This window comes from Ruegeria sp. BC7, assembly GCF_056539165.1.
In genome coordinates this window covers 113,684-170,352 of the sequence record NZ_JBQFUL010000004.1, presented here as the reverse complement: position 1 = coordinate 170,352, position 56,669 = coordinate 113,684, and the positions used below count along the sequence as shown (strand labels likewise).

General features: G+C 56.7%; 59 protein-coding genes and 1 pseudogene (2 of these 60 running past the window's edge). 18 read left to right on the top strand and 42 right to left on the bottom strand.

Annotated features, from left to right (window positions below):
- The 13 genes from ACR0KS_RS13265 to urtA form a co-directional block, all read right to left on the bottom strand.
- Positions 1-102, bottom strand: the beginning of a protein-coding gene (locus ACR0KS_RS13265; RefSeq protein ID WP_170566335.1) for a type II secretion system F family protein. It extends 927 nt beyond the left edge of the window; the window shows 102 of its 1,029 coding nt (coding positions 1-102); the start codon lies at positions 100-102; the stop codon falls past the left edge of the window.
- Positions 103-113: 11 nt separating this feature from the next.
- A complete protein-coding gene (locus ACR0KS_RS13260; protein ID WP_170566333.1) occupies positions 114-1,511 on the bottom strand; it encodes a TadA family conjugal transfer-associated ATPase in 1,398 nt (465 codons plus the stop codon).
- Positions 1,512-1,559: 48 nt separating this feature from the next.
- A complete protein-coding gene (locus ACR0KS_RS13255; RefSeq protein ID WP_170485610.1) occupies positions 1,560-2,762 on the bottom strand; it encodes an AAA family ATPase in 1,203 nt (400 codons plus the stop codon).
- 11 nt (positions 2,763-2,773) lie between these two features.
- On the bottom strand, positions 2,774-3,439 hold the full coding sequence (locus tag ACR0KS_RS13250) for a TadE family protein (protein ID WP_170566331.1): 666 nt from the start codon (positions 3,437-3,439) through the stop codon (positions 2,774-2,776).
- On the bottom strand, positions 3,436-3,927 hold the full coding sequence (locus ACR0KS_RS13245; RefSeq protein ID WP_170566328.1) for a TadE family protein: 492 nt from the start codon (positions 3,925-3,927) through the stop codon (positions 3,436-3,438). The genes ACR0KS_RS13250 and ACR0KS_RS13245 overlap by 4 nt, the downstream gene beginning before the upstream one ends.
- Positions 3,924-5,462, bottom strand: a complete 1,539-nt coding sequence (locus tag ACR0KS_RS13240) for a Tad domain-containing protein (protein WP_170566325.1) — start codon at positions 5,460-5,462, stop codon at positions 3,924-3,926. The genes ACR0KS_RS13245 and ACR0KS_RS13240 overlap by 4 nt, the downstream gene beginning before the upstream one ends.
- 27 nt (positions 5,463-5,489) lie before the next feature.
- Positions 5,490-6,341 (bottom strand): Flp pilus assembly protein CpaB, encoded by an 852-nt coding sequence (gene cpaB, locus ACR0KS_RS13235; RefSeq protein ID WP_170566322.1) that lies wholly within the window; start codon positions 6,339-6,341, stop codon positions 5,490-5,492.
- A gap of 256 nt (positions 6,342-6,597) precedes the next feature.
- The gene (locus tag ACR0KS_RS13230) at positions 6,598-6,798 is read right to left on the bottom strand and encodes a Flp family type IVb pilin (RefSeq protein WP_170566319.1); all 201 of its coding nucleotides are present in this window, start codon (positions 6,796-6,798) and stop codon (positions 6,598-6,600) included.
- Positions 6,799-7,082: 284 nt separating this feature from the next.
- A complete protein-coding gene (gene urtE / locus ACR0KS_RS13225; RefSeq protein WP_170566316.1) occupies positions 7,083-7,778 on the bottom strand; it encodes an urea ABC transporter ATP-binding subunit UrtE in 696 nt (231 codons plus the stop codon).
- A gap of 3 nt (positions 7,779-7,781) precedes the next feature.
- Entirely contained in the window at positions 7,782-8,522 is a 741-nt protein-coding gene (gene urtD, locus ACR0KS_RS13220; RefSeq protein WP_170485604.1) for an urea ABC transporter ATP-binding protein UrtD, read from the bottom strand.
- On the bottom strand, positions 8,519-9,748 hold the full coding sequence (gene urtC, locus ACR0KS_RS13215) for an urea ABC transporter permease subunit UrtC (protein ID WP_170566313.1): 1,230 nt from the start codon (positions 9,746-9,748) through the stop codon (positions 8,519-8,521). Before urtC ends, urtD begins: the two co-directional genes overlap by 4 nt.
- Positions 9,749-9,751: 3 nt before the next feature.
- A complete protein-coding gene (urtB, locus tag ACR0KS_RS13210; RefSeq protein ID WP_170566310.1) occupies positions 9,752-11,704 on the bottom strand; it encodes an urea ABC transporter permease subunit UrtB in 1,953 nt (650 codons plus the stop codon).
- Positions 11,705-11,764: 60 nt separating this feature from the next.
- The gene (gene urtA, locus ACR0KS_RS13205; protein WP_170416731.1) at positions 11,765-13,045 is read right to left on the bottom strand and encodes an urea ABC transporter substrate-binding protein; all 1,281 of its coding nucleotides are present in this window, start codon (positions 13,043-13,045) and stop codon (positions 11,765-11,767) included.
- 416 nt (positions 13,046-13,461) lie between these two features.
- Here urtA and ACR0KS_RS13200 point away from each other — a divergent pair, with 416 nt between their 5' ends.
- From ACR0KS_RS13200 to ureG, 9 genes are all read left to right on the top strand, one after another.
- Entirely contained in the window at positions 13,462-14,259 is a 798-nt protein-coding gene (locus ACR0KS_RS13200; protein WP_170566307.1) for an urease accessory protein UreD, read from the top strand.
- Position 14,260: 1 nt separating this feature from the next.
- The gene (locus ACR0KS_RS13195) at positions 14,261-14,563 is read left to right on the top strand and encodes an urease subunit gamma (protein WP_170566305.1); all 303 of its coding nucleotides are present in this window, start codon (positions 14,261-14,263) and stop codon (positions 14,561-14,563) included.
- A gap of 16 nt (positions 14,564-14,579) precedes the next feature.
- Complete coding sequence (locus ACR0KS_RS13190) at positions 14,580-14,741, top strand: peptidase M23 (protein WP_170385200.1); 162 nt, start codon at positions 14,580-14,582, stop codon at positions 14,739-14,741.
- Positions 14,738-15,043 (top strand): urease subunit beta, encoded by a 306-nt coding sequence (locus ACR0KS_RS13185; RefSeq protein WP_170566302.1) that lies wholly within the window; start codon positions 14,738-14,740, stop codon positions 15,041-15,043. Before ACR0KS_RS13190 ends, ACR0KS_RS13185 begins: the two co-directional genes overlap by 4 nt.
- On the top strand, positions 15,043-16,803 hold the full coding sequence (gene ureC, locus ACR0KS_RS13180) for an urease subunit alpha (RefSeq protein WP_170566283.1): 1,761 nt from the start codon (positions 15,043-15,045) through the stop codon (positions 16,801-16,803). The genes ACR0KS_RS13185 and ureC overlap by 1 nt, the downstream gene beginning before the upstream one ends.
- Before the next feature lie 130 nt (positions 16,804-16,933).
- Entirely contained in the window at positions 16,934-17,158 is a 225-nt protein-coding gene (locus ACR0KS_RS13175) for a hypothetical protein (protein ID WP_170566280.1), read from the top strand.
- Between the two features lie 28 nt (positions 17,159-17,186).
- A complete protein-coding gene (locus ACR0KS_RS13170; RefSeq protein ID WP_170566277.1) occupies positions 17,187-17,639 on the top strand; it encodes an urease accessory protein UreE in 453 nt (150 codons plus the stop codon).
- The gene (locus tag ACR0KS_RS13165) at positions 17,623-18,276 is read left to right on the top strand and encodes an urease accessory protein UreF (protein WP_170566273.1); all 654 of its coding nucleotides are present in this window, start codon (positions 17,623-17,625) and stop codon (positions 18,274-18,276) included. The genes ACR0KS_RS13170 and ACR0KS_RS13165 overlap by 17 nt, the downstream gene beginning before the upstream one ends.
- Positions 18,273-18,917 carry an urease accessory protein UreG gene (gene ureG / locus ACR0KS_RS13160; RefSeq protein ID WP_170566269.1) on the top strand — a complete coding sequence of 215 codons (645 nt, stop codon included), beginning with the start codon at positions 18,273-18,275 and terminating at the stop codon, positions 18,915-18,917. Before ACR0KS_RS13165 ends, ureG begins: the two co-directional genes overlap by 4 nt.
- Positions 18,918-18,996: 79 nt before the next feature.
- Here ureG and ACR0KS_RS13155 read toward each other — a convergent pair whose 3' ends face one another.
- The 14 genes from ACR0KS_RS13155 to ACR0KS_RS13090 form a co-directional block, all read right to left on the bottom strand.
- Positions 18,997-19,692 (bottom strand): RraA family protein, encoded by a 696-nt coding sequence (locus ACR0KS_RS13155; protein ID WP_170566266.1) that lies wholly within the window; start codon positions 19,690-19,692, stop codon positions 18,997-18,999.
- Positions 19,689-20,384, bottom strand: a complete 696-nt coding sequence (locus tag ACR0KS_RS13150; protein WP_170566262.1) for an alpha/beta fold hydrolase — start codon at positions 20,382-20,384, stop codon at positions 19,689-19,691. Before ACR0KS_RS13150 ends, ACR0KS_RS13155 begins: the two co-directional genes overlap by 4 nt.
- Positions 20,381-21,508, bottom strand: a complete 1,128-nt coding sequence (locus tag ACR0KS_RS13145) for a cobalamin-independent methionine synthase II family protein (protein ID WP_170566259.1) — start codon at positions 21,506-21,508, stop codon at positions 20,381-20,383. The genes ACR0KS_RS13150 and ACR0KS_RS13145 overlap by 4 nt, the downstream gene beginning before the upstream one ends.
- A gap of 17 nt (positions 21,509-21,525) precedes the next feature.
- The gene (locus ACR0KS_RS13140; protein ID WP_170566255.1) at positions 21,526-22,488 is read right to left on the bottom strand and encodes a cupin domain-containing protein; all 963 of its coding nucleotides are present in this window, start codon (positions 22,486-22,488) and stop codon (positions 21,526-21,528) included.
- Between the two features lie 154 nt (positions 22,489-22,642).
- Complete coding sequence (locus ACR0KS_RS13135; protein WP_170566252.1) at positions 22,643-23,632, bottom strand: ester cyclase; 990 nt, start codon at positions 23,630-23,632, stop codon at positions 22,643-22,645.
- On the bottom strand, positions 23,629-24,672 hold the full coding sequence (locus ACR0KS_RS13130) for a LacI family DNA-binding transcriptional regulator (RefSeq protein WP_480693236.1): 1,044 nt from the start codon (positions 24,670-24,672) through the stop codon (positions 23,629-23,631). The genes ACR0KS_RS13135 and ACR0KS_RS13130 overlap by 4 nt, the downstream gene beginning before the upstream one ends.
- The gene (locus ACR0KS_RS13125; protein WP_170566249.1) at positions 24,672-25,436 is read right to left on the bottom strand and encodes an SDR family oxidoreductase; all 765 of its coding nucleotides are present in this window, start codon (positions 25,434-25,436) and stop codon (positions 24,672-24,674) included. Before ACR0KS_RS13125 ends, ACR0KS_RS13130 begins: the two co-directional genes overlap by 1 nt.
- Positions 25,433-26,488, bottom strand: a complete 1,056-nt coding sequence (locus ACR0KS_RS13120) for an ester cyclase (protein WP_170566246.1) — start codon at positions 26,486-26,488, stop codon at positions 25,433-25,435. The genes ACR0KS_RS13125 and ACR0KS_RS13120 overlap by 4 nt, the downstream gene beginning before the upstream one ends.
- Entirely contained in the window at positions 26,485-27,816 is a 1,332-nt protein-coding gene (hisD, locus tag ACR0KS_RS13115) for a histidinol dehydrogenase (RefSeq protein ID WP_170566243.1), read from the bottom strand. Before hisD ends, ACR0KS_RS13120 begins: the two co-directional genes overlap by 4 nt.
- A gap of 10 nt (positions 27,817-27,826) precedes the next feature.
- A complete protein-coding gene (locus ACR0KS_RS13110; RefSeq protein WP_170566240.1) occupies positions 27,827-28,357 on the bottom strand; it encodes an ester cyclase in 531 nt (176 codons plus the stop codon).
- A 127-nt stretch (positions 28,358-28,484) separates the two neighbouring features.
- Entirely contained in the window at positions 28,485-29,639 is a 1,155-nt protein-coding gene (locus ACR0KS_RS13105) for a carbohydrate ABC transporter permease (RefSeq protein ID WP_170566237.1), read from the bottom strand.
- A 1-nt stretch (position 29,640) separates the two neighbouring features.
- On the bottom strand, positions 29,641-30,663 hold the full coding sequence (locus tag ACR0KS_RS13100; RefSeq protein WP_170566235.1) for a carbohydrate ABC transporter permease: 1,023 nt from the start codon (positions 30,661-30,663) through the stop codon (positions 29,641-29,643).
- 67 nt (positions 30,664-30,730) lie between these two features.
- Positions 30,731-31,942 carry an extracellular solute-binding protein gene (locus tag ACR0KS_RS13095; RefSeq protein WP_170566232.1) on the bottom strand — a complete coding sequence of 404 codons (1,212 nt, stop codon included), beginning with the start codon at positions 31,940-31,942 and terminating at the stop codon, positions 30,731-30,733.
- Positions 31,943-32,016: 74 nt separating this feature from the next.
- The gene (locus tag ACR0KS_RS13090; protein ID WP_170566229.1) at positions 32,017-33,063 is read right to left on the bottom strand and encodes a sn-glycerol-3-phosphate ABC transporter ATP-binding protein UgpC; all 1,047 of its coding nucleotides are present in this window, start codon (positions 33,061-33,063) and stop codon (positions 32,017-32,019) included.
- A gap of 235 nt (positions 33,064-33,298) precedes the next feature.
- Here ACR0KS_RS13090 and ACR0KS_RS13085 point away from each other — a divergent pair, with 235 nt between their 5' ends.
- Both ACR0KS_RS13085 and ACR0KS_RS13080 read left to right on the top strand, forming a co-directional pair.
- Complete coding sequence (locus ACR0KS_RS13085; protein WP_480693242.1) at positions 33,299-34,216, top strand: nuclear transport factor 2 family protein; 918 nt, start codon at positions 33,299-33,301, stop codon at positions 34,214-34,216.
- Positions 34,213-35,088: an amidohydrolase family protein gene (locus ACR0KS_RS13080; RefSeq protein ID WP_170566224.1), complete on the top strand. Its 876-nt coding sequence runs from the start codon at positions 34,213-34,215 to the stop codon at positions 35,086-35,088. Before ACR0KS_RS13085 ends, ACR0KS_RS13080 begins: the two co-directional genes overlap by 4 nt.
- Before the next feature lie 49 nt (positions 35,089-35,137).
- On the opposite strand, the gene ACR0KS_RS13075 is transcribed toward ACR0KS_RS13080, so the two are convergent.
- Positions 35,138-36,088 carry an SDR family oxidoreductase gene (locus tag ACR0KS_RS13075; protein ID WP_170566221.1) on the bottom strand — a complete coding sequence of 317 codons (951 nt, stop codon included), beginning with the start codon at positions 36,086-36,088 and terminating at the stop codon, positions 35,138-35,140.
- Between the two features lie 167 nt (positions 36,089-36,255).
- Between ACR0KS_RS13075 and ACR0KS_RS13070 the strand changes: the two genes are divergently transcribed.
- Complete coding sequence (locus tag ACR0KS_RS13070; RefSeq protein ID WP_170566218.1) at positions 36,256-37,149, top strand: AraC family transcriptional regulator; 894 nt, start codon at positions 36,256-36,258, stop codon at positions 37,147-37,149.
- A 93-nt stretch (positions 37,150-37,242) separates the two neighbouring features.
- On the opposite strand, the gene ACR0KS_RS13065 is transcribed toward ACR0KS_RS13070, so the two are convergent.
- From ACR0KS_RS13065 to ACR0KS_RS13020, 10 genes are all read right to left on the bottom strand, one after another.
- A complete protein-coding gene (locus ACR0KS_RS13065; protein WP_170566215.1) occupies positions 37,243-38,367 on the bottom strand; it encodes a cytochrome c peroxidase in 1,125 nt (374 codons plus the stop codon).
- Complete coding sequence (locus ACR0KS_RS13060; RefSeq protein ID WP_170485580.1) at positions 38,364-38,669, bottom strand: hypothetical protein; 306 nt, start codon at positions 38,667-38,669, stop codon at positions 38,364-38,366. The genes ACR0KS_RS13065 and ACR0KS_RS13060 overlap by 4 nt, the downstream gene beginning before the upstream one ends.
- A 68-nt stretch (positions 38,670-38,737) precedes the next feature.
- Positions 38,738-39,553, bottom strand: coding sequence for an amidohydrolase family protein (locus ACR0KS_RS13055; RefSeq protein WP_480693235.1), 816 nt, complete (start codon positions 39,551-39,553; stop codon positions 38,738-38,740).
- A gap of 12 nt (positions 39,554-39,565) precedes the next feature.
- Positions 39,566-40,432 carry a dioxygenase family protein gene (locus ACR0KS_RS13050; RefSeq protein ID WP_170566209.1) on the bottom strand — a complete coding sequence of 289 codons (867 nt, stop codon included), beginning with the start codon at positions 40,430-40,432 and terminating at the stop codon, positions 39,566-39,568.
- A gap of 10 nt (positions 40,433-40,442) precedes the next feature.
- Positions 40,443-41,747, bottom strand: coding sequence for a TRAP transporter large permease subunit (locus ACR0KS_RS13045; protein ID WP_170485577.1), 1,305 nt, complete (start codon positions 41,745-41,747; stop codon positions 40,443-40,445).
- Positions 41,744-42,295, bottom strand: coding sequence for a TRAP transporter small permease subunit (locus ACR0KS_RS13040; protein WP_170566206.1), 552 nt, complete (start codon positions 42,293-42,295; stop codon positions 41,744-41,746). The genes ACR0KS_RS13045 and ACR0KS_RS13040 overlap by 4 nt, the downstream gene beginning before the upstream one ends.
- Before the next feature lie 30 nt (positions 42,296-42,325).
- Entirely contained in the window at positions 42,326-43,399 is a 1,074-nt protein-coding gene (locus ACR0KS_RS13035) for a C4-dicarboxylate TRAP transporter substrate-binding protein (RefSeq protein ID WP_170485576.1), read from the bottom strand.
- 28 nt (positions 43,400-43,427) lie between these two features.
- Positions 43,428-43,883, bottom strand: a complete 456-nt coding sequence (locus ACR0KS_RS13030; protein WP_170566203.1) for an OsmC family protein — start codon at positions 43,881-43,883, stop codon at positions 43,428-43,430.
- A gap of 18 nt (positions 43,884-43,901) precedes the next feature.
- A complete protein-coding gene (locus ACR0KS_RS13025) occupies positions 43,902-44,567 on the bottom strand; it encodes a malonic semialdehyde reductase (RefSeq protein ID WP_170566200.1) in 666 nt (221 codons plus the stop codon).
- On the bottom strand, positions 44,564-45,448 hold the full coding sequence (locus ACR0KS_RS13020) for a fumarylacetoacetate hydrolase family protein (RefSeq protein WP_170485574.1): 885 nt from the start codon (positions 45,446-45,448) through the stop codon (positions 44,564-44,566). Before ACR0KS_RS13020 ends, ACR0KS_RS13025 begins: the two co-directional genes overlap by 4 nt.
- An 85-nt stretch (positions 45,449-45,533) precedes the next feature.
- Between ACR0KS_RS13020 and ACR0KS_RS13015 the strand changes: the two genes are divergently transcribed.
- From ACR0KS_RS13015 to ACR0KS_RS12995, 5 genes are all read left to right on the top strand, one after another.
- Complete coding sequence (locus ACR0KS_RS13015) at positions 45,534-45,920, top strand: YciI family protein (protein ID WP_170485573.1); 387 nt, start codon at positions 45,534-45,536, stop codon at positions 45,918-45,920.
- Positions 45,921-45,961: 41 nt separating this feature from the next.
- Positions 45,962-46,627, top strand: a complete 666-nt coding sequence (locus ACR0KS_RS13010; protein WP_170566197.1) for a GntR family transcriptional regulator — start codon at positions 45,962-45,964, stop codon at positions 46,625-46,627.
- Between the two features lies 1 nt (position 46,628).
- Entirely contained in the window at positions 46,629-47,927 is a 1,299-nt protein-coding gene (locus ACR0KS_RS13005; RefSeq protein WP_170566194.1) for a malonyl-CoA decarboxylase, read from the top strand.
- A complete protein-coding gene (locus ACR0KS_RS13000) occupies positions 47,924-49,447 on the top strand; it encodes a malonate--CoA ligase (protein ID WP_170566191.1) in 1,524 nt (507 codons plus the stop codon). Before ACR0KS_RS13005 ends, ACR0KS_RS13000 begins: the two co-directional genes overlap by 4 nt.
- A 222-nt stretch (positions 49,448-49,669) precedes the next feature.
- Entirely contained in the window at positions 49,670-51,106 is a 1,437-nt protein-coding gene (locus ACR0KS_RS12995) for a hypothetical protein (protein WP_170566188.1), read from the top strand.
- Here ACR0KS_RS12995 and ACR0KS_RS12990 read toward each other — a convergent pair.
- The 3 genes from ACR0KS_RS12990 to ACR0KS_RS12980 all read right to left on the bottom strand — a co-directional run bounded on the left by ACR0KS_RS12990 (position 51,103) and on the right by ACR0KS_RS12980 (position 55,527).
- Positions 51,103-53,016: an amidohydrolase family protein gene (locus ACR0KS_RS12990; protein ID WP_170566185.1), complete on the bottom strand. Its 1,914-nt coding sequence runs from the start codon at positions 53,014-53,016 to the stop codon at positions 51,103-51,105. The two genes, ACR0KS_RS12995 and ACR0KS_RS12990, sit on opposite strands and share 4 nt — an antisense overlap.
- A gap of 335 nt (positions 53,017-53,351) precedes the next feature.
- Positions 53,352-53,867, bottom strand: coding sequence for a LysR substrate-binding domain-containing protein (locus ACR0KS_RS12985; RefSeq protein WP_480693234.1), 516 nt, complete (start codon positions 53,865-53,867; stop codon positions 53,352-53,354).
- Between the two features lie 319 nt (positions 53,868-54,186).
- A complete protein-coding gene (locus ACR0KS_RS12980; protein WP_170566181.1) occupies positions 54,187-55,527 on the bottom strand; it encodes an adenylate/guanylate cyclase domain-containing protein in 1,341 nt (446 codons plus the stop codon).
- Positions 55,528-55,706: 179 nt separating this feature from the next.
- Here ACR0KS_RS12980 and ACR0KS_RS12975 point away from each other — a divergent pair.
- A pseudogene (locus tag ACR0KS_RS12975) lies at positions 55,707-55,877 on the top strand (IS6 family transposase); the annotation flags it as partial.
- 133 nt (positions 55,878-56,010) lie between these two features.
- On the opposite strand, the gene ACR0KS_RS12970 reads toward ACR0KS_RS12975, so the two are convergent.
- Positions 56,011-56,669 carry the 3' portion of a tetratricopeptide repeat protein gene (locus ACR0KS_RS12970; protein ID WP_170566179.1) on the bottom strand. 1,087 nt of this gene lie beyond the right edge of the window, so 659 of the gene's 1,746 nt are visible here — the last part of the coding sequence; its start codon lies beyond the right edge, outside the window; its stop codon occupies positions 56,011-56,013.

Here is a 56,669-nt window from a genome sequence, read left to right as displayed (position 1 = left end):
AGCCAGAACAAATCGAACGTCAAACCCGGCCACTTCCATCTCTGGGCCCATGACGGCGTTAAGATTTAGGTTCTCAAAGAAAGACCGAATTTGCTCGAACATGTCTGATCTCCTCAGTTGAACTTGACAGAGGACAGGTCGATCCCGGCGGCAGCCAAGGCATCACTGGATTTCGGACGAATACCAGTAGCCATAAAGCGCCCCAGAACCTTGCCATTTTCATCTTTGCCTTCGCGTTTAAAGACAAAAATGTCCTGCATGGTGACAATATCGCCTTCCATACCGGTTACTTCGGCAATGGAAGTCACACGACGTGTCCCGTCGGACAAACGATTCAGCTGCAGCACGAAATTGATGGCCGAAGCGATGGTCGCCCGGATCGCCGAGTGTGGAAGCTCCATTCCGCCCATCTGAACCATCTGCTCAACACGCGACAATGCATCCCGTGGGCTGTTGGCGTGTACCGTGGTCATCGAACCGTCGTGACCCGTGTTCATCGCCTGCAACATATCAAAGGCTTCTGAACCGCGAACCTCGCCAACGATGATGCGGTCGGGTCGCATCCGCAGCGCATTTCGGACAAGGTCACGCTGTGCAACTGCGCCGGTTCCGTCCAGACCCGCGGGGCGTGTTTCCATGCGCAGCACATGTTCCTGCTGCAACTGCAATTCAGCGGCATCTTCGATGGTTACAATCCGCTCTCTGCCCCCAATATACGACGACAGGGCGTTCAGCATGGTGGTTTTACCGGAACCCGTACCGCCAGAAATCAAGACATTCATCTTTGCTTCGACCAGTCCCCGCAACAGGGTCGCCGCGCTATCGTTCAGAGCTTCGTTCTGAACCAAGCGCTGCATTGTCAGGGGAACGCGCGCAAATTTACGAATGGACAAGGCTGGGCCGTCCAGCGCACAGGGGCGAATAATCGCGTTCACGCGGCTACCATCTTCGAGACGCGCGTCCACCCAAGGCTGGCGTTCATCGATACGGCGACCTATGCGGCTGACAATCTTGTCGATAATTCTCAGCAAGTGGCGCTCGTCGCGGAAACGGGCAGAGGTTTTTTCAAGAATACCTCCACGTTCAACAAAAATCTGCTGGTGTCCATTGACCAGAATGTCGTTGATCGTCGGATCGGCCAGCAGGGGCTCCAGAGGCCCAAGCCCCAGCACCTCGTGCATCAACTCCTCAACCAACAGCTTGACTTCTTCGCTGCGCATGGCGCGGCCTTCGGCGCGCAAAAGCTCGGTCGCGTGCCTGCCGATTTCACCGCGGAGTGTATCCTCCTCGACCTTGTCGATTACTGCCAGGTTCAGCTTATCCAGCAAAGAGTTGTGCATCCGCGCCTTCAGATCAATTCGATCCAGTTCCAACGCCTGTTGACTTGCCTTTTTCTCGGCATCAAATGCAGCAATATCCGACACGTTGTCGGAAACCTGCTTCGTGTCCAAAGGCACAACCTTGGCTGCGCCAGCGGACGTGCGACCTGTTCTGTCAAATTCACGAAACATATTCCAACCCTTACTACTTGTTAATTCACGTCTTTTTCTGATGAACGATCACTTGCCCACACGAGGAGGCATAGAGATACGGGTTTCATCGGCCAGCTTCTTGATCGCCCGCGTCGCAGGTGCCCTGTTTGAAACGTCCTGCAGAGGAATGCCGCGATCAACGGATTCACGCACGGTACGGTCATCCTTTGGCACCCAATAGGCGAAGTCCTGTTCCAGCAGTTTCGCAGCAGCGCGATGATGCGCAGCGGGGAACAGCGGCTTTTTCTCAAGGCTGGCGACCAGTTGGATATCAATGGCCGGGTTTTCAGCCTGATAGAAATCCATCAGTTTGCGTGCTGAACGCACCGAGGGAACTGCTACATCCGTCACAAGGTACAGTCTGTCGGCCTGGGCCAACACCGGAGTAATCCATTCCACAAGCGCACGCGGCAGGTCGACAACGACATAGTCATGGGTACGTTTCAGGCTATCAAGGATCGCGGAAATCTGCTCCTCCTTGATGGCAGACAGCGGGCCATAGCGCGAAGGCGCGGCCAATACGTCCACGCCGCAGGGCGCTTTTGTCATGGCTTGCTCAAGAAATGCGGAATCGGGGATGCTTTCTTCCATCGCCATCCGCCACATCGCGTCGCTTTCTTCCACATCCATCAAGGCCGCAATGGAGCCGAACTGGAAATCGAGGTCCACAACCGCAACTTCGTTCGCGGCCTTTTTCTTGAAGAAACCTTCCTTGCACTGCAACTCGTTGGCCATGTTTGCGGCAACGAGCGAAGACCCGACCCCACCCCGGGACTTCGCTACGGCAATAACTTTGCCGAGAGTCGCCTGACCGCCCCAAACGGCAGGCAACTGCGCCTGGCGGCGAGCCCGGATTGCGTCTACCTGCGGGACGATCTCTTCGTTGATCGCCTTTCGGGGCAGCACGTCATCCACGCCCAGCTTCTTGAGCTGCCGGGCCTTTTCAAGCGGCAGATCCTCGGGAGCCAGTGCGATAATGATTGCGTTCGGCATACGCGCGTCGCAAATCGATTGCGCCGTGTCGAGCATATTGTCGGACGTTTCGTCGACATCAAAAAGGACCACGTCATGCAGCGCAGTAAGTGAGATTGCCGACCCGTTTACGCCTTCCACCGTATCCTTTCGGCCAGTGAACTCGCAGTTGTCCTGATCAGCCAGCGATCCTTCGATAGCCGAATAGATCTGTTCATCAGGCGAAATCAGCAATACGGAAATCTGCTTAGAACTCATTATCTTTCTCCTCACTCTACCACCCCGTCACCTACAGCAAGGTCCTCGGCAGGGACCGAAGTGCTCATGGCGGGAAGGGAAATGCTGTTTGGGGTATTGGACGTGACCGCAGGATTGCGTGCTGCAAATGCAGCCAGTCCCGCCAGTGGCATTACAAAATCAAAATCAACGTCGATAAGGTCCGCCGTGACAACTGGCGTGTAGGGGCCGCCCAGGAAACCAAGCCGCCAATCATGCGAATAGGTAAACTGAACATTGGCAGGGGACGATCCCGGCGGCAGCAAAGGCCCAATCTCATCCCAGATGCGGGCGCCATACGGCGTTGACGTATCCAAGGTGCACGGCTCTGGCAGATTCCCTGTTTTGCTTTCGTCAACACAAATACCACCTGAACCACCCGTTCTGCACAAAGTCCCAAATCTAGGGTTGGTGGTCACACCACCTGCCAGTTCATGTTCCGGGGGAAGAATTCCGCACAAAGGTGGGCCAACGGTCGCAAGTCTGGCGGCCGTGTGCATAGCCTTCTGCGCGGCGGTCGTTGACCAGAACAGGCGACCATAGTCCACCACACCGAAAATCAGAAGTAAAAACAGCGGGATAACGATGGCCAACTCGACCAGAGCCGATCCACGTTCCTGACGCCAAAATCTGCGGGAGATTTGTGCAAACCGTTTCATACGCCATACACCCTGCTTTGATCCGAGATTTCTGCGGTCAACGACGTTAGTGAGTCACCAAACCAGCCAAATATTCCGCCAAAAAGATAGTCGATTTCGATCTCTGCTGTGACCTCAACAATAGATGCCGGGCTTACGCGGTACGTTCCCGTCCGGGGGATGCAAGTCGGAGTGACATCAACAATTGTCGCGCCTGCGGGCATGATTGACGAACCGCCCAATTGGTTGGTCACGATAGTTGTCGCCAAAGTGTCGTAATTGGCGACGGTCCCCGCACTGCACAAATCCACGGGCGCAATACGTGCAATCATTCGTGACGCATCCCGAACACCCGCCGCCGTCGCCTGATGAATCCAGGTGATGCGCCCCCCTTCGATGATCACTGCGAGAAACAGGAGTATCAGAGGAAGGACCATGGCGAATTCAACCATCGGTGCACCAGCGTCACAACGCTTGAGCCGCGTGATATGTGCAATCAGACGTCTCACCGGTACAACCTCACGACATCGCGGAAGATACCTTCTTCGGTACTTGTGCCAGATCCACCAACTTGCTCGATAACCTCAACGTAGATGTCAAAATCACTGCCAGAGGATTCCTCAAGCGGCTGGATCAGGAACACTTTCACAAATTCCTGGACCGGGACGTTCTCTGCACGACCTGCCACTGGATTGTCGTCGCAATTGATCGCGGCTGCGACAAAGGTTCTGCGGTCGGGATCGGAACTTGGTTGCGTGGCACATTGCGCTCGACCAGTCTCACTCCGATTTTCAAGGATGTTTGTCACATTCTTAAATTTGTCGATCTCATCAAGGTACATTTGATAGCGAGTCGTTCCTGCCGGCATCGTAACAAGGCCACTTTCAATCGCCGGATGCTGTTCCAGGGGATTGTTTTCGGGATCAAGACCCGTGCCATAGTTCAAGGCAAGGTAGTCGCTTTTGCCGTCACCCCAGTAACCATCCCCAAACCGACCAGCGCCATTTGGAACCAACGTGGCACAGGTATTTTCTGCAAAACAATCATCGGGCGGGAAGGGCATCGTATCGGGTGACAGCGTCGGGTTATTGCCAAGGCAGCTACCGCCTGTATTTTCCCAGCCGGAAATCACTTGGGGTCCAGGTGCATAAGCAGCATCATTTTTGAAGCTCTTCATCGTCGCATTGAACATGTCAAAGCGCGAATTGTAGATGGCGCTGCCGATCCCGTTTCTTTGACCTGGCTCGGTGTCGACACCTCGTTGAGCAACGCATTTGGTCAAGTTGCCGTTTGCCGCAATCAAGCAGATATAGAGTTTGGAGCCGGTCAACTCTTTACCGGAACTGTCCACACAAGGACCGTTCGGGTTGATTCCAATATCTTCTGGGTCAAGGAACCCGAAATTCCCCGGCCCCCACGCAGAACTATTCCCTCCGGTGCGAAGCTTGATTGTGGACCCTTTATTCGCATTGGATGTCCATCCACGCGGAATACAGAACATCAGCGGCGTCACATCGCAGGCATAAGACGTGTAACCCGCGATGGCCTGTGCGCTGATCTGTTCGTTTGGAGCGGCAGCCCCAACCAGGGTCGCCAAAGCTCGGGCGAATGGCAGGAAAACTGTTCTGGGCGTGGCTGTCACCTCGACCATTACGGCCAGAGTGGGATCCGTTGTAACAAAACTATCGACAGAGTCATCATCTTCGGGATCATCGTCCGGTTTCGGCAGACCAGTCAGAAAACGCAGTGAGAAGTCCGCAGCCGAGTCCAGGGTCTGATCACCCTCGGCAAAGAACTGTTTGTCTACGATCATCGCCCCGGCAGCATTTGTGGCACGAGTGATTGCGTCCGCGTTTCCGTCCAACTCTCCAGCGGCGGCCAATGCGACGTGATCGGCATAAGCCTGTAGGTCGGTTTGGGTCGAGGCCATGCGGCCCAAGTCAAAGGTTAGCGCGGCAAACCCGACGATCATGGCTAAGCACAAGGCGACAAAGATCAGGATCGTACCGTCTTCTTCTTTCTTGAACTTGCTTAGCGAGAACATCGTTAACCCTCCTTAACTCGGTGCGCTTTAGTTCACGGCGCTGGACGTATCTGTAACCGGCACTTCTTCTTCACGTGTATTGTCGGCCACCGGCACTTCCTGAACATCGGAAATTCCACGGCGCACTTTGACGATCGGCTGAGGCGTTCCATCATCAACCGGCGATTTTTCCAGCAGGATGTCGCTTAGGCGGACGGCTTCCAGCGGTTCATCGTCAAGTTCATCGAGCGACCGCAGAGACAGGCTCAGCTGACCGGCTTTTTGAGCAAGGGCCAGTCGCTGGCTCTCGTCGGGTGTCACTTCGACAGTCACAGTACGAGCGACCCCTGGCTGATCCAATTCTTCATCGTTTTTCTGGTCGACCCCGATGACACGGATATTCTGCAGGATGGTCAGAGCACGCAGCTCAGCGTCTCTGCCCCGCGTCAAAACGATGTCGACAAAGTCACCCGGCGTCACAAACCCGCCAACGCCTGTCTGGGCGTTAACGCTGATCGCCATTGCACGATTACCTTCACCAAGCGTCTGAACAATCGTTACTTTTTCACCGAATTCCGAAACCTTTGAGATCAAAAGGATTTCCCCTTGAGCCAAGGCGCGTTTGGCACGGCGCGGCTCTCCGCCGACCGGTGGAACTACGTCCTCAAAGTTGGTGAATACCCCTGACGGCACGGAGTCAGCAGGCCAATCAATCGTGGTCAGCTTGTGTCCCTCAATCGGGTTGCCGAACGGAATATCCTCTGCAACAGCAACGACGCGCACGATAGCGCTTTCCGCTTCCTGAGCTTGGTTTCTCTCAAGCTGGTCCTTTGCCCAGAACACCGCGCCACCTGCTAAGGCGACACCGAAGACTGTCATCATAAAAGACTTAACGCGCATTTTGCCCTCCAATTTCCGAAGTTAGCTTTGGCTGTCAGGTTTGGGCGATCTTCAATCAAACTGAGCAAATCAGCATTCACACTGACGCAATTTTGGGTCGAATGTTCCAACTCACCCAACAGATGCTCCGGGAGAGTTGAATTTTTTGGTCTTTCCACTTGGAAGACGGGATCAACTGAATGACCTTCCGACGAACGAACTCGAGCGCGCTGCCAACTGACAAGAATAAGCCGCGCCCGAGTGGTAAACCTATGGTTTACGGCGTTGGGGTCGCTGAACGTGCAGTGATAGCACCATCTGCTTCTACGAAGTTAGAGCTGGTGCTTTGTGCAACGGTGATCAGAACGCCGCCACCGGCAACGATCGCGACCAGCAGGGCGATACCATATTCCACCAGGGTCGCACCGCGCTCGTCTTTGCGCAGCTTCAGAAAGAACTTGCGAATAGTATTCGACATAATTTTTACTCCAGACTGTTTTACCAAGTGCGAAATTCGCACACACACGAGGCAGACATCCCCGTTAATAAAATCGTTACCAATTGTTTGACGCCCAAACCTCCCCTCAAACAAAAAGGAATTCCCGCATAACGGGAATTTTTGTTCGTTTTGGGCAGATTTGTGTCCAAAACCCGGTCGTCAGAGGGCGAGTCGGGATGTGATTCTTAAGAAATCTTTAACGTCAGACGGGAAAACCGCCCCGTTTCCACGAGGCGGTTCTAAAATTTGCCTGAAAGCGCGTTCTATACAGTGACGCCCTGCAGAACCTGATCGCGTGAAAGTTCCTGCCTGCTTCCCTTCATCAGTATTTCGCCACGCCTTAGCACGACGAAACGGTCTGCAAGATCGTAGGCAAAGTCGAAATACTGCTCGACAAGCACAATCGCCATTTCACTCTTGGAGCGAAGGTGGCGTATGACCTCTCCGATTTGCTGGATGATGTTGGGCTGGATGCCCTCTGTCGGCTCGTCCAGTAACAAGAGCTTGGGCTTGGTGATCAGGGCACGCGCGATCGCCAGTTGTTGCTGCTGGCCGCCAGACAAGTCACCGCCACGCCGGTTCTGCATCTGTTTGAGCACTGGAAACAGCTCAAATATCTCGTCAGGGACGTAGTGCTCGCTGGTCGGAAGGCAGGCAAATCCCGTTTCGAGATTCTCACGCACGGTCAGCAGGGGGAAGATCTCGCGACCTTGAGGAACATAGGCCACGCCTTTCCAAGCCATCCGATGTGCCGGAAGGATACCAAGGTTTTCCCCATTCAACTCCATCTGACCGCCCGAACGTGGATGCGTGCCCGAGATCGCCTTGATCAGACTTGTTTTGCCGACACCGTTGGTGCCCATCACGCAGGTCACTTCGCCCTGTGCCGCCTCCATCGAAATGCCGTAGAGAATTTGCGAATGACCATAGTGAAGGGTCAGATCGTTCAGTTTCAGCATCGTTCAGCGTCCCAGATAGACGTCGATGACGTCCTGATTAGATGTCACGTGGTCCAGAGACCCCTCGGCCAGAACCGAGCCCTCATGCAGAACCGTCACCTTACAGTTCAGGCGGCGGACGAACTCCATGTCGTGCTCAACGACTACCACGGCGCGGGTTTTCGCGGCCTGCACCAGCAGGTCGGTCGTGTGCTCTCGTTCCTGCGGGGTCATTCCTGCCGCGGGTTCATCCACAAGCAGCAGTCGCGGCTCTTGCGCCAGCAGCATACCGATCTCGAGCCATTGCTTCTGACCGTGGCTGAGCTCACCCGACTTGCGGCTCAACTCATCCTTCAGCCCAATCTCGGCGGCCAGTTCCTCGACCTTCCCAAGATCCTGTGCCGAGGGTCGGTAAAACAGAACACCTAGCCAGCCGCGCTTGTTCTTCAGCGCCATCAGCAGGTTTTCCTGCACGGTCTGATCCTCGAACACGGTGGGTTTCTGGAATTTTCGCCCAATTCCGGCCTGCGCGATTTTGGCCTCGCTCATGCGCAGCAGAGATATGGATTTTTCGCCCCAGATCACACGGCCTTCATCGGGCCGGGTCTTGCCGGTGACAATATCCATGAAGGTCGTCTTGCCAGCGCCATTTGGCCCGATCACGGCACGCAGCTCTGCGTTGCCGATCTGGAAAGACAGATTGTTGATTGCGCGAAACCCGTCGAACGTGACCGAGACTCCGCTGACCTCTAACAGGGTGCTCATTCGATGGCCTCCTTCTCGCGCAGGGCTCCGTCATCAGGGCCAAGGCTGGCTCCGTGTCGGTCCGGGTGCTTTCGATTGGACCACAGGTCAAACAGTCCGCCGATACCCTGCGGGGCAAACAACGTGACCAGCACGAAAGAGACACCCAGCAGCACCTGCCACCAATCGACCCACTTGATCGTATAGAACCCCAGCGGAATATCCGGTGCCTGACCACCGGTGAACCACGTGCTGAGCAGACTGACGAACGCCGCGCCGATGACGGCACCGTAAAGGCGCCCGCGCCCGCCGATGGCGACCCAGACAGCCAGATAGATCGAGGCGATGGGCGCCATCTCCTCGGGGTTGATGATGCCTGCCTGCGGATAGTACAGCGCGCCCGCAATGGCCGCCACACAGCCGGTCAGCGTGAATACTGCCAGCTTGTAAACCTCGACCGAATACCCAAGGAACCGAACGCGCGCCTCGTTGTCGCGGATGCCGCGAATGACCGACCCGAACTTGCCTGACACGACCCAGGCGGCCAGCATGTATCCCAGCCCCAGCGCAAGCGCCGAAGCCCAAAGGAACCAGACCGACACCACGTCCTGCGAGGCGGTGACGCCCGGCAGGTTCTGCAACCCGGACAGGCCGTTATTGCCCCGCAATCCGCTGTCGTTCTGGAACAGGTAAAGCGCCAGCGCCAGTGTCATCGCTTGTGTCAGAATGGACAGGTAAACGCCTGTCACCCGGCTGCGGAAAGCAAGCCAACCGAAGATTAGCGCCAGAAAGCCCGGCACCAGCACGACCAGCGCCAGTTGCAGCACCAAGCTGTCTGAAAAGGCCCAGATCAGAGGGAAGTCCGACGACCCAACGACGCCGAAGATTTGCGTACCGATCGCATCCACGACCTCGGCCGAAGTTGGCGGGATGTCGGCTTGGGACAGCGACTCGACCACGATCAGGCGGGTGCGCTCATACATCAGCCACATGCCGATCATGTAACCGCCCAGCCCGAAAAACGCGAAATGGCCAAGCGACAGGATGCCGGTAAAGCCCCAGACCAGATCCATAGCCACAGCGATCAGGCAAAGGCACAAGGTCTTGCCCAAAGTCTTGACGAAGCTGGTCGAGATCACGCCAATCCCAAACCCTTCGGACAAGATGGTCACGCCAAGGGTGAACAGGGACAGGATGGCCAGAAAGACAAGCACGGACGGATTCTTGGCGACAAAACTTCGTTCCATGACTCAGTCCCCCGCTGCGCGGCCTTTGAGAGCGATGATGCCTCTGGGCCGGAATTGAATGAAGATGATGATGAACACGATCATGTAGGTCTGCGCTGCAAGGGTGTTCGAGGGGTTCATCCACTCGATCCCTTTTTGCAGGAAGCCGATCATGCCTGCGCCCGCCAGCGCGCCCCAGATGTTGCCGACGCCGCCGACTACCACGGTCATGAAGCTCTGAACGATGTAGTCGCTACCCAGGTCGGACGTGACTTTGGCAAAGAGACCAATGGCCACGCCTGCGATCCCGGCAATGCCCGAACCAAGACCAAACGTCAGCATGTTTACCCGACCGGGGTTGATCCCCATCGACCCCGCCATGCGCGGGTTTTGTGTCACAGCGCGCATCTCAAGCCCCAGGCGCGTGCGCTTCATGATGTAGAGGAACAGCCCAAGAAAGATCATCGCCAGCACGAAAATCGCGATGCGGATATAGCTGATCGAAACGACATCGTTCAGCACCCACGCCCCGTCCAGCCAACCCGGAGCAGTCAGCGGGCGCGCCTGTGTGCCAAAGATGTTCTTGGCCAATTGCTGCAGCGCGATCGAGATACCGAAAGTCGCCAGCAGTGTTTCCAACGGGCGCGAATAAAGCCAACGGATCACCAGCCGCTCCATCGCGACGCCCATGGCGAAGGTAACAGCAAAGGCCATGGGAATGGCCACAATGATTGACAGGGTATGATCCGGGATGAATTGCTGCACGACATAGCCTGTGTAGGCGCCCATCATGATGAACTCGCCGTGTGCCATGTTGATCACGCCCATCACACCAAAGGTGATGGCCAGCCCGATAGCCGCCAGAAAGTAAATCGAAGCCAGAGAGATCGCGTCAAGCGTCAGGTCGAGTGTCTGGTTCAGGCCGACCTTCACTTCGATCTGTTCCAAGGCGGCTTCGGCGGCGGCGGTCACCTCTGGCACCGGCTCGGCATAGGTTTCATAGAACACATGCGATCCAAGCGCTGCGTCGATGTCGGCTTGGGTGGCAAGCGCCGGCACGGTTCCGGCCTCGGCCAGCGCTGCATATGCCTGCGCGCGTGCCGCTTCCGTGTTTAGCTGGGCAACCGGGATACCGCCAACGCGCCCGCCATCTATGTTGGCCGTCAGCGCGGCCCGAATGTCATCGGGCGAAACGCGCGCCGAGGCAAGGCCGGCGGCAATCAGAAGGTCATATGCCTCATCCTGCGAAAGCTCATCCGAGCCCGACTCAAGAATTGCAGCAATATTGACGTCCGATGGCAGGTCCACAGCCGCCTGTCGTCTGGTCACGACAAGAGGGTTCAGCGCAGCGCGTACATCCACACCCAGATCGTCGGACATTTCCTCGATCGCGGCCAAACGAGCCGCAGTGTCCGTGTCGTACCCAATCGTCAGCAGTCGCTCGAGTCGTTGTTTCCGCGCCTTCAGGTCCGCGTCGGGTTCATCATCGATCGAAGCCCGCAAAGGTTCCAGCAACGCACCCTCGGGGTCGCGCTGAATGGATTCCAAGGCGGCCAGACGCCTGGTACGGCTTGGGTCGGTCAGTTGAAATTGCACCAGCGCCGTGCCGATCATCGCCCGCACGCCGCTGTTGGGTTTCAGTTGCTTCAGGTCCGATTTTTCAAATGTACCGACGACCTCGCCGGTATCCAGATCGGTCAGCGTGTACGACCGGCCCTCGGCCTTCTCGCCTGCAAAAAACAGCCCATCGGATTTGCGCATCCACATGTTTTTGGCAGCCCAAGTCTCAAGCATGGTTTGCGCTTGTGGTAATCCACTAGACGCAATGGCGTCAATCGCAGGCCCGATGGTCTTGCGCGAACTCTTTGCGATAGTTTCCTGATGCTCTTGCAGGATCGGCTGCAGACCGACCTCTTGCGCGTTGGCCGTCATGCAGGCGCACAGGAATGCAAGGCCCGCAAGGAAAAGTCGTAACATGTAGTGAAACCCGAATGTCTTGGGGCAAGGCGGGTGATCATACCCGCCTTGCAGGATCGTTTAGTAGTTCGACAGAGTCTGAACGCAGGTCTTGGTTTCGGTGTTGTACATACCGCAGTCCAGTTCCTTCCAATCCGATTTCAGCACTGCCGATTCCGGCAGGAAGTCGGTCCAGGCGTCGCCCGGCACAACGTCGGTTTCGCTGATGATGTCGAACTGACCGTCTTCCTGAATCTCACCGATCAGTACCGGCTTGGCCAGGTGGTGGTTCGGCAGCATAACCGCGGTACCGCCGGTCAGGTTCGGGAATTCCTGCCCGTACATGGCCGAACGCACAGCGTCAACTTCGGTCGAGCCAGCAGCGGTCGCGGCGTTAACCCACATGTTGAAACCGATATAGTGAGCTTCCATCGGGTCATTGGTCACGCGCTCATCACCCATGGTGGCTTTCCATGTCTCAACGAATTCCGCGTTGGCTTCGGTGTCCGCTGACTGGAAATAGTTCCAAGCTGCCAGGTGACCGACCAGGTTTGCGGTATCCAGACCGGACAGTTCTTCCTCACCAACCGAGAACGCCACAACCGGAATGTCATCGGCCGAAACGCCAGCCGCTGCCAGTTCCTTGTAGAAGCCAATGTTCGCGTCGCCGTTGATGGTCGAGATCACACCGACTTTCTTACCATCCGCGCCCAGCGCGACGACGTCAGCCACGATCTTGGACCAGTCAGAGTGACCGAACGGTGTGTAGTTAACGAAGATGTCCTCGTCCGCGATGCCCTTCTGCTTCAGATAGCTTTCCAGAATGTTGTTCGTGGTGCGGGGATACACATAGTCGGTGCCCAGCAGCGCGAACTTCTCGACGCCCAGCTCGTCCAGGAAGTAGTCGGTCGCAGGGATCGCCTGCTGGTTCGGCGCGGCGCCGGTGTAGAAGACGTTCTTCGAGGATTCCTCACCTTCATACTGAACCGGGTAGAACAGCAGGCCGTTCAGTTCTTCGATCACCGGCAGAACCGACTTGCGGCTTACAGATGTCCAGTTGCCAAAGATCACGTCCACCTCATGCACGGTCAGCAGCTCGCGCGCTTTTTCCGCGAACAGCGGCCAGTCGGATGCGGGGTCGACCACAACGGCCTCAAGCTGCTTGCCCAGCAGACCGCCCTTGGCGTTTTGCTGGTCGATCAGCATCAGCATGGTGTCTTTCAGGGTGGTTTCCGAAATTGCCATTGTGCCCGACAGCGAGTGCAGCACGCCCACCTTGATGGTGTCTTCAGCCGACAGCGCAGCGGTTGCCATGGCTGCGAATACCGCCGAACCGGCGAGTGTGGATTTGAGAGATTTCATGTAATCCTCCTGGCGGGTTCCGGGCGAGAGGGCTTGCGCATAGGCGCGGTCTTCTTCTACCTGATCCCCGCAACTATTGTTGCGTTCCGTGTGGCGGTTGTGTCCGAGGTCCAATTCGCGCAGCCGTCACACACCCCCGGGTCATCTCCACGGCGGGCACCCATACGGATTCTGTATTGCCGACGTTTTAGCAAATAGTTGTCAGACCAATTTCCCACATCGGCGGTTTCTGCTTAATTTTTGATCGCAACTTTCAGAGCGTGCCTAAAATTTAATCTCACACTAGGGAAAACCGTCGAAAAACGGCGTCGCGGAATAGAGTTCCGACGCGAGAACGGTGAAACAAGCGGCATAACTTCTTGTTTCGCAGGTGCGCCATTACTCATCATGCCTCCATATTGCCCAAGCAGGACGCAATGCCTCCGCGTGCAAAGGGTGCGATTCGCCTGAGTGCCAAGCAAATGGGCGAAAAGTCGGTTTTGGACGGGTTTCGGCAGTCCGGGTCGTTCAAGTGTCTGTTTCCCCGCACCGACGGAAACGCATTGGACGCGGTGCTTTTGAACACGGCTGGCGGGATCACTGGCGGGGACTCGTTCCGCTTTCACGGACACGCGGGACACGGCACCACTCTGACCATAACGACCCAAGCGTGTGAGAGGGCGTACAAGGCAAAACCAGGGCCAGCGGGCAAAATCTACAATCACGTGATGGTTGATGCCGGGGCGCGGCTGAACTGGCTGCCGCAGGAAACCATCCTTTTTGACGGCAGCGCGCTGGATCGAAAACTGTCGATCGAAATGGCACCGGATGCGACTGCACTGCTGGTTGAACCACTGGTCTTTGGACGCGCGGCGATGGGTGAGACCCTAACCAATATCCGCCTGCAGGACAGAATTGAAATCCGGCGGGACGGAGAGGCTGTGTTTCTGGACGCCACTCGGTTCACTGGAAATCTGCACGCTCATTTATCCAAGCCTCACATCGCGAACAAAGCTGGGGCAATGGCGCTGATCGCATTTGCCTCGCATACGGCTGAGGGCCAGTTGGACGCGATCCGCGAGATGCTGCCTGAAACCGCCGGAGCCAGCCTGATCCAAAGCGACCTGCTTGTAGTGCGGTTGCTGGCTGAAAACAGTTTCACACTCCGTCGTTCGCTGATGCCGGTGCTGCGACGATTGAACAACAACACTCTACCCCGATGCTGGATGATCTGACATGAACCTGACCCCTCGCGAAAAAGATAAACTGATGGTCGCTATGGCCGCCGAGGTCGCCCGCAGGCGATTGGCGCGCGGCGTCAAGCTGAACCACCCCGAGGCAATCGCCCTGATCACCGACGCCGTCGTCGAAGGCGCGCGCGACGGTCGCTCGGTCGCGGACATGATGCAGGCCGGGGCCGAGGTGATCACACGGGAACAATGCATGGAAGGTGTACCCGAGATGATCCACGAGGTTCAGGTCGAAGCTACCTTTCCCGACGGCACCAAGCTGGTGACCGTGCACAACCCCATTCGCTGAAAAAAGGAACACCGATATGACCCGTATGCTCTTTCCCGCACTGATCCTTGCTGGCCCTGCCGCAGCCCATAACGGAACGCATGTCCATGCGCACGGTTCGGACTATGCAACTCTGGGCGTTGGTCTGGCGGTCGTTGCGCTGGCGGCCTTGGCCCTGATGGTAAAGCTGAACAAATGATCCCCGGAGAGCTGCTCCCGGCCGAGGGCGAGATCACCCTGAACTCTGGCGCCAAGGCCATTACTCTGATGGTTGCCAATACCGGCGACCGCCCTGTTCAGGTCGGCTCGCACTACCACTTTGCGGAAACCAACCCCGCTCTGGACTTCGACCGGGACGCAGCTCATGGCCTGCGTCTGGACATCGCCCCCGGCACCGCCGTGCGGTTCGAGCCGGGTCAGGCGCGCGAGGTCACGCTGATCCCGATCGGCGGCGCGCGTAAGGTTTATGGGTTCAATCAAAAAGTTATGGGGTCGCTCTGATGCCAGCAACAATCAAACGTTCTGACTATGCCGCCATGTTCGGCCCCACCACCGGCGACAAGCTGCGGCTGGCCGATACCGATCTGGTGATCGAGGTGGAACGCGACCTGACCGCCGAACGCGCGGGGGCCGCCCAGACCGGCGGGGCAGGTAGCAACGCGCTGCTTTATGGCGAAGAGGTCAAGTTCGGAGGAGGCAAGGTGATCCGCGACGGGATGGGGCAGTCTCAGGCCACCCGCGCCGAAGGAGCCGTGGATACGGTCATCACCAATGCGCTGATCGTGGACCACTCGGGCATCTACAAGGCGGATGTGGGTCTGAAAGACGGGCGCATCGCCAAGATCGGCAAGGCCGGAAACCCCGACACGCAGCCCGGCGTCGACATCATCATCGGTCCGGGGACTGAGGCTATCGCGGGCGAAGGGCGTATCCTGACCGCCGGTGGGTTCGACAGCCATATTCACTTTATCTGCCCGCAACAGATCGAAGACGCGCTGCATTCCGGCCTGACGACCATGTTAGGCGGCGGCACCGGCCCCGCGCACGGCACTCTGGCCACCACCTGCACGCCGGGGCCATGGCATATCGGGCGGATGCTGCAGGCCGCAGATGCCTTCCCGATGAACCTGGCCTTTGCGGGCAAGGGCAATGCGTCACTGCCCGCCGCGCTGGAAGAACAGATCAACGCGGGCGCTTGCGCGCTGAAACTGCACGAGGATTGGGGCACCACCCCCGCCGCCATCGACTGCTGCCTCTCGGTCGCGGATGCGATGGACGTGCAGGTGATGATCCACACCGACACGCTGAACGAATCCGGGTTCGTGGAAAACACCGTGGCCGCGATGAAAGGCCGGACTATTCATGCCTTCCACACTGAAGGCGCAGGCGGCGGCCACGCCCCAGACATTATCAAAATCTGTGGCGAGAACCACGTCCTGCCCTCTTCCACAAACCCGACCCGCCCCTTCACCGTCAACACGGTCGAGGAACATCTGGACATGCTAATGGTGTGCCACCACCTCGACAAATCCATCCCCGAGGACGTGGCCTTTGCCGAAAGCCGCATCCGGCGTGAGACGATTGCGGCCGAGGATATCCTGCACGACATGGGCGCGTTCTCGATCATCGCGTCGGACAGTCAGGCGATGGGCCGGGTCGGAGAGGTTCTGATCCGCACCTGGCAAACCGCTGACAAGATGAAGAAACAGCGCGGTCGTTTGCCCGAAGAAACCGGCGAGAACGACAATATGCGCGTGCGCCGCTATATCGCCAAATACACCATCAACCCGGCGATTGCCCACGGCCTCAGCCATCAGATCGGCAGCATCGAGGAGGGCAAACGCGCCGACCTGGTGTTGTGGAACCCGGCCTTCTTTGGGGTCAAGCCCGAGATGGTTCTGCTGGGCGGTACGATTGCCTGCGCTCAAATGGGCGACCCGAATGCCTCGATCCCTACGCCGCAGCCGGTTTATAGCCGCCCGATGTTCGGAGCCTATGGCCGCTCGGTCGAAAATTCGGCGATCACTTTTGTCTCCGAAGCCGCGCAGTCCGAGGGGATCGGTGATACACTGGGGCTGGCCAAGCAAACGATTGCCGTCCAGAACACGCGCAACATCGGTAAACGCGACTTGAAGCTGAACGACGCAACCCCCAAGGTCGAAGTCGACCCTGAAACATACGAAGTGCGCGCCGACGGTGAACTACTGACCTGCCAACCGGCCGAAGTTCTACCGATGGCTCAGAGGTACTTTATGTTCTGACCAAAAATTATGCTGCATTGCAGCATACGCAATGCAGCCATGATCAAACACCCACTACTCAGTGAGGCTGAAATGACAAACTATATGACCCAAGGGAGGACCAACGTTTTGAATACTTACGAGGGTCCAAATGGCAGACACGACACATCAGACACAAACCGGCTTTTCGCTGTCCGGCACAATCGCCGCAGTTGGATCGTCGATTTACTCGGCCCTGATCAGAATGGGCGAAGCCCAGTCTCGGATTCAGCACGTCAAGCACCTGCAGTCGCTCAGCGACGAGGAACTGGAAAAGCTTGGCTTGAAACGCGATCGGATCGTGCACCGCGTCTTCGCGGATTCCATCTGGCTCTGACAGCCGGTACCGCAGTGGGGGCGTACGCATGACCGCCCTGCTCTGCACTGCACGCCAGTATTCAGGTCACTCGCATGGCGATCCTGCGGATCACCTGTCACTGACCTATGAAAACCGTTTTTTGCGTCGGAAGGTTCTGACCTGCGAAAGCGGCGAGCAAATCCTTATCGATCTGGCTCAGACCACGTCGCTGGACCACGGCGGAGCGCTCATCCTTGATGACGGGCGCGAGGTCGGGATTCAGGCAGCGCCCGAGGCATTGCTGGAAGTCACGGCACCAGATCTGATCCGTATCGCCTGGCACATCGGTAACCGCCACACGCCCTGTCAGGTCGAGGCAGATCGGCTGCTGATCCAGGTGGATCACGTCATTCGGGACATGCTTCTGAAAATCGGCGCAACTGTGCGCGAGGTGCAAGAGCCGTTCACCCCCGAGGGCGGCGCTTATGGCCACGGCAGGACACATGGCCACTCCCAGTGACATAGATATCCTGACGTTGTCACAATGGCTGTCACCCGCCTATCCCGTGGGCGGTTTCGCCTATTCGCACGGGCTGGAATGGGCCATCGAATGTGGAAGCGTCACTGATGCAAGCGACACGCAGGAATGGATTGCAGACGTGATCCAGCATGGCTCGGGTCGAAATGACTGCGTGTTTCTTGCCTCTGCATATTCCGCGAAAACTCGGGAAGACCTGGCGGCTGCCGATCAGACAGCCCGCGCTTTTTGCGCCTCGTCCGAGCGGCTACTGGAAACCCGACTTCTGGGCGAAGCGTTTTGCGGCGTAACTGCAGACGTTTGGGCAATGGAAATAGAGAGCCTGACCTATCCGGTGGCGGTAGGCTACGCAGCGCAACGCCAAGGTTTGCCCCTGCCCCTTACGGCGCAGATGTTTCTTCAGGCCTTCATGTCAAATCTGGTCGCATGCGCCACGCGGCTTGTGCCCTTGGGTCAGACCGAGGGGCAACGAATGATCCGCGATCTCACGCCGATTTGCCAGAAGGTGGCGAAAACCGCATTGGACGCAGGGCTGGACGATCTGGGATCAACCACATTCCTGTCCGACATCGCGTCGATGAAACACGAAACTCAATACTCAAGGATGTTCCGAACATGAGCAGCATGAACGGCCCTCTGCGTGTAGGCATCGGTGGACCGGTGGGTGCAGGCAAAACCACTCTGACCGCGGCCCTGTCCGAGGCTTTGCGCGACAAGCTCTCGGTGGGTGTGATCACCAATGACATCTACACACGCGAAGATGCCGAGGCCTTGATGCGGATGCAGATTCTGCCTCAAGACCGTATCATCGGGGTCGAGACTGGCGGCTGTCCGCATACGGCTATCCGCGAGGATGCTTCTATTAACCTAGCCGCAGTTGCCGAAATGCAAGAACGCCACCCCGATGTCGAGGTTGTGCTGATCGAAAGCGGCGGCGACAACCTGTCGGCCACGTTCAGCCCCGAACTGGCAGACGTGACGCTTTACGTGATCGACGTGGCCGCGGGTGAGGAAATCCCGCGCAAGGGCGGCCCGGCAATCACGAAGTCTGACATACTGATCATCAACAAAACCGATCTGGCCCCGCATGTGGGGGCTTCGCTTGATGTGATGGACCGTGACGCAACAAGGATGCGCAATGGGCGGCCCTTCGTGTTCACCTCACTTCGGCACCGCAAAGGTGTTGATCAAATCGTCGCTTTGCTGGCCCAGATAGGCGGATTGAATGTTCCTGATGAGGTGACGGAAGGCGCCGCGTAAGGTTCTGCCTGCCAAGACAGACATCGCCGATACAAGAGCGGGCGACCGGTCAGTAGCTTAGGTTTGACGGCGCTTGCCCTCAAACCCTGGCTTTTTCAAAAGCTGTCCACGCGGCTTGGAATGCGTCAAAGTCAAAGTCAGGCTGTGTGGCTGCATCCAGAATAATGCGCTCGGTCGACAATAGCTTTTGGATAGCACCTTCCAACTGATCGACAACATCTTCAGGCACTACAAGCGCACCGTGCCGATCGGCGTGTATCAGGTCATGCGGATTGACGGTCAGGCCAAAAACCGAAACGGCGGTATCGATCTCTCGAACATGGACGAAACCGTGGCTTGGCCCGACAGAGCCAGCAACCACGGGGAAACCTGCTGGCACACCCCCGAGGTCACGCATCACACCGTTGGTCAAAGCGCCGGATATTCCGAACCCCTTGTGAATTGAGGTGTTGATTTCACCCCAATAGGCACCGATGCAATTCGGAAAGTCCACATCTTCCAGCACTGCAACCGATGGGGCGGGCGCATCAGCCATATATTTGTAATACGCCATGCGGCGGGTTCGGATGACGTCCGCAGGCTCGGTGGGCGGGTTTACCGCCGCGATCTTGGCAGTACGGGCGTAGCCAACGATTGGGGGTTCGTCCGGTGCAGAACACAACATGGTTCCGCGTGTGAAGCCGTCAAAGCCTCGTTTGCCCTGCGCAACTTCGATCGCGTTGCAGACGGTTGGCGTATCAACCTTGCGAAGTAGTGACAAAAGGGACGGTGTCATGTGTCCTCCAACCAGCGGATCAGGGCCGCCGTGGTTTCATTTGGTTTTTCCAACGTCGGCAGGTGGCCCGCGCCTTCGATGATTTCAAGCACACTGTGTGATAGCAGATCGTGCATTAACTGGTGCCGCTCGACGGGGCATAGACCATCTTCCCTGCCGCATAGCACCAGCGACTTTCCCGGATAGGCGGACAGGGTCGCCCGCTGGTCGGGGCGATCCATCAGCGCCTTGGATTGGCGCAAGAACACGTCCGCACCCAGATTCGTCGCCATTTCCATGCACAAGTCCAGAATAGCGCCCTGACGCGGCCCGTCGGCCAGATAGTTGGGCTTCATTTCATCGCGCATCACATGCCACAAACGGCCCTCGCGCACGGCGGCCATCTGGGGTCCGCGTCGCGCTTTGACCTCGGGCATCTCGGCCAGCGGATTGGTGTCCAACAGCGCAATGCGCGAAACACGCCCGGCCCCTTGTCGCAGCACCTCCATCGCCACGATGCCACCCATCGACAAACCGGCCAGAGCAAAGACCGGCGGCGCAGAGCTCAGGATGTCGGCCGCCATGTCCTGAACGTTGTCATGCATACCTAGCGGAAAGGTCATCAAAGGCATCCTGCCGGACAACACTTCGATCTGGGGTCTGAAAAGACGGGCATCACACATCATGCCCGGCAAGAGGATCAACGGTGTCATGCCGAGGCCAGCTTTGCGCCCTCGGACAACGCGCCCAGCTTGGCATATGCGATCTGAGGGTCAACGGCGCCAAAACCCGCAAAAGTGCCGAAACCGCAATCGCTGCCGGCGATCACCCGATCCGCGCCGACAATATCGGTAAAGCGTCCGATCCTCTGCGCCACAAGTTCCGGGTGCTCGACGAAATTGGTCGTCGTATCGACAACGCCGGGCACAAGCATCTTGTCGTCGGGAATCTCAGCCTTGCGGTCACGGAACACGGTCCATTCATGCGCATGGCGCGGATTGGAGGTTTCAAACAGCACATAGCGCGACTTGGTGGCCATCAGGGTGCTGAACACCTTGTCCATTGCGATGTCGCAACAATGCGGCCCTTCATAGTTGCCCCAGCAGATATGCACCCGAACGCGGTCCTGCGGCACGTTCTGAAGCGCGTGGTTCAGGGCTTCGACATGCATGTTAGCGATCTGAACGAAGGCTTCGTCGGTCAGGTCCGTGAACAGCATATGGCGCGACAGGGCCAGATCGGGGCAATCGAGTTGCAGGTCCAGACCCGCGGCCACAATCGTCTCGTATTCCCCTTTCATCGCGTCTGCCAATGCCGAAAGGTACGCTTCACGCGTGGGATAGAAATCGTTCTGCAGGAACAGCGAGATGACACCCGGAGATGCCGCGTTCATGAACCCGCGTTCGACCCCGTGCTGTTTCATTGCCGCCTTCAGGTTCGCAATATCCTTTTCAAGCTCCCCCTGCCCTTTCGAGCGGACCTCGCCCGTGCACATTGGCCGCGCATACTGGGGTGTGCCACCATCATCCGCCAGACGTTGCAGAAAGCCGGGAAACATCTTCAAATCGGCAGGCGCATTGCGCGGGCTGTCACCGGAAAAACCTGTGTAGCGGTCTTTGACATAGGTTGCGTAGGAAATCTTTGAGGTCTCGCCATCGCTGACTATGTCAATTCCGGCCTCGACCTGCTTGCGTACCGTCTCTGCGACCGTGTAGGCCATGCACGCATCGAAAGCGCCTTGATCGAACGCTTTTCCGTTTTCGCGGGCAAAGATAAAGTCCACGACCTCCTGAGTTCGGGGCAGAGACCCCACATGTGTGGTATGGATTTTGGTCATGCAGAGCCTCCGGTTTCCTATTGCCCGATCCAGGTCGCGCCCGCCGGGTCGTCGGTCGCGGTGATCCGATACAAGCCCGCCTGCCCGGTCATCGACGGTGACACGCTATAAGCCTCACCGGGTAGAACCAAAGCCGTGTCACCCGTGGACAATGTGGTTTCGTATCCATCGACCGCAATGCGCCAGTGGCCGCTTGCGGGCATAAGAACCACGGGCCTTTCGGCCTTTACCGGGTCTGTCACACAAGACCCGCGCCCAAGGAAGTCGACCTCGAATCCGGGCTTGTCCCTGATCATCCCGTTCTCGCCGATCACCTGCGCGGGTGTGTTGGCCGACAACGCCATAAGATCCCAATACCGCGCGACATACTTGCCGACGACATCCTCGACAGGAACTTCGGGATAGTCTTTCAGTTGCTCTTCGGTCAGCAAGGGCATCGGGCGGACATTGTGGGGCAAATCCTGCCCCTTTTTGGAGTCATAAAGAACCCCGTTGTCGCCCAGCATCAGCCCATGCGCCTGAGCGTCCTCGATCACCTGTGGAGCCCACGTCACCCCGCCGCCTGCATCATCTCCGCCAAGGATCGACATGATCATGCCGTAGTCCTGGCCGACATTTTCAAAACCGCGGAAGATGCCCGTGGGAATGTTGAAGATATCACCCTCTTCGGCGATGAACTCGCCCGCCGTCCCGTAGCGACCCCAGAAAAAGCGCCAACGGCCCTTGGCAACAAAGAACACCTCGGCCGTGGTGTGGCTGTGCAGCGAGTTGCGGCACTTGGGCGGCTGTCCCGCCGCGCCAATGTTGAACCCGATCTTATCGGTGATGTGGACATGCTGATCAGGCGACTCGGACACCCCGCCACCGATGATCGTGAAGTTTTCCTTTTGGTCCGAACCCGGCGTGTGGGCGTCGATAAAGGCAGTTTTGCAGGGCTGCAGTTCGCCATAGCGAACGATGCGGTGTTGGATTGTGCTCATGATAGTCTCCGAAACGAATAACAGTGCGGCGGGTCGGTCAAACCCATTGCGCCCGGAGGACGATTGTTCAGCCGCCTTGCCCGCAAAGACGCCCGGTGACCATGCAGCCGCCGGGTTCCTTCGCTGGTATCGAGCAAGGCAAAGCTATGCAGCATTACACGCCCCCTGTGGCCAGCAGCACCTGCTTCCAAACAGCGGTTTCATCGAACAGGGTCCACTCACGGCGAACCCTGATGTCACCGCCAATCAGCTCTCCCCACTCGACATGGCTGATGCCCAGAACATAAAGCTCGGCCCCTGTGGGCGCACCAAATGTGCCCCAACCGTCATGGGTTCCGTGCAGGCTCCACCGCAGGGCCGAGCGCGGCGGCATGTTAGGATCGTCGCGCCCGATCTGGTGATGGATGGTGAACGTGGCGTTGGGCATCGCGGCACGCAATGACATCCAGAACCGGTCAACCGGATCCCACCCATGCCCAGTAACACCACCCGGGTATTCGGATTGCACGGCCCTGTCATAATCACGCTCGACCGCGCCCATATCCGCGTTCATCATCCGGGTCAGCAGATCGGCATGACGCTGGCCCCACGCGTTGTCGTTTCCCTTTCCCTTATAGGGACCTTCGACATCGTTGGACGGGGTCAAGGGCCGAACGCATTTTTCAGGGCCGCCTTCCCGCGCGATCAGATCGGCCGCATAGTCCTTGGGATTCCAGCCCAGCTGACGGACGATCGCCCCCTGATCCCGGATCAGCCATTCATCATCAATCTTGTTATCTTTCGCATGACAATCCGCAAGAATCCGGTATTGCAGTCTGGTTCCCTTGGGCTTGCCGTAGACGCCTTCGCTTAGATGTGTGGCCGTGGACAGAATGCGATGAGAGCTGAGCATGCCTTGTTCGGGGGTGCCGGACCAGATCACGTCCTCGCCCAGCAGTTGACGATCGGGGAACTCTGCCAAGGTCGCCATGGTCGCGCCGATCACATTCTGGTTCCCCAGAACAACGGAGCCGGGCGAGCGGACCACGATGTCCTCACCGTAATAGTCGTGCAAGGTCGCGATACCGCGATCTTCCCAGATTTCCTTAGTGATTCCGACGATATAGTCCGGGAAATCCCGGAATTTCGGATCAAAGCCCTTCATGTTTCTGTCCTTTGTGGAGTCCAACCCTGCGGCAGCCGCGCCGAGGTTCGCACGACCAGCGGGCCGTCAATCGCGACCTTGCGTGGCTCGGCTGCATCGGGATTTTGAATGTGATCCAGCAGGGCCGCGACGGTTTCCGCGACCATCAGATTGGCCCGCTGTCGGATCGTTGTCAGGTTATAGGCTGGCCATCCAGCCGGAGGAACGTCGTCATACCCAACGACCGAGACATCCTCGGGGATGCGCAATCCCAGTTCAAACCGGATTACGTCCATCACGGCCAATGCCATGTGGTCATTGGCCACAAATACCGCGTCGGAGCGTTTCCCGGGGTCTACATCAAACATCTGACGCGCAGCGGCTTGGGCGTTTTCGGTGTGAAACATCCCGTCCTGCACGGCAAATACGGATCGACCCGCTTCGGACAACACCGCCCGAAAACCTGCCTCACGGTCCCGCTGAGTCGAGGCGCCCTGCCACCCCGAGATATAGCCAATTCGCTCGTGCCCACCTGCCAACAGGAACTCGGCCACTTTGCGGCCGCCTGCGTAGTTATCCGACGTGACGGTGGTGATCCCCTCGATATCCTGACTGCGGTTGAACAGGACAACCGGGACACCCGCCTGCTGGCACCGCGTTGCGATATCGGAAGACATCGGAACCGAGGCCAGAACGACGCCGTCGACCTGATAGTCCAGAATCTCCTCCATCACGTCGTCGATGTTGCCAGCCGACCGAGAGGCCATGAATATCAGAACGTGATAGCCATGCTCTTGCAAACCGTTCGACAGTTTCTCCAACGCTTCGGGATAAAAGTAGTTGTCCAGATAACCGACCACCAAGCCGATGATACGGCTTTTGCCCGAGACCATGGCGCGGGCCAGCACGTTTGGGCGATACCCCAATTCTTCGGCGGCTTTGCGCACTTTTTCCTCGGTCTTCTTGCTGACGGATGCTCCGGGCGTGAAGACGCGGCTGACTGCGGACTGGCTGACGCCTGCGCGCTGCGCGACCTGAAGGGATGTAACTTTCTCAGCCATCAGTCTGCCGTCCACCCGCCGTCAATCAACATGGATGTCCCAGTCACAAGCGCCGAGGCGTCGGACGCCAAGTAGCGCACGGCACCCATGATGTCCTCGACCTCGCCCACGCGGTCCAGCTTGATCTTGTCCATGATCCATGCGGCCCGTTCGGGATTGTCGAAGGTCGATTGCGTCAGCGGCGTGCGAATGAAGGTCGGGCACACGGTGTTAATCCGTACGCCCTGTTTGCCCCATTCGATGGCCATCGACTTAACCATGCCCTCTAGCCCGTGCTTGGTCGCGCAATATACCGCCCGGTCAATCCCGCCGACATGACCCATCTGGCTTGAGATATGGATGATCGAGCCGCGTTTGCCCGCGTCAATCAAAGCCTTGCCTGCAAAGGCCGACAGGAAATACGCGGATCGCAGGTTCAAATTTGTGACCGCGTCGAAATCCTCGGGCGTTGTCTCAGTCGCCGGGCTGTGCCGCGCCAATCCCGCGGAATTGACGACCACGTCAAAAACACGGGACGCAAACAGGGCCTTCAGCGCATCCAGATCCGTTTGATCCACAACCAATGCCTCTGCGGACCAGCCGTTCGATTGCAATGCGGTCACCGTATCCTGCAACCGATCTGCCCCGCGCGCCGCACACACCACATGCGCCCCGGCCTCGGCCAGAGCAACGGCACATCCCTGCCCGATGCCCGAGGACGCTCCGGTCACCAGGGCGGTTTTGCCGTTCAGGGAAAAAGAGGGCGTTCGGGGCAGTTCTGTCATTGGCTCATTCCGTCAGGTATTTCGATACGGCCCAAATTTCGGGCCTTATTGAATTCCCGCAGACGGGCAAAGACGTCAACGCCAAGCTGCTGGTAAGCATCCAGAAGATCGACCAGCACCCAGTTTTCGCGAATTTTACCGTCTTCGAGACGCCAGAAATCGAGGCTGCGCATGGTGATCTTTTTGCCGGAAGGCGCAATGCCCATCCAGCCGTCATGGGTCACGGTCTGGATCATGTTGGGCCAACCAGTGACGGCCGCATACTCTCCATCTCCGAAGAAGTGATAGGTGATGTCATCCACATACTGCCCGCGATCCGGCATCCCGCTCAGGAACGGGATCTGATGCCAGTTACGGAACCCGGAAATACCCCGCCCGGTGCCGATCCCGGACGGGCCGTACCAGTTCATGCGGGGATGCCAGAACCGCTCCATCTCCATCACTTCGGGACCGCCCTCTGACGGGTGTTTCTTGAGGTATTCCAGCATGTCGATGATGTGCTGACAGGTTTCCCTGCCCTTGGCCGCATCATAGGGGCCGGGCACAAACCCATCCTGCGTCGCAGGGCCGGGCACGTGCCATTCGCGGCCAAGGCTGGGGGCCATGGGCCACGCATTTGCCTGTATCATCACTTCGGGGATATCCCAAAGCGCCTGCATCTCGACCACATTGCCATCCTCGAACCGGTAGAATTCGTGGAACCGCATCGTGACCTGATGACCTGTTGGCGGGATATCCAGCCATGGTCCGGTGAAGGTGCCCGTGTAGTACCCGCCGCACCCGACCCAATCAGCGCCAAACTCATCCGGTCCGGCCATGACGATATAGTCGCGCCGCTCCAGATCGGGCCAGGCCGTCAGCAAGCCTTTGTAGACGCCATCGTAGTAGGTATCGCTACCGGTCATGTCTCCGAACGGATGACATAGGCGGAACAAGGCGTCGGGTGCACAGATGTCAGCCAGGGCGCGGCGCACCCCGGCTTCGGAAAAGTCGTACATCGCCGCCCTCAGCGGGGCGATCAGGTCTTTGTGGAGACTGTGCCGATCGCTCATTCCGCCGCATCCCTATACGGCGCGGCCTTTCCGTAAGGCACGTTGATGCCCCCGTACCGGCGAACGCGCACGTTGCATTGTTCCGCGTGCCCCACAAACCCTTCCAGCATGCACAGGCGCGAGCCATATTCACCGATCAGCGTTGCCGCTTCGTCGGTCAGAACCTTCTGATAAGAATGTGTCTTCAGGTATTTGCCGACCCAAAGACCGCCCGTGTATCGCCCTGCTTTCTTCGTGGGCAAGGTGTGGTTCGTCCCGATCACCTTGTCCCCGTTCGACACATTGGTACGAGGCCCAAGGAACAGCGCCCCGTAGCAGGTCATGTTCTCAAGGAACCAATCGTCACGATCCGTCATCACCTGCACATGTTCCGAGGCAATGTCGTCGGCCACTTTCAACATCTCGTCATAGGTGTCGCAAACGATGACCTCGCCATATTCCGCCCATGATACTTTGGCGGTGTCCGCCGTCGGCAGAATGTCCAGCAGCCGGTCAACTTCGGCCAGAGTTTCCTCGGCCAGTTTGCGCGAGTTGGTCAAAAGCACGCAGGGGCTGTTATATCCATGTTCAGCCTGACCCAGCAGGTCGGTGGCGCACAATTCCGCATCGGCGGCGGTTTCATCTGCAATCACCATGGTTTCGGTCGGGCCTGCGAACAGGTCGATACCGACCCGGCCAAATAGCTGGCGTTTGGCTTCGGCGACAAAGGCGTTGCCGGGACCGACCAGCATATGAACGGGGTCGATTGTCTGAGTGCCAAGCGCCATTGCGCCAATGGCCTGAATGCCGCCCATGACGTAGATTTCGTGCGCTCCGCCCAGATGCATGGCCGCGATGACCGCCGGGTTTGGCTTGCCCTGAAACGGAGGCGTACAGGCAATGATGCGTGGAACACCCGCAACGGACGCCGTCGCCACCGACATATGCGCCGACGCCACCATCGGGAACTTACCACCGGGGACGTAACAGCCAACGGACTGCACGGGGATATTCTTGTGGCCCAGTATGACGCCCGGCAGGGTTTCGACCTCGATATCCAGCATCGAATCCCGTTGCGCCTGCGCAAAGTTGCGCACCTGCTCTTGCGCGAACTTGATATCCGCCAGCTCACGGTCGGAAAGCTGGCTGATCAGGTCTTCGATTTGGTCCTGCGACAGCCGGAACGAGGCCGGTGAATAGTTGTCGAACTTCTCGCTCAGTTCGCGCACGGCGACATCGCCGCGGGTTTCAATGTCTTTCAGCGTCGCTTCGACCACGGCACGGGTTTTGGCGTCGTCGTCGGCCCGGTCAGCGTCAGATTTACCGCGTTTGAGATACTCGATTGCCATTTTTCAATCCTCAGTTTTCGGGCCGAGGCGGAAGTTTTTCCCCTCGGTCAAATGCTTCCCAACCCTGGCCGTTGAACAGGTCAACGCCCAGTTGGGCGGCGACATGGGCAAAATCCACGTTCACCCAGTTGTCGACAATCTTGCCGTCGACGACTTTCCAGAAATCCATGTACCGGATCTCGACCCGCTTTCCTGTCGCGGCGATGCCCAGAAATTCGCCGGAATGGGTTGCTTCCTGACGGCCAAAGGCGGCAGCCCATTCCCCCATGTAAAGGCGGGCCTCATCAATGCAGACCTTGTCGGAAAATGCTGCCTGAAACGGGCGCTGCCAGTTGTTCTGGAATTCCTGCAGGCCAGTCTTCGTGCCGCAGCCCTGATTGCCCATCCAGCGAAAGCCCTGCGCGAAAAACTCGCCAATGTCGTCAATGCGATGGTCATTCAGACCATCCACCATGGTTTCGATAACCCGGCGCGTGTCGTCTGTTTTGCTCAGGTCTGTGTCACGGGTCAAAACCGCTTGTTCGGGGCGCGAACCTTTCATTTCCATATCCTTTCAGGTTTCCAGAGAGTGGTGTTGGGGGCGTGACCCCCGACACTCAGAAAATCTCTGGGCATCCTGTTCAGCGCCGGGTGGCGCGACATGGCGTTATGGCGGGCGTGGTTGCTCATCAGCCCTTCACCGCCCCTGCTGTCAGACCGCTGACAATCTGGCGCTGGAAGATCAGGACAAGGAAGATCAGCGGCGCGGTGATCGAAACGGCGGCGGCCACGGCGACGACCTGATCGGTGGTCGTGGTCTCGCGGTTGAACATGCCGACGATGGCCGGAACCATCGTCTGGTTCTGGGCGTCCAGCAGCAGCGCGGTGACCAGAAAGTCGTTATAGGCCAGAAGGAAACTGAACAGACCGGTTGTGATAACCCCCGGCCACATGACTGGCATGATCACACGGCGGAACGCCTGGAAATGGCTGCACCCATCGACGCGGGCGGCCTCGTCCAGTTCGGCAGGGATATTCTGAAAGAAGGACCGCAGCATCCAGATGGTAAAGGGTTGGTTGATCGCAACCAGAACCGCGATGACCGCGAAAGGCTTGCCATACAGGGTCGGCGCGTTTTCCCCCAGAATGGGGCTGAGCCATTCGGCCGAGTTGATGAAGACCGGCAGGTAGCCCGCAACCAGAACCGAATGCGGCAGTGCGCGGAACACCAGCGCCACGATCAGGATCCAAAACGCCAGCGTTGACCCGGACCGTGCCAGACCGTACCCGGCCAGCGTTCCGACGGTCAGGGACACGGTAACCACCCCGGTCGTAACGATCAGCGAGTTCTTGAAGTTGTTCGAGAACCCCCGGTCAATCCAGACCGTTTTGTAATGTTCGGTGGTCAGGCCCAACACGTCCCTTCCAAGAGGGCCGAACAGTGGATTCAGCACATTCAGAATGGCGGGAAGTACGACAAAGAACACCATCAGGAAGCCAACCAGCAAGGCCAGCACGCCGATCAGCCAGCCAAACCACTCCTGCCCGGGCTTGGCGTAGGATTTGATCATCGACGGCAGCCTTTTGGTTGCCAGAGTGATCGTTCCCCAGATCACCGCGATCCCCAGAATGATGTCCAGCAGGGACAATCCCTTGCCGACGCCCAGGGTCGCGGGGCCAAAAATCACGTTCAGCGCGTTGCTGTCAAAGGCATCGACGGGTGACTTGAAGCTCATCACCACGATCCAAAAGATCGGGAAGGCCGCGATCAGGCACCAGAGCGCCAGAAAGATCTTCGAGGTCAGCCGCAGGCTGAAAGGCTGGCGAAGCGCGCGTGAGGACATATCAGTGGCCTCCTTTGTGATCGCGCCATGTACGGCGCAGCGGCAGGATAAGCAGGATGACAACACCGATCATGGTCAGCATCGAGTTGGCCGAGGCCCGACTGATCGACCGGTTGCCCGCCTGATCCGGCGTCAGGTAATCGAAGGTCAGCCATTGCAGCGAGATGACGTAGCCTTGGCTCGAGAAGCCGACGATCTCTTCAAACACCCGGTAGCTGTCCATCAGGTGGATCATCGACACGAAGATGATCAGCGGCATCAGATGCGGGATCACGATGTACTTCATCCGCTGCCAGCGGGTTGCCCCGTCGATGACGGCGCTTTCCAGACTGTCCTGATTGACGGTCTGAAGACCCGCATAAAAGACGATGGCGGCAAACGGCGCGACGTGCCAGACGCGGTAAAGCATCATCAGGATTTCGATCGTCCACGCCTGCGCAAACAACGCGATGTCGCGGTTCAGCCACCATTCGATCAACGCTGTGATGATCCCGTCACCGCGAAACAGCCAGTTGATCGACAACACTCCGATCACGGGTGTGATGATGAAGGGCAGTAGCGAGACAAAGATCACAGGACCCCGTATCGACCGGGCCGCATTGTTGATCAAAACCGCGATACCCAGCCCGCATCCGACCACCAAAGGCAGCGTGATCAGCGTGAAGGTCAGCGTGAACCGCAGCGCTTTCCAGAAGTTGATCGTGGACAGAACCTGCCAATTCCCGTCGCTGATCGCGCGCCAAGCTCGCTCGGGCTCTAGCACGTTACGGTAGCTTTGCAATCCGACATACTGGGTCTGGGTGATAATCTCGCCGTGTTCGTCCAGTTTCGGCTGCGACACCAGCTCGGTCACGCAGGTCTGCGTGAGAAAGCCCGGCGTGCAGGTTTCCTTTTCAACCGTCTCGTAAATCGGCTGGGTGACGTAAAAGCTCTGCTTGAACACGCTGACCAGCGGAAACGCGATAAAGAGAAGCATCATAAAGACAGAGGGGCCGACAAAGGCGGCAAATGTCCGGAAATTCATGGCTCTGCCTTTCTCATGGTTCTCGGGTGGAAAAAGCGGGAGGGCACAGGGCCCTCCCCAGAGAGGATCAGTTGCTGATCAGACCAGCTTCTTTCGCAGCGGTGATGTAATCCGCTTCGATGTCGGCCAGTGTGGTTTGCGCATCCTTGGCACCGGTCAGATAGTCCGCCAGACCATTGCCCAGAGAGGTGTGCATGATGCCCATCGGACCGGACGCAGGATAGGCTTTGGCGCCACCTTCTGCCGAGGCCGCGGCACCAGCAGCCAGATCGCCCGGAGTATACGCCGTGCTGAGCCAGACAGCCGTGTCGTTATTGGCGCTGACCATGTCACCGTCCATACCTTCAAGCGCGACACGGAAGGCGGCGTCGGCCTCTTCATCGCTCATGTTCGAGGCCAGCACGATACCGTCCCACCAGATCGTGGTCGCAGGAACAGCCGATCCCATCGGGGCTGCGGCCATCGTGACCTTGCCAACCACTTGGCTTTCGGCTTCGTCGTTCATGGCAGCCGCGCGGCTGGCCCACAGGTTCGCCATCGCAATCTTGCCTTGCTGGAACTGCTGCTGAACATAGGTCGAGTCCGACACCAGATATTCCGGGTCCATATACTCGGTCATGGCCTTCATCGTCTCAAGCGCGGCGACGCCCTGATCGTTGTTGATCGCGGGCATGTTGCCGTCGCCAAAGAACTGGCCGCCTTCGCCAAGGTACATGTTGACGAATTCCTGACCCAGATTCCAACCGGTCTTGAACGTACCGCCAATGGGATAGTCCATGAGGCCCGCTTCCTTGATCTTGGCGGCTGCGGCCAGAACATCGGCATAGGTTTTGGGTTCTTCGATGCCCAGCTCGGCCAGAACGTCATCGCGATACATCAGGTGTTGCGCGTTCACCATCATGGCAATCGCCATGGTTTTGCCGTCCACCTTGATCAACTGGTTCGGCAGCAGGTCCTGCCCGTATTTCTCGACCAGATCATCCAGCGGCCGGATAGTGCCCGCGTTCAGCAACGGCACCAGCGTGGCGTTCGAGACGCCACCAATTTGGTACAGTGCAGGGTCAGCCGCGAACGCTTCGGGCTGCTTTTCGCGGAATTCCTGATCGAGCGAGGCGCTGAAATTGCCACACTCGGCCATCGCGTCGGTCACGGCTTTCCAGGCTTCAAACCCGGCCGAGAGCGACTTTAGCGGGACATCGTTTTCAAAGGCACAGTCCGCCCACGCGCCTGCGGCGGCAAAGGACATGGCACCGGCCAAGAGGATTGATTTGAGTTTCATGCGTTTCTCCCTGTCAGGATCGGTCCGTCGTCGACGTCCGGACCGGTTGTTTGCCCGGTTGGGCTGTTGTGGGGCTATGCCCCGATCCGCGCACCGCTTTCAGCTTCAAAGAGGTGACAGATTTCTTTCGGCACCGAGAACGAGACGCTTTCGCCAATCTCGGCGCGGAATGCTTTGTCGGCTTTCACGGACACCAGCGCACCACCGACGCGGACCGAGATCATGGTCGCGTCACCCAGCAGTTCGAGCGTATAGATCGGAGCCGTGATTTCGCCCTGCCCTTCGGCAAGACCCGCGTCTTCGGCCCGGAAACCCAAGGTCAGGGGGCCGTCGGGGGCATCGACCGGAATCTGGACGTTCTCGGCGCGGAACACACCGTCCGACACCTCTCCGTCCATGAGGTTCATCGCCGGGGAACCGATAAAGCTGGCGACAAACGTATTGGCAGGCCGGTCGTAAATCTCGGTCGGGCTGCCGACCTGCTGAACCACGCCTTGTTTCATGACGACAACGCGGTCGGCCAGCGTCATCGCCTCGATCTGGTCGTGGGTCACATAGATCGTCGTCACCGCCAGTTCGTGGCTGAGGTTTTTGATCTGCGCCCGCGTCGATACCCGCAGCTTGGCGTCCAGATTGGACAACGGTTCATCCATCAGGAACACGTTGGGTTCACGGACGATGGCGCGGGCCAGCGCCACACGCTGACGCTGTCCACCCGACAGTTCGGCAGGTTTGCGATGCAGGAAGTCATCCAATTCTACCATCGCGCTGGCCCGGCGGACTTTTTCGTCATGGGTCGAGGGATCAATCCCGCGCACTTTCAGAGGAAAGCGGATGTTCTCGTAGACGTTCATATTCGGATAAAGCGCATAGCTTTGGAACACCATCGCCACGTCCCGGTCCTTCGGCTCTAGGTCGTTCACGACATTTCCGTCGATCAGAATGTCCCCTTCGGTGACATCCTCAAGCCCGGCGATCATACGCATTGTCGTGGTCTTACCGCACCCAGATGGGCCGAGAAGAACAAGGAACTCTCGGTCTGCGATGGTCAGATCGAAATTATGGACCCCAACGAAAGAGCCCCAGCGCTTGCCAACATTGCGCAGCTGAATTTCCGCCATGATCCCCCCGAGAAAGATTCGCTTGCATACGTTTGCAAAAATGTAATCGGCGCATATCATTTCTGGCAAGACTTTTTTGCATACGTATGCAAGACTGCGCTGATAATTCGACTCATGTTGGAATTTTTGCGCCCCTAAGACACTGACTTGAAAGGCAAAAGATTTGAACTTCCAGACCGAAAAAAATCTTGTCTGCGCGTTCCATTCCGCGATTGAAGCTGATCTGCCCAATGCCATGAACCAATTCTGCGCTCCAGACATGCTGTGGCGTGGCTTTCATCCATTCAACGAAATCACCGGGGCAGAATGCGTTGCCCGACAGTTTTGGCAGCCGCTCAAACACAGCCTGACCCGTTTGCAGAACCGGGTCGATATTCTGTTTGCGGGACAGAATTCACTGTGTGACGAGGACGGGGTTTGGGTCGCTTGCATGGGTCATCTGATGGGTCTGTTCGACCGACCCTGGCTGGGCATTCGGCCCACTGGCAAAATGGCCTTTCTGCGGTATTGCGCCTTCTACAAGGTGGTGAACAAAACGATCTCGGAGACGGCGATGTATTTCGACATCCCGCACTTGATGGTGCAGGCTGGCCAAAACCCGTTTCCCCCTCAGACCGCAGCGCATTTGGTACAGCCCGGACCGATGCCGCATGACGGTGTGCTGCTTGACCCTCAGCCGCCGGAAGAAGGCCAAAAGACGCTGGCCTTGATAAACGCGATGATCTCGGATTTGGGTCAATGGAACAGCGGTCTGTCGCTAGAGGATGAGCTTGCCAGAACATGGCATGACGACATGATCTGGTGGGGTCCCGAGGGGATCGGTGCGACCTATACGATTGAAAGATACGCCAAACAGCACTCAGGCCCGTTTCGCGCAGGCTTTACCGATAGATCCAAAACCAACCATATCTGCCGTATGGCTGAGGGGATGTATGGCGGCTTCTTCGGCTGGCCGAACTTCACGGCTGTACCATCAGGCGGGTTCATGGGGATGCCAGCCACCGGCAAGCCCGGTGAGTTCAGAGTCATCGACATCTACAGGCGCGCTGGTGAAAAGCTTGCCGAGAATTGGATTTTTATCGACCTTCTGCATTTCTGGCGTGGACAGGGGGTCGATATCTTGGCCCGCACCACAGGGATCGAAACTCCATGAGGATCGACGCGCATCACCATCTGTGGGATCTATCTGCCGTCACTTACCCTTGGCTGATGGAGGAAGGTGCGGTCCGTTTCTTCGGAGATCCTACACCGATCCAGCGCGACTACCTCTTGCCGGAATTCCGAGCCGATGCTGGCGCACAGGGATTCACCGCTTCGGTCCATATCCAGGTTGGCGCGGCCGACCCCTGGGCCGAGGCGCAATGGGTTCAATCCGTGGCCGACCAAAATCCTGAATGGCCCTTGGTGCAAGTGGCCTTCTGTGACCTCACCGCGGCAAACGCGGAGGAACAGCTTGATCAACTTCAAACCCTTCCGACGGTACGCGGCGTTCGCCAAATTATCGGGCGGGCACCGGGCGAAGATGCAAAAACGGGGACCAACGCAGTTCTGAGAAATCCAAGATTCCTGACCAACCTAAAGCAACTGGGCGAGCGCAATCTTTCCTTTGACCTTCAATTACTGCCTGAACTGATGAAACAAACCGCCGCAGTGCTGAAACAGGCACCTCAAACACAGGTCGCATTGTGTCATGCAGGTTCGCCTTATGACCGCACCGCCGAAGGGTTGCGGCAATGGAAGAACGTCCTCCGGGCCTTGTCGAGTTTGCCTCAGGTGCGCTGCAAACTCTCTGGCCTCGGGATGTTCGATCATGGCTGGAGCGCGGAACGTGTTCAGCCGATCGTCGATGCTTGTTTGTCGCAGTTTGGGGGCGAGCGCTGCATGTTCGGCTCAAACTTTCCGGTCGACAGCCTGTCTTCGACCTACGAAGCCCTTGTTTCCCGGTATCTGAGTATTGTTCCGACCGATATGCAGCCCGACGTGTTTTGCGAGACGGCAAAACAGTTTTATCAGCTTCAGGCATAGCTGGGGAACGGTATCAAACGTTCGTCGCCCGGATCAGTCAAGGACCAGTTCAAAGCGTCCAGGTGAACCCCGTCGCCTGTTCAGACACGCCCCACAGCTTTGCCGTCACCGTCTTGTCGTAAGCGTGGGAATGCAGCGTGCCCTTGCCGACAGGACCAACAAATTCCAACAGACCGGTCGGGCCATACAGCGCACGCTGTTCCAGACCATCCTCGGTTGCGCACATGACTTCGGGCCAAGAGCCTTTCTCGGCCGATTGCACGATAGGTAAAACGGACATGACGCTGAACATTATCCGCGTTTTCAGATCAGCGCTGGTTTGGACGAGTGAGGTGCGCGAGGCACCGGGATGGCAAACAAAGACCTCAACTTCGGTTCTTCCAGCGGCTGCAAGCTGATCTTGCAATTCGTAGGCAAACATCATCTGGGCCAGTTTACTCTGACAATAGGTCCGGTTCTGATGATAGTTCTTGTCCCAGTTCATATCGTCGAACTGGATTGTCTTGATACCCATGTTGTAGCCAAGGCTACTGACCACCACGATCCGGCCCCTGGACGCTTCTATCCGCTCGAAGAGCAGTCCGCACAGAAGGAAGTGACCGTAATGGTTCGTCCCCAGCATGCTCTCGTGCCCGTCGTCGGTAAATTGCTGCGTTGGCACTTGGGCGATGGCGGCGTTGCAAATCAGGGCGTCGATATGTGGAACGGTTCCCAGAACTTCCGCCGCGGCTTCACGCACACTGGCGAGAGAGGCAAGGTCCATGCGGACAAAGGTGACATCGGCGCCAATTCCAAACTCGTCTCTAAGTTCCGTGATGGCGGCTTGCGACTTTTCCACTGAACGGTTCAACATCACAACCTTGGCACCCTTTTTCAGCAGCGTGCGTGCGGCCTGAAATCCCGCGCCCGCGTTCGCTCCGGTAATGAGGTAGGTTTTCCCCTCGAGGTTTCCGAGGCGCTCTGGGGTCCAACCTTTGGGGCCAAATGTCGTGTCCGTCATGCTCTTGTTCCTTATGGCGTCGGCGTCTGTGTCGTGTGGGCTTGCGTCCATCTTGGAGTTGCAAATAAATCTCCCCCATTAACCTTGACAGACGAGATTGTCGCACTTTCTTGCCTGATTGTATCAAAGTGGTTGCCAAAGCCAATTCGAGGCACCTAGTGTCCGTCATGAGCAGAGACCAGATCAAGCAACTTATCGAAGACCGAACCGTACAAGACGGCCTGACGGAAACCGGCATCGACGGCGTGCGCCTGTTTCGAGCCACGCAAGCCATTCCGTGCGCTCCGGCGGTCTACGAACCCTGCGTCGTTGCCATCTTGACCGGTGCAAAAGAAGCCGTGCTGGATGGCCGCAGATACCTCTATGACAGCAGCCAATACCTGTGCTGTCCGTTGTCGCTGCCGGTCAAGGCTGGCACGCCCTCCGCGTCGCCGGAAAACCCTCTCTATGGCGTCTTGATCTCTTTGAACCCGCGAATAATGTCCCAACTGGCGATGGAGATGGAAAATGCCGGAGCTGCCCCACCTACGGCCAACGGTGCAGTGAGATCGCAAGGGATCAGACTGGCGGGATGGGATGACAGTTTCACCCAAGCGTTGCTGCGGCTGCTGCAACTTGGAACCAGCCAGATGGATACGGCGGTTCTTGGGGATGCGCGACTGCGCGAGCTGTATTACGCGATCCTGAAGGGCGAAGCAGGCATCTTCGCCAGACAGACCTTTGGGGCTGGCAATGCCATTGCACGGTCTATAGCGCATGTTTCGTCCCATTTGGACACGCCGATTTCAATCGATGATATGGCGACCCTTGCAGGCATGAGCCGCGCGGTGTTTCATCGAAAGTTTAAGCAAGTCACCACAATGGCTCCAATCCAATTCGTAAAGTCGATGCGCCTGAACAATGCGGCAATGAAGATAGCAGCGGGCACACCTGTAGCAGAGGCGGCGATGGACGTGGGCTATGTCAGCCCTTCTCAGTTCAGTCGTGAATTCAAACGAATGTATGGGCAGTCGCCCAGGCAATGGGGCAATGCCCAGCAAATTTCGATTGAAGTGGCCTAAGGAGACGCAGACTGTTTGAACGCCGAATTCGATGGAGAAAACCTGCGCAGCACCTCGTCTTCAGTTCTACCCGGCGGGCACTCAAGTCTAGGGCTACGGCGTTCCGGTCAAAGTCAGCAGAAATGCGAGTAGGTCTGCGATCTCGTGTTCGGACAAGGTAAGTTCAGAAAGTATGGCCTCGCCGTCGGCGTGCAGCCTTTCGGTATCAATTTCGCTGTAGTGTCGGATCACCGCTTCCAAGTCGATCAGACTGCCGTCGTGCATGTAGGGCGGAGTTTCGGCCGCACCCCGCAGGCTTGGCGTGCGAAAGGTTCCAAAATCAGAATGACGCCTGCGCACACTGCGAACCGCCCATGCACCTTGCTTGGCCGGATCGTCGTTCCATTCCCCGTCCAGTGTGTATGCGCTTGAGAATAAAAAGTTCAAACCACCAAACCGCCCTTCGTCCACTTCGGTGTCACTTAGAAAATAAGGCACACCGGCGTCGTGAAACTCATTGTTGGAAAATGTCGGACCATTGTGGCAAAGGGCACATTTTCCGCGCCCTAAAAAGAGCTTCAGACCTCTCTGAGCAGCTTCGGGATAATTCCCAGCCGCCGACAGATCACCGCGCTCCAACGCATCGCGAAAATCATCAAATTGTGTCCGTTCGGTTCTGAGCGTCTCTAGATAGGCTGATAGAGATTTAGCAGTGTTGACCAACACCAGCTCGGGGTCTTGGTTTTGGATACTGCCAAAAATGGCTTCAAAATCGGCAATATGAGAACTCTCGGAAATGGCCGCTTTTAGACTTTCGTTGCTATGAGCCATCTCTTGTTCTTCGATGATCGGATGCAGGCTGGCAGCCCAGAGACTGTCGCTTTTGCCGCCCCAACCGTACCAGCGCAAACCCGCAAGGTTTCTCAGGGATGGGGAGTTCCGATCCAACAGGACACGGCCGAGCGCCCGTGCCTCGGACGTGGTAAATGCCTGTTCGGGGTCATGACAACTCGCGCAGGAAAAAGCGCCGTCTACCGACAACACGGGATCGTTGAACAAAGCCGCGCCGAGCGCAATCGCTCTGGTGTCACCTGAAACTCGATTGCTGGGGTCTGGCTGGTATGTTGGTGGCCACGGCCCGAAGGAAAGCGTTTGCTGTATTTCATCTTCGGACAACAGAATTTCTGAGTGCACCGCGACCGGAAGCGACACTAGCACGGCTGCAGCCCAGAGCTTCATTTTAGAGAAATCTCTGACGTGTAGGACACCGATCGCCCACTGAACTCAACGTCGGCCTGCAACTCCCACAGACCCGACATGTGAAACAGCAAACCATCGACCCGGAACGTTCCGTCACCCAATGCCGAAACTTCGGGAGCGTAGTTCAATCCGTGCTGATGCGCGGGCATGAATGCATCAACACGTACCTGATGGACCGTGGCTTCAGCGCAGACTGAAATCTGAACGGAAAACGGTTGGGCCAACGGAATTGCGCCGACATCCACATAAACCTCAGGTGCATTTGGGGCTTGCGAACCCATGCGTTGCCCCACAGCATCACAAGCAACTGCTGCGCCGGGGGAAGCAATAAGCCAGACAACCCAGCGGATCATTCTGATGCCAGCAAACGTTCTGCGTTGGCATACGCGATGTTGTCTGCGATCCGATCCGGCAGCAGATCCAACCATTCACGCGAAAAATCTGCGTGGGGGCCGACATAGTACCAACGTTCCGGCGCAAATGTGTCCGTACCAACCATGAACCGATCGGGATGCGCCTCGAACGCGGCCTTCCAATCCGGGTCCAAACGACCGCGTGAAACCATATCCGACCGAAAAGCCAAGTCTGCCCAAAGCCTGGGATATGTATCCAAGGCATCAACCACGCGGGTCGGATCATCAAAGCCAGAGTGCGCCCACAAAACCCGAGCTTCGGGCCAGGTTTGGAAGATCAGATCAACAGCCTCGCGATCGCCGTGGTGGTGCAGAATCAGGTTCCTTTCTTTCGCCAGCGCGATCATATGTTGGATAACTGGCGTTTTTATATCGTCGCCATATGCGTGAAACTCTCCGATAGCTTCGTATTCGTTCCTGGCCAGATTTGCTTCCAGATAGTCGATGACAGTTTCATCGTGCATCCATGTGTTGATTTCACCTCGGCGACGATAAGGGCGAAGTGCCGGAACGACGATTTCCGGGGCTGCCGCCAACAACAATTGAGTTCCATTGTCGTCCGAGCTGGAAACCAGTGCTTTCCTCACGCCTGCGTCCTGAAGGATTTTGGCCACTTGTTCCGGTGGAACCAGCTTTACGGCATCATGGCTGTAATGAATATGCGCATCGAAGATTGGTCGCTCGTCAGCGATCGCCGCGCCGCAGAACAGCGCTGCACCTATGATGAAGGTATGTCTCAGCACCACAAACATCCTCAACACCTATCAGGATTTGGCAAGCCTCACGTCGAAAGTCACGTGTAAGAAGGGTTCGGTTATCTTTCCAGAAAGCTCCATTCCTTCGGGAAATTCCGAAGCTGGTCGTTCCACATAGGTCATCACCAGATCGTCCCGAACGCCAAACACCGTATCCTGATCCAGATAGGGATCGTCGTCGGGAAAAATCTCGGTCACCAAAGATCGGTGGCCGGGTGCCTTGACGATGTAATGCAGGTGCGACGGTCGCCACGGATGGCGGCCACATGCCCGCAGAATATCCCCGACAGGCCCATCTGACGGTACGGTGTACTCGACTGGTTTCACGGTGGTGAACGCGTACCGACCATCTTCACCGGTGGTCATCAGACCATGGAAAGAATACGTGTCCTGTTCTTCATCCTGACTGGCATAAAGGCCATTCGGTGCCGTTTGCCAGATATCAAGCTCGGCCCCGGCAATCGGATTGCCTTCGGTATCGCGTATGACGCCCTCTGCAAGCAGCACCGGCCCGCCGTAGTTGCGTCTCATGTCGCCACCGATCGGCAAAACAGGCGCGCCAGAGACGTGAAACGGGCCCAATACGGACGAGCTGGTCGCATCCGGGCTGGAATGCAGCATATCCACCAGCGACGATAGGCCCAGCACGTCCGAGGCCAGCACGAATTCATGCCGGTCCTCTGTTTCCACTGCGGCACACCCTTCCAGAAACGCGATTCCGGCGCGCCATTCTTCATGCGTCAGGTTGGTTTCTCGGGCAAAGTCATGCAGGTGCTTGACCAGAGACCCCATGATTTCTCGCATCCTCGGATCGGTGTCCCTGGACAGGTATCCCATGAACACGTCGGTGATATTGTCTTTGGTGACAGAGCGCATCTGGGTCTCCTTAAATCAGGGCAAGGCTGAGGATCGGGAATTCGATCAGAATGAACAGAACGATCAGCATCACAAACGCAAAGGGCAGCGCGCCCATGAACACGTCTTTGAGTGTTATCCGGTCATCGTTAATCGTGGATTTGATAACAAAGCAGGAAATACCCAAAGGTGGCGTCAAAAGCCCGATCTCAGCGCCCACAACGGTGATGATGCCAAACCAGATCAGGGACATATCAAGGGCTTCGGCCATGGGCAGGAACAGCGGGACCACGATCAGAATGATTGACGCCGTGTCCAGCAGTGTTCCCAGAAACAACATCAGCAGGACGTAAAGCAGCATGATCGTCCAGAAAGACGCCGAATTCCCCGCAAGCAAGTCCTGCAACTGATTGGGCAACCCGGCCAGCCCTAGCATCCGACTATAGATCGACGCTGCGGTGATCAGGAACAGGATCGCCGCTGTAATGTGGCCGGTTTCCAGCAGGGCGTCCCAGAAGGCTCTGGGTGTCATGGATTTGCGCGCCACAGCGATGATAAGCGCAACCAGCGCCCCGGCTGCTCCGGCCTCGACCGCGGTTAGCCACCCTGTGTAAATCCCGCCAAGCACGACTGTGATAATGAACAGTGTCGGCAGGGTTTTCGACGCGACCTCGCGGCCGGACATCCATTCAGTGTCTTCCACGACCCGACCGCCAACAAAAGCTGGCGTAAAACGGCCCATAACCCAGATCGCGGCGACGTAGGCAATGGCCAGCATGATCCCCGGAATAACGCCTGCCAGGAACATATCGCCCACGGATTGTTCGGCGACAAAGGAATAGATGATCAGCATGGCCGAAGGCGGGATGATCATACCCAAAACCGAAGACCCGGCGACCACCCCAACAGCAAAACGCGGGTTGTAAGCCTGCGCCATCATCTGAGGAACCGAGACTTTGGTGAACACGGAAGCGGAGGCTATTGAAGACCCGGTTACGGCTGCAAAGACGGCGTTGGCTCCGACGGTTGCCATGCCGATGCCGCCTTTGACCTTGCGAAACCGCATGGTCATGACTTCGTAGATGTCCTTGCCCAACCCGGCCTTCGAGACAATGAGACCCATAAAAGTGAACAACGGAATGGTCGCGAAACTGTACTCCATCGCGCTGTCGCCCACCGCCACTTTCAGCAGGTTCAGCGCAAGTGTGAAGTTGTCCCGCATCAGCCAGATCGACACGAACGACACGACGCCCAGCGCAATCGGAATGTAGACGCCTGCGTAAATCAGGAAAACGATTGCAACGACCGAGATCAGGCCAATCTCGATCGGAGTCATTCTGCAGCCTCGTCATGCTCGGGGGTGCGGACAAGTTGCGGGCGGTCCTGCGCCGTGACGACCTTGAGCAGGAAGATCACGCAGGCAAGCGCAGTACCGCACGCGATGACCAATTTGACCGGCCACCAGGGTAATGTGAAAAGACCGGGCACTCCGAAATAGTCCTGTGTCTCCCACATATGAAGAAACTCCGGGAAGGTCACATAAGCAATCAATCCCATGAAGATCGCCGAGATCGCATTGATGATCCGCCTGAGGTTGGCCGTCAGGCCGGGGCGACGATGGTGCATCAGGTTCAGGAACCCGTCTGAACGTGTCAGCCGGTCCACCCTGACCACGTCGGCCAACTGCAGGAAAACGATCATCACGACCGAGAACTGAACCATCTCATAGGTTCCACGCAACGGGGCCGAAAACAGGCCGCGCGCTATGACGTCGACATTCAGGATGACCACCAACGCAAGGACGACGAGCGTGCCCATTGCGTTGGCAGCTATTGCGAGCGAATTGGCGACCCGCGACAGGCCAGCAACTGCGGTCTTCAGCATGAAAGGCCCCTTTCTCGGGTCGCCGGGTGGTTACTCGACCGTCCAGTCACGCACTCCGGTGAACCCGGCGTCCTGAAGCTTGCCGAGATAGGCGGCCAAAATCTCGTCGCCTTGCTCACCGTTTTCATTCAGCGTGGCGGCCCATTCTTGGGCAACATTTGGCATTGCGTTGGCCCAAGCCGCGCGATCTTCGTCCGAAACTTCGACAATCGTACCGCCGGCTTCGGTATAGGCATCCCTTGAGGCTGCGGCGCGGTCCATGGCGATGCCGGCCACATGATCACGATAGTCAATGGCCACGGCTTTCAAAACGTCTTTGACTTCGTCGGGCAGCTTTGCCCAATAGTCAGAATTTACCGTGATCGTCTTGGAATTCACGGCACCCAAGTCCGCCTTAAGCATGTAAGGAGCGACCTCGGCGATTTTGAAGGTCTTGGCGGCTTCGGGCCAGAGCATCGCACAATCCACCAAGCCAGTTTGCAGCATGTTGTAGAAATCGGTCAGGCCACCGCGAACTCCGGCCGCGTCTTTGATACCTTCAAGATAACGCAGGTTTAACCCGGCCCCAGCCACTTTGCGGCCTTCCAGATCAGAGACAGTTGAAACCGGTTCCGTGCAGAAGACCTGATAGGTGTCGAGTACGACACCCGTTGCCAGATAGACCTGATTTTGCGCGGCAAACTCGTTTTGCATCGCCGGGAATTCGCGCGCTATTTCATCCACGGCCTTGGCAACCGCGCGGGAATCCGATGCCACAAAAGGCGTCGAGCCGGAAATACCCTGGCTCGGCAGCTTGGAGGAATGGAAGATCGTTGTGACGATGCCAATATCGCCAAGACCAAGCTGTATCCCCTCCAAAACGCCCTTGGGCTTTACGATCGAACCGCCATAGTTCTCTTGCCAGTTCATCTTATAGTTGCCGGACTCGGCCAGCCGTTTGTCCACTTCTGGAATGAAGAAGTTGGTGAATTCCTTCACCCACAGGGCGCGGTCGGGGTAGCCATCTATCACAACCGCGGAAATGGTTTCTTCTGCGGCAACGGGCAGCGCCATAACGCCAGCTAAAGCGGCGCCCATTAGACTGCGTTTGGTCCAGTTTTTCATTTCTCTCCTCCCAGAAAGTCGGGTCTTTTTATTTGTTTGCTTTGACCCAGTTGACGGTCAGGTCGGTGCCTGCCGCTTCAAACAGTTTTGCGATGGCGCAATATTTGGCTGTTTCCTCACCCACGCGTATCAGCTCCTCCTGACTGGCGGGGGTTTCACAATTCACGGTGAGTTCAATTTCCGGAAACGGAACATCGATCTCCTCTTCCATCAGGACACCGCGCCGGTCCAACCTGCATTTCGCGTCGATTGTCACTGTGCCAAGATCAACTCCCAAACGGTGCGCATTCTTATGCCCGATGACGTTGGTACAGGCGATCAGCGCTGCCATCGCGGTTTCAGTCGGAGACGGACCAAGATTTGTCCCGCCCCGCTCGACAGGTTCGTCGATAACCACATCCAGATCGCGTATTGGAATCTCAGTGCGCGCATGCGTCGGGCACCGAGCTGTCGTGCGGTAAGTCACGACGGGTTTCACTTTCATGCCCACGGCAGCGCCTCCTCATGCATAAGAACAAACCTTTTCAAACGGAAATCGCGGAAGTTTGTGGAACAAACCTGTTTCGTCCGCGTAGCCCAGATTGCAAAGAAAGTTCGACCTGAGCGTCGTGCCCGCGAAGAATTCCTCGTCGACGATCTTGTTTGAAAAGCCCGACATGGCACCAACGTCCAACCCGACGGCCCGCGCTGCGATCATGAAGTAGGCACCCTGCAGAGTCCCATTGCGAAACGCAGTGTCGGCCACGTATTCGGGGTTGTCCACGAACAGGGGCCGACGATCTTCGTGCGGGAAAAGAAAGGGCAGCTCTTTCCAGAACTCCATGTCATACGCAATGATAGCAGTAACCGGAGCGTCCATCATTTTCGGCACGTTCTTTGGCTTCAACGACTTGGCCAGCCGCTCTTTCCCCTCGGCACTTTTCACGAAAACAAAGCGGGCGGGCAGCGTGTTCATGCTGGTCGCGCCATTGATCGTGATGTCGTATATCTCTTCAAGCAATTCGTCAGAAACTGGCCTGTCGGTCCATGCGTAGTGCGACCTGGACTCGCGCAGGATCAGGGCGATCGCGTCATCCGACAAACGGGGAATACGTTCGCGCAGATCGCGATGATCTTGCTGCGCCTTGGCGCGAAGTGCCTCCAGTTCTGCCCCGGTTGGTGCGCTCATGCTGCGGCCACCTTTGACTTGGCATCCTTTTCGTCGATGACCGGGCTGGCGCATATGCCGATGCCTTCAATCTCGACCTCGACGGTTTCACCCGGCTTTAACCAACGTGGATTGGGCTTTTTGGCGTGGCCAACGCCCGGCGGTGTCCCCAACGCAATCAGATCACCAGGCTCGAGAGTGGTATATTCCGAGATCGTCGCGATGACCTGTGGAACCCCCCAGATCATGTTGGCGGTGTTCGAGCTTTGCAGGATTTCGTCCCCCACGCGGCTTTCGATTTTCAGGCCGGACGCTCCTTCGGGCAGGTCGTCGGGCGTTACGGTGAAAGGACCGATCGCGCCCGTGTCATCGAAGTTTTTGCCGGGTGTCCATTGAACGGTTTTACGCTGATAGTCCCGCAGCGAACCGTCGTTGAACACGGTGTAGCCAAAGACATAATCCAGCGCGTCCGCTTCCGAGATATGACGACCACGTTTTCCAACGATCAGCATAAGCTCGGCTTCGTAGTCGAGTTTTTCGGAACAGGCTGGCCGCACCATAGGCTGCCCCGCCGCCATGATCGAGTTTTTCCCACGCATGAAAAGTGTCGGATATTCCGGTATGTCATAGCCGCCTTCCTTGATGTGGTCGGTATAGTTCAACCCCATGCAAATAATCGTGCCGGGCGCCGCCACGGGCAAGGCTGGCACAATAGAAGACACAGCCACACTGTCTGCAGCGGCGATTTTGTCGGCCAGTGAGTCGGCCAGTTCCGGGTTGGCTATCAAACCCATCAAGTCGAAGCCGATGGCGGGGTCCAAAGCCGTTAAATTCACAGCGTTTTCACCGCTCACGGCAAAAACCGCAGTGCCTTCCGAAGTCTCTCCCACCAGGTATTTCATTTTCACCATCCATGTCAGTTCGCTTGATTTTTGCCGACTATTTTGCCATATGTCAAATAATATCGATATTTTTAGGAGGGCGGCAATGGTTGCTTGGGCAGACTACAAATCAGAAGCGAAAGGCCGGGGCGCACTTGCTTTAGAGCTTTACGTTGCGCACAGCACGCCTGCCAAAGCGCCAGAGGACGTAAAGGCATCCCTTCCGGATCACTTGGCATATCAGGCACAACTCGAACGTTCCGGGCAGTTGGCCTTTGCAGGGCCGATGTCGGATGAAACCGGTGAACATATGCAGGGGATGGGCCTCATTATCTATAGGGCCGACAGTCTCGAAGCCGCCCGAAAGCTGGCAGAAGACGACCCGATGCACAAAAGCGGGGCGCGCAGCTTTGTACTTCGGCGATGGATGATAAACGAAGGCTCATTGAACATCTCGGTCGGACTATCGACTGGAACGAGCGCTCTCAGCTAAGAGCCCAAGAAGATTGCGCCACGAAGAAGGGAAAGCCAGATATGGACGCCATGCTTGATACCGAGGGCAAAGAGACTTCCGCCACTCATGGTGCGTATCGAAGGCTGCGCGAAATGATCCTGACTGGCGAGCTGCCACCCGGTCAAAAGCTCAAGATCGAGCAGCTCCGCGGGCTGCTGGACACTGGCGCAAGCCCGGTTCGCGAAGCACTAAGCCTTTTGACCTCGGACATGCTGGTGGAACGAATTGACCAGCGCGGCTTTAGGGCGGCACCGGTGAGCAAGTGCAACTTCGAGGAAATTCTTCTGCTGCGATGCAATCTTGAAGAAACCGCGTTGCGCGCGTCCATCGCCAATGCAGACTCAGCCTGGGAAGACAGGCTTGTTTTGCGTCACCACCATATGAAAAAGGCGGGCCAAAAAGGGGCACACGACTTTGAAGACGCACACAAGGCGTTTCATATGGCTTTGTTGGACAATGCGAGGCTTCCTTTACTGTTGCGGTATTGTTCGCAGCTCTACGACCTGAACATCCGCTATCGTTACCTGGCGGCTGGTGGGTCGAGTTATAAAAAGCGCGATATCAACGCAGAGCATCAGGAAATTCTGGACGCGGCACTGGATCGCGACGCAGAAAGCGCAACACGGCATTTGATCGATCACTACCGTCGAACTGGTGAGTATCTGAGCAGTCAGATGGAGCCCTGAAATGCAGCGGAACTGGTTTTTGGGCGACCTGCTCGATCAGTTGTTCGACCGCCCCGGCAAAAAGCGAGGCAAAGACGACAAGCGATCCATATCAGAGCTGTGTGAAGCACTCTTGTCTGCAGAAGGTGAAGTATCGGGCTTTGTGCTCGCCTCCACGATCCTGGATCGATACCAAACCTTGGACGGCCCCGAAAAACTGGACTTCTTCGCCTATTTGAACGACCAGCTTGAGTTGGACGCGGATCAGCTTTCTGAAACGGCGCGCCTCTATGCCAAAGATAGAAGCGTCGATCTGTATAAAAGGCTTAGCGAGGCCGCCGAACCCCGACGGCAAGAATTGCTGCGCCGGCTGAATCAACCCTCGGGCGCAACGCAAGAGCTTGTGGCAATGCGCGTTGACCTGCTGCGCTTTCTCAAATCCAACCCCGAACTCAAGCGCACAGATATAGATTTCGTGCATTTGCTGCGAAGCTGGTTCAACCGGGGTTTTCTTGTCCTCAAACAAATCAGTTGGGATACACCAGCCCGCGTTCTGGACAAAATCGTTGCGTATGAGGCGGTTCATCAGATTAACGATCTGGACGACTTGCGGCGCAGGCTTTACCCGCCCGACCGTCGCTGTTTTGCGTTTTTTCATCCCTCAATGCCGGATGAGCCGCTGATTTTTGTCGAAGTTGCTTTGACGGCTGAAATTCCGAACGCGATTGATGTGCTTTTGTCCCAAGTCCGAGAACCGATCGAACCCGAACAGGCAAAAGTCGCGGCGTTCTACTCCATTTCTAACTGCCAGAAGGGTCTAACGGGCATCAGCTTTGGAAACCTGTTGATCAAACAGGTAGTGACGGAACTCTCGCGAGAGCTTCCGGGCCTCGATACATTTGTGACCTTGTCCCCGATACCGGGTATGAACCGGTGGTTGGCTGGCGAAACAGGGCACCCCGAGCATGGCCACGCCGCCAAAGCCGTACTTGCGGGAACAGCCTCTGCGCAGGACGTGCGGGCGATGGCCGCCCGATACCTGTTATTCGCCAAGCGCGAAGATGGAATGCCGCTGGATCCCGTGGCCCGTTTTCATCTCGGCAACGGTGCCGAGCTTCACGAACTGCATGCCGAGGCCGACCTGTCGCAGAACGGACGATCCCAATCCGGCGGCGCAATGGTCAACTACCTCTACGATCTGAAAAAGACAGAGCGCCACCACGAAGAATTTGCGGCACATGCCACAATCGAGGCCTCGCGTTCCGTGCGCGCGGCTTCAACCGCAACACTTGCGGCCAGACCAGAGGAAAATACAGCGTGACCAACACTCTCTACGACAGCTTGTTTGCCCACCACGCGGGAAACAAGGCTCCGTTCCTGCAACTCGATGACGGACAGGTAGTGTCATATGATGCGTTTCTGAAACGCGCCGCACAGATCGCGCATGTTTTGCGAAACAGCGGAGTTTCCCCAGGAGACCGCGTCGTTGTGCAGGCCCCAAAGCTGGCTGATACACTGGCGCTATACGCTGCTGCGGTTCAGGCGGGCGCAGTCTACCTGCCGCTCAATACCGCCTACACGTTGGCAGAGTTGGACTATTTCATCGCCGATGCCCAACCTGCCATGATCGTCTGCGACAGCACCAACGAAACTGAGGTCGGAAAACTGGCGGCCCGTTATGGCGCAAAACTGTTGACCCTCGGCGGCGACACTTCGAGTCTGAGCCGCGAGGCTGACGCACAACCCCACGAGTTTGAAACCGTGGAACGCGCCCCGGACGACCTTGCAGCCTTGCTTTATACATCGGGAACCACGGGCCGCTCTAAGGGCGCAATGCTGAGCCATCAGAACCTTTTGTCTAATGCCCAAACTCTCGTGGAATTGTGGGGCATCACAAGCGACGACCGCTTGATTCACGCGCTGCCGATCTTTCACACGCACGGACTTTTCGTAGCGATGAATACGTCGCTGCTCGCCGGTGCCAAAGTTCGGCTAATGGAAAAGTTCGACGCAAGCGCGATCGTGGAGGAAATGCCCAAATCGACCCTTTTGATGGGCGTCCCAACTTTCTACACCAGATTGCTGGCGGATGACGGTTTCACCAAAGAGGTCACAAGAAATATGCGCCTGTTCATTTCCGGTTCAGCCCCATTGCTGGCAGAAACCCATCAGGCGTTTGAAACGCGCACAGGTCACCGCATCCTAGAGCGCTATGGCATGACCGAAACGAACATGAACACCTCGAACCCCTATAATGGCGAACGACGCGCGGGAACCGTTGGCATGGCTCTGCCCGGCACCGAGGTGATTGTGACCAACCCCGAAACCGGTAAGCCATTGCCACGAGGCGATGTAGGAATGATCGAAATACGTGGACCCAATGTATTCAAAGGCTATTGGCAGATGCCCGAGAAAACGGCGGAAGAACTGCGTGAGAACGGCTTTTTCATCACCGGGGATTTGGGCCAATACAGCGCGGATGGCTACCTGTCGATTGTGGGTCGGTCGAAGGATCTGATCATCACCGGTGGGTACAATGTCTACCCCAAGGAAATTGAAGACGTCCTGAACGACATCGATGGCGTTTTGGAATCAGCCGTTTTCGGAATTCCCGATAGCGACTTCGGCGAAGCGATCATTGCCACTCTGGTTCCCGAGCCCGGCGCGAAACTTGACGTGGAACAGATAGCGGGGATCGTCAAAGGTAAGCTGTCGCGTTTCAAACATCCGCGCCGCTATGAAATCGCCTCGGAACTGCCGCGCAATACTATGGGAAAGGTACAAAAGAACCTGCTGCGCGACCAGCACACGCAGAAGGCACCTTCACCGGCCGTGTCCTAGCGGAGCTAGGTTCCCCAAGTGACACCTTCTTACTCTTTACCCCATAGAAGACAGGCCAAAACAACAAAACGTACCGGCGTATCAATCAGCCCGTGAACTTTTTTCTGGGAATTCACGTGTCATTATATAAGCTGATTTGATTGGTTGAAATTAAGCAATTGTCTCATGTGGTCGGCCGCGCAGGACCCTTTTCCAAGCGTCAAGGTGCCGAAGGAGTAACGAATGTTTGGAGTAACTATCGCCGGCAAGAGAGTCGATTGGCGCGAAATCAGGCGCGCGTTCGGTTCGGCAATTCTGATCGCCATAGTCGTGATAATCGTTTCAGGGGCTTTTTTCTTAGCATTGAACTTGGCAAGTGCCGTAACCGACGACGCGAAGCTCAGAATAAAGGTCGCGGAAGCGATTGAAGAAGGGAATTTGACTGCGGTGCACCGGTTGCTCAACAACCGGGAAAGAGGCGTGTTTCAAGACAATGATTGCCTCATCTTGTCGATGGCGCTGAACGCTCATGGAACCGCGTTGGAGAGGGCAGTATCACCATTTGGGCGCCCACTTATCGAAGGCCGCGAGACAGTCGAGGACAATCCTCTGATAGAGGTGGTTTGCGGTCGTTTAATGGACCAGGTCGTAAACGGGAACGAAGAGTCATACCGCTTTGTACCTTACCATAGGTACATGCACGGTGGGCGCGCCTTGGCCGAGCTTGTCGTGCCTCTGGTCGGCGTTCAGGGTTTTCGCAATCTATTGCTGACGGCCAACTCTCTGACACTGCTTTTGGTGGCCGTGATCACACTAATCCGCGCAAGCCGACCAGACATACCGACACCGGCTCGATCGATAAATCTTGGGCTGTGCCTGATGTCAGTATTGTTGCTCACCTTGTCCGGCGTTCAATACTTCGGAATGTCGCTGTCAATCGGACCGGCGGACCTGTTCGTTCACTTTCTATTTCTTGCAATAGTCTCGTTCGGGGCGATTGCCTGCCGACGCGACACGTATTTGGCTATCATCGGGATCGCAGCGGCATTCATTATCTATTTTGAGTTTCTGACAGGCCAAATTCCATTGGGCGTGGCTTTTGTCATACTGCTCCCTTTCTTCTGCCTGACCTCTGATGAAGATGTCCCTGAGGCCGTGCTCAGAAGCGTTCTGGGGACGTTTGTTTTCTGCACGATCTGTCTGGGCCTCATGCTTGCGAAATACGGGGTCACTGCCCTTGTGTTCGGACCTGAGGTCTGGAGCAATATCTTCGACCAACTGGAAGAAAGAACTTCGCTGGGAGAGTTTTCATTATTTGAAGTTTTCGCACGACTGGCCTACCGAACCCATCATATCGCCTACGGCTCGACCGTGCTGGGCCTGGCTTACTTGGTTTTGGCGATTGGGCTCTTTTTCCATTGCTTTTGGCGTGACCTGCAAAGCGGAACTATCTATCGCCAGTATCGTGCGTTTGGACTGCTTGCGGCTGCGCTGAGCATACTTGTTTGGTACCTGGCATTCTCAAGCCACAGCGCCATTCATTCGTGGTTCATGATCAGGCCGATCGGTCTGTTCGCAGCGATGGCCTGTTCTTACAAGATCCTGGAAATCAGCTCGCCGACCAACAGTAATCGCGCCGCACGTGCGACGAACTTGGCGGAATATGAAAGCACGGCTTAGTTCGGCGCCGTTGCCGCAGGAATTGTCCGCCCACTCGTTTTTTGCATGCGCATTGAGACAGCTTGCGCCCAGTCGCGTTGGGCCGTTTCCCGATCTTCAAGCACTCCGTGAACGATGCACAGAAACAGTTCGGAATCGTCTGGGCCATTGGCCTGAGCAAACCAATCGGTGACCGGCGGAGCGGGAACGGCAGCTTTCGCCAAGCGACGCTGAACCGGTTGTTTTTGCAACGGTTGATCAAGCGAGGCCTGATCGTCGGTGATATCATCAATCAGCGTCGGGCGCGTCGTTCCGGTGTCCGGGGTCAGAATGCCCATGATCTGTTCACGGCCTGCCGGAACAAAGCGACCTTCTTCTTCGACCGGAAATCGGATTGCCTGCCCCGGATTGACGTCCTTAAGCACTTTGCTGTCCTTGACCACGATGGTCCCGTTCACCAGAACATACGGAATTCCGGTCGAAGGCAGACCGTTCTTGCCTTTTGAATAAGTCGCCTGTTCGGTAACGTTTTCCGGGTCAAAGATGACGATGTCTGCAACCATACCTTCCTGCATCCGACCACGGACCTGCATAGCCTTGAGACCCGTATCGCCAAGGCGTTTGGCATGAGAATAGCTGAGCTGCGAAAGCGACAACATCAGAGGTATTTCAGCCTCTCTCGCAAGCCGCAGAACAAGGGCATGACTACCTGCGGCTCGTGGGTGGCCAGCGTAGTCCTCGTAGGCGGAGTCCCAACTTAGCCGATTACCCTCTGCGTCCAAGCCGGGCATTCCGTCGCCCGATACGCTATATCCTGCAATCTGAATCCAGTCGTTCAGCCATTCCTCACGCGGCGGGCTGAAAGCAATGGCTGTCCGTCCCGGTTCATTCTTGGCAAACTCCAGGAACTCTTCCTTCGTAACAAATCGGTCGAGTTGAGGGTCAAAGATGGTTTCTTCATATTTGTACCCCATACCCGCTTCCCAATTGTCAGGGCCCAGAATGGATGCGCCGTAATTCCCTGATCCGGCTGTCCACGGGTAATAGCTGGACCAGACATTGTGACCCTGTTCCCGCGCCATCTGTAATTTTTCCTGATTTTCCCACCAGCCATAGTCGTTGTCGTGATGGATATGCAGCGGTGCCTTCAGAACCATTGCGTTGACCAGAATCTCGTTCACGCCGGTCTGGGTTTCGGTTGGGGTTGAGGCACTGGGATGAAAGCGATGATGCACCGAGGTCAGGCGGCCATATCGAGCGGCAGCTTTCTGAGCCTCAAACATCTCATACGTCGTGATCCCGTTTCGCGCATAGCCTATGGTTGACCCGACACCAAGCGCACCCAGACGCAGCCCTTCATCAAGCTGGGCTGTGATTTCGTTCATCTGGTCCTTGGTGCTGGGCGTGACCGACCACCCATCGACCTCGTCCTCGGCGGCCTGCGCCCTGTAGTCAAAGAAATAGGGCATCGAGATATCCGGCCCCTCCAGCGCTAGCCCGTCATGCACCCGCATCCGGGCAAATTCCTGTCCCACAACGGTGCCGAAATTGGCCTGTGTGTTGCCTTCGCGGGCGGCATACCATTCGTCGATATTGGCTGCGCCAATTTCAAAGTCCATCTGGGTTGTGACGCCATCGCGCAAGTTGACCTTGATACCCCAGGGGCCAAGCCCGTGCTGCTCGAGATCAATGAAACCCGGTGCAACAACGTGGCCGGTTGCATCGATGATCTCATCGCCCGTCAGCTCGTCGGTGGTGATACTCGTGATCCAGCCATTGTTGATCCCAACATTGGCGACCTGATCAAAGCCTGTTTCGGGGTCCATGACGCGCCCACCCAGTATGACCACATCGTAAGTCTGTGCGAATGCCGACGTGGCAACAGCCGTTGTCAGAAAAAAGGACGATATCAGCGTGCTTCTCAGTTTCATGAAAACCCCACAGGTTGCAAATCTGTGATCACCATAGATTGAGGTATCTAGAAATTCATATTCATTTGGTGAAATTGGGCCAATAAAGCTGTCATCTGATGAATGTTTTCAGGCATTTGTATGCTACCCCAAACCATGAATGAAGAACCCACCCAGAGCACTATGCTCCTCCATCCTTTCTTCGACAGGATGACGAACCTTAGCTTTCGCCAATCAACGCTTTGTGAGCGGCCGAGGGACTAGGCGGTTCGACATGCTAGCGGCTGGAGGTCGAGGTCAGGTTGCCCTTGAAAGCTGAAACGCCCGGTGAGTTTCGCATAGCAAAAAGGGGATGATCACGGCTTCGGGGCTGTTTCAATAAGCCATGCGCGTAGAGCGCTGATTGGTGGCGACAACTGGTCACCATCTCTGCAGACGAAGTGTAGGGCGTTCTCGTCCTCAACGCTTAAATCGCTTAGATGGACCAAACGTCCCGCCGAGATATCATCAGCCACAAGAATTTCACGTACCAGAATGGCACCTTGCCCATCAATGGCAGCCGCAATCAAAACTGCAGAGTTGGGTAAAGCCGAACTTGTAAGTTGAACATCCGGTTGCCTTATCCCTGCTTTTGCCGCCCAGGTGTCCCAGTGTGGATGAAACTGATCATGCAATAGGGGCAGTTGAATTATCGCTTCAGGGTCAATCGGACCTTCGGCCACTAGTGAGGGCGCAGCAACAACAACGAGACGCTCATTCACAAGACGTTCGCAATAAAGCCCGCTTGATTGATGGCCAGCACAGACGTGCGGCGGACTGTCACTACCAAAACTAAGCCCCGCGCCGCCCGGGGATGGACGATAAACAGACAATAGACGGACGCGGGGCGGTAGTTAGAGGAGCTCAACCTACCAACACATTCCCTAGTCTAAGAACGTCACGCTTTTGTGACAGTTTAACGACAGTCTATTCACTCTTGGAGCTGGCCCATCCATGTCTGGAGCTACAAATTCGTGCATTGCCGCGCAGCGGCGAACGACCAGTTTGTCCGCATAGCAGTCGTTCATGCCGAGTATGGCGAACGACTGCATAGAGCCCAAAGCGGACACCAGGACCTCTGCTATTTCGAGGTTTGGCTGCGAAGATTACGGCCATTCGTACTGCCTACCTGAAAGTAGGTTAGGAGAACACTTAAGGACACCCGAAGATTGCCAGTTTCTCTGCTCGCCCTCGCATTTCGTAATTGCCGAGGGGCTTCCAGTCCTCTTCGCGGTTTACGTCGAAACCCGTTTCCTTGAGGACTATTTCTGATACAACGAGCCGGCAGCCAAATTCCTTTGTTGCCTGTTCAAGCCGCGCCGCCACGTTCACTGTGTCGCCAAGAACCGTAAACTCCAGCCTACATTCGTCTCCAACTGCTCCAGAGAAAACTTCGCCCGCATGTATGCCAATCCCCACTTTTACTTTCTTTAAGTTCATTCTGCCTCGTTCCGCATTCCAACGATCAATGGATTCGAGTATGGCGATACTGCATTTTAGCGCATTTTGGGCATCGTCAGCGGACGCGTCCGGGGCTCCAAAGACAGCCATTACAGAGTCACCAATGAACTTGTCGATAATCCCGTTGTGCCCATGTACTTGAGCTGTCACGATTTTTCTGTACGTGGACAAAAACTCTCCTAGCGATCCGGGCGCCAGGCCTTCGGACATTGCTGTGAAGCCCCGCACATCGACAAATAGTACCGCCGCGGATTGCAATTTCCCTTTAAGCAATTCAGCTTGTTCTGCGGTCGACAACTGTTCGGCCAATTGAGCTGGCAGGAACTGCGCCAGCTTATTCCGTCGGGTCGTTTCTTCAACCGCCCTGTTCAGAAGAGCTCTTGTGCGGACCGCTAGGAAGAACAGAATTCCACCAGTAAGAGCTACCATGAGCAACCGCACAATGTTTAGCGGTGCGTCGAAAAATCCCACTGTGCCCAACCAGTTGTCTGTCTGGGGAGTCATGGGATCCGAGGCCAGGAAGTACAGGCTTATGAGCGCCAAGACGACAAATATGAGAGCAAAGACTTGAAGCGTGGGATTGTTTCTTAGCGCAACGAGCGCCAATATGGTAAATGCCAAAAGTACCGGTGGCACGATGATAATCTGGCTCCAGGGTAGATCTATAATCTTCACCGTTGCCACCAGCAGGCTCCACCAAAACACAATATCCATAGTGGTAAACAACCACATCATCCAGGTATGGAACGAGTTTGAACGAACGACGTATAATGTAACACAGCCGACGGCAAAGTAACCGGCTGAAACAAATACAAAATATGGTGCCAAGTTCAATGCTGGATTGTCTTGTTCGAGCGTTGGAACGACGACAATGAAAAAGAAGAACGAAATTGATAAGCCGACCGCACATCTGACATATCCAATTGACCGCTCAGCGCCGAGTTCCGCTTCTAAAAGTAGATTTTCCGCATGGGTGTTCATACCCGCCACAATATCATGCCAAAGTGGAAGACCGTATAACTTCTCAGTCATTCTTGTTGATCATGCAATCTGCGACCGGACTATCGAGTTACCAAGATGTGACGTCGTTCCCGAATACGGGGAAGACAGTCTTGCAATTGCGGGTACTATCAAAAGCGAAATGGCATATCGGCGCAGTGTTTGTGAAGACCATCGGCAAGCGCTACTATTTGTGACGCGCCGTTGATTACGAAAGGGTGATGCAGCGGTTCAGGCGTATGAGAAGTTTGCAGAAATTCGCCGCAGTTCACTATTCTGTCTACAGCCACTTCAATCAGGAGGGATTTCTTACTAGCAGAGACACCTTCAAACTGATACGTTCCGCCGCTCTTTCGGAGTGCCGAGAACTTGGCGTTTCATAAAGTACAACTTAACTGGCCTAGATGAGACTGGTTCAAATTCGTCTGACGGAACCGGAAAACGTATCGAGCCCGAATAGGACGTTCATCCGGTTCCTCTCCTATCAGGCCAAGTTAGTGTCCGCGACGCTGCGCATCACCATTCCAAGCTTGCATTTTTTAGCCCCTGGTGCAGCAACTTGTTACTATCGGGAGACACATACGGCGCCCAATGCTCCCGCGAACGAATAAATCCCGGGCTGGCCTCTTCGCACTTTTTCAAAGCCCTGCTAGCTTCCTCGTTTTCCCCTGCCAGACCATATGCAATTGCGAGAATAAATAAGGCAGGAGCAAAATCAGGGTTGCGGCGCAGCGCTTGCTTGGCTCTGTCTATAGCACCAGAGTAGTCTCCCTGGTTCACGTAAGCACGCGCTAGGAAAGACAGGTGAGACGGCAACTGTGCATCAGAAGGGTTAAGTTTCTGAGCCCGCTCCATATAGCTAATCCCGTCGGGGTCGCCAGACAAATCCGATTTGTTTCCTAGTGCGTGAAGACCATACGCGTCATTAGGATTCAGTTCGACCGATATGCGAGCTTCCGCTAGAGCATCGTCGGAACGGTTTAACCATTGATAGGCAGTACTCAGTTCATGGTGAGCAGTCGCTGAAGCCTCATCATACGCAACTGCTTTCTGAGCTGAGACCAATGCTTTTGTTGCAGTTGCAAACCGGTCTTCCGTGGCACCGATTAGAACATCCTGACTGTAAGACCTGGCTAAGCCGCTGTAGGCATCTGAGTAGTCTGGTTGAAGCTCGA

Coding starts and splice junctions, on each gene's coding strand:
- ACR0KS_RS13260 (WP_170566333.1), bottom strand. CDS start 1,511: ATGTTTCGTGAATTTGACAGAACAGGTCGCACGTCCGCTGGCGCAGCC.
- ACR0KS_RS13255 (WP_170485610.1), bottom strand. CDS start 2,762: ATGAGTTCTAAGCAGATTTCCGTATTGCTGATTTCGCCTGATGAACAG.
- ACR0KS_RS13250 (WP_170566331.1), bottom strand. CDS start 3,439: ATGAAACGGTTTGCACAAATCTCCCGCAGATTTTGGCGTCAGGAACGT.
- ACR0KS_RS13240 (WP_170566325.1), bottom strand. CDS start 5,462: ATGTTCTCGCTAAGCAAGTTCAAGAAAGAAGAAGACGGTACGATCCTG.
- cpaB (WP_170566322.1), bottom strand. CDS start 6,341: ATGCGCGTTAAGTCTTTTATGATGACAGTCTTCGGTGTCGCCTTAGCA.
- ACR0KS_RS13230 (WP_170566319.1), bottom strand. CDS start 6,798: ATGTCGAATACTATTCGCAAGTTCTTTCTGAAGCTGCGCAAAGACGAG.
- urtE (WP_170566316.1), bottom strand. CDS start 7,778: ATGCTGAAACTGAACGATCTGACCCTTCACTATGGTCATTCGCAAATT.
- urtD (WP_170485604.1), bottom strand. CDS start 8,522: ATGAGCACCCTGTTAGAGGTCAGCGGAGTCTCGGTCACGTTCGACGGG.
- urtC (WP_170566313.1), bottom strand. CDS start 9,748: ATGGAACGAAGTTTTGTCGCCAAGAATCCGTCCGTGCTTGTCTTTCTG.
- urtB (WP_170566310.1), bottom strand. CDS start 11,704: ATGTTACGACTTTTCCTTGCGGGCCTTGCATTCCTGTGCGCCTGCATG.
- urtA (WP_170416731.1), bottom strand. CDS start 13,045: ATGAAATCTCTCAAATCCACACTCGCCGGTTCGGCGGTATTCGCAGCC.
- ACR0KS_RS13200 (WP_170566307.1), top strand. CDS start 13,462: ATGCCTCCGCGTGCAAAGGGTGCGATTCGCCTGAGTGCCAAGCAAATG.
- ACR0KS_RS13195 (WP_170566305.1), top strand. CDS start 14,261: ATGAACCTGACCCCTCGCGAAAAAGATAAACTGATGGTCGCTATGGCC.
- ACR0KS_RS13190 (WP_170385200.1), top strand. CDS start 14,580: ATGACCCGTATGCTCTTTCCCGCACTGATCCTTGCTGGCCCTGCCGCA.
- ACR0KS_RS13185 (WP_170566302.1), top strand. CDS start 14,738: ATGATCCCCGGAGAGCTGCTCCCGGCCGAGGGCGAGATCACCCTGAAC.
- ureC (WP_170566283.1), top strand. CDS start 15,043: ATGCCAGCAACAATCAAACGTTCTGACTATGCCGCCATGTTCGGCCCC.
- ACR0KS_RS13175 (WP_170566280.1), top strand. CDS start 16,934: ATGGCAGACACGACACATCAGACACAAACCGGCTTTTCGCTGTCCGGC.
- ACR0KS_RS13170 (WP_170566277.1), top strand. CDS start 17,187: ATGACCGCCCTGCTCTGCACTGCACGCCAGTATTCAGGTCACTCGCAT.
- ACR0KS_RS13165 (WP_170566273.1), top strand. CDS start 17,623: ATGGCCACTCCCAGTGACATAGATATCCTGACGTTGTCACAATGGCTG.
- ureG (WP_170566269.1), top strand. CDS start 18,273: ATGAGCAGCATGAACGGCCCTCTGCGTGTAGGCATCGGTGGACCGGTG.
- ACR0KS_RS13155 (WP_170566266.1), bottom strand. CDS start 19,692: ATGACACCGTCCCTTTTGTCACTACTTCGCAAGGTTGATACGCCAACC.
- ACR0KS_RS13150 (WP_170566262.1), bottom strand. CDS start 20,384: ATGACACCGTTGATCCTCTTGCCGGGCATGATGTGTGATGCCCGTCTT.
- ACR0KS_RS13145 (WP_170566259.1), bottom strand. CDS start 21,508: ATGACCAAAATCCATACCACACATGTGGGGTCTCTGCCCCGAACTCAG.
- ACR0KS_RS13140 (WP_170566255.1), bottom strand. CDS start 22,488: ATGAGCACAATCCAACACCGCATCGTTCGCTATGGCGAACTGCAGCCC.
- ACR0KS_RS13135 (WP_170566252.1), bottom strand. CDS start 23,632: ATGAAGGGCTTTGATCCGAAATTCCGGGATTTCCCGGACTATATCGTC.
- ACR0KS_RS13130 (WP_480693236.1), bottom strand. CDS start 24,672: ATGGCTGAGAAAGTTACATCCCTTCAGGTCGCGCAGCGCGCAGGCGTC.
- ACR0KS_RS13125 (WP_170566249.1), bottom strand. CDS start 25,436: ATGACAGAACTGCCCCGAACGCCCTCTTTTTCCCTGAACGGCAAAACC.
- ACR0KS_RS13120 (WP_170566246.1), bottom strand. CDS start 26,488: ATGAGCGATCGGCACAGTCTCCACAAAGACCTGATCGCCCCGCTGAGG.
- hisD (WP_170566243.1), bottom strand. CDS start 27,816: ATGGCAATCGAGTATCTCAAACGCGGTAAATCTGACGCTGACCGGGCC.
- ACR0KS_RS13110 (WP_170566240.1), bottom strand. CDS start 28,357: ATGAAAGGTTCGCGCCCCGAACAAGCGGTTTTGACCCGTGACACAGAC.
- ACR0KS_RS13105 (WP_170566237.1), bottom strand. CDS start 29,639: ATGTCCTCACGCGCGCTTCGCCAGCCTTTCAGCCTGCGGCTGACCTCG.
- ACR0KS_RS13100 (WP_170566235.1), bottom strand. CDS start 30,663: ATGAATTTCCGGACATTTGCCGCCTTTGTCGGCCCCTCTGTCTTTATG.
- ACR0KS_RS13095 (WP_170566232.1), bottom strand. CDS start 31,942: ATGAAACTCAAATCAATCCTCTTGGCCGGTGCCATGTCCTTTGCCGCC.
- ACR0KS_RS13090 (WP_170566229.1), bottom strand. CDS start 33,063: ATGGCGGAAATTCAGCTGCGCAATGTTGGCAAGCGCTGGGGCTCTTTC.
- ACR0KS_RS13085 (WP_480693242.1), top strand. CDS start 33,299: ATGAACCAATTCTGCGCTCCAGACATGCTGTGGCGTGGCTTTCATCCA.
- ACR0KS_RS13080 (WP_170566224.1), top strand. CDS start 34,213: ATGAGGATCGACGCGCATCACCATCTGTGGGATCTATCTGCCGTCACT.
- ACR0KS_RS13075 (WP_170566221.1), bottom strand. CDS start 36,088: ATGACGGACACGACATTTGGCCCCAAAGGTTGGACCCCAGAGCGCCTC.
- ACR0KS_RS13070 (WP_170566218.1), top strand. CDS start 36,256: ATGAGCAGAGACCAGATCAAGCAACTTATCGAAGACCGAACCGTACAA.
- ACR0KS_RS13065 (WP_170566215.1), bottom strand. CDS start 38,367: ATGAAGCTCTGGGCTGCAGCCGTGCTAGTGTCGCTTCCGGTCGCGGTG.
- ACR0KS_RS13060 (WP_170485580.1), bottom strand. CDS start 38,669: ATGGGTTCGCAAGCCCCAAATGCACCTGAGGTTTATGTGGATGTCGGC.
- ACR0KS_RS13055 (WP_480693235.1), bottom strand. CDS start 39,553: ATGTTTGTGGTGCTGAGACATACCTTCATCATAGGTGCAGCGCTGTTC.
- ACR0KS_RS13050 (WP_170566209.1), bottom strand. CDS start 40,432: ATGCGCTCTGTCACCAAAGACAATATCACCGACGTGTTCATGGGATAC.
- ACR0KS_RS13045 (WP_170485577.1), bottom strand. CDS start 41,747: ATGACTCCGATCGAGATTGGCCTGATCTCGGTCGTTGCAATCGTTTTC.
- ACR0KS_RS13040 (WP_170566206.1), bottom strand. CDS start 42,295: ATGCTGAAGACCGCAGTTGCTGGCCTGTCGCGGGTCGCCAATTCGCTC.
- ACR0KS_RS13035 (WP_170485576.1), bottom strand. CDS start 43,399: ATGAAAAACTGGACCAAACGCAGTCTAATGGGCGCCGCTTTAGCTGGC.
- ACR0KS_RS13030 (WP_170566203.1), bottom strand. CDS start 43,883: ATGAAAGTGAAACCCGTCGTGACTTACCGCACGACAGCTCGGTGCCCG.
- ACR0KS_RS13025 (WP_170566200.1), bottom strand. CDS start 44,567: ATGAGCGCACCAACCGGGGCAGAACTGGAGGCACTTCGCGCCAAGGCG.
- ACR0KS_RS13020 (WP_170485574.1), bottom strand. CDS start 45,448: ATGAAATACCTGGTGGGAGAGACTTCGGAAGGCACTGCGGTTTTTGCC.
- ACR0KS_RS13015 (WP_170485573.1), top strand. CDS start 45,534: ATGGTTGCTTGGGCAGACTACAAATCAGAAGCGAAAGGCCGGGGCGCA.
- ACR0KS_RS13010 (WP_170566197.1), top strand. CDS start 45,962: ATGGACGCCATGCTTGATACCGAGGGCAAAGAGACTTCCGCCACTCAT.
- ACR0KS_RS13005 (WP_170566194.1), top strand. CDS start 46,629: ATGCAGCGGAACTGGTTTTTGGGCGACCTGCTCGATCAGTTGTTCGAC.
- ACR0KS_RS12995 (WP_170566188.1), top strand. CDS start 49,670: ATGTTTGGAGTAACTATCGCCGGCAAGAGAGTCGATTGGCGCGAAATC.
- ACR0KS_RS12990 (WP_170566185.1), bottom strand. CDS start 53,016: ATGAAACTGAGAAGCACGCTGATATCGTCCTTTTTTCTGACAACGGCT.
- ACR0KS_RS12980 (WP_170566181.1), bottom strand. CDS start 55,527: ATGACTGAGAAGTTATACGGTCTTCCACTTTGGCATGATATTGTGGCG.